Source organism: Pantoea wallisii (assembly GCF_002095485.1).
GTDB classification, from domain to species: Bacteria; Pseudomonadota; Gammaproteobacteria; order Enterobacterales; family Enterobacteriaceae; genus Pantoea; species Pantoea wallisii.
Genome location: NZ_MLFS01000025.1, coordinates 1 through 57,373, shown reverse-complemented (window position 1 = coordinate 57,373; position 57,373 = coordinate 1). Strand labels below are relative to the sequence as shown.

Sequence of the window (57,373 nt, the reverse complement as noted above, 5' to 3'; positions counted from 1 at the left end):
TTTGTTTGGTGGCTACGACGGGAATCGAACCTGTGACCCCATCATTATGAGTGATGTGCTCTAACCGACTGAGCTACGTAGCCAGATTGTACTGCTTTACTGCATCCGATGATGGCTGGGATACCTGGATTCGAACCAGGGAATGCCGGTATCAAAAACCGGTGCCTTACCGCTTGGCGATATCCCATCTTTCGACTCGTATCCACGAGAGCACATCGGATTGGCTGGGTACCTGGATTCGAACCAGGGAATGCCGGTATCAAAAACCGGTGCCTTACCGCTTGGCGATACCCCATCCGGCTGCCGAGACTGAAATGGTGCGGGAGGCGAGACTTGAACTCGCACACCTTGCGGCGCCAGAACCTAAATCTGGTGCGTCTACCAATTTCGCCACTCCCGCAAAAAGATGGTGGCTACGACGGGAATCGAACCTGTGACCCCATCATTATGAGTGATGTGCTCTAACCAACTGAGCTACGTAGCCATCTTTTTTCGCGTTACCTTCATCGGCGTTGCGGGGCGCATTATGCGTATTGAGCTTTGTAGCGTCAACAAATTTTTTGCCGTTTTTTGCCTTCACGCGCCTGTTTGTCTGGCTTATAACCAGGCTGATGATTTATTCGGCAATTTCCGGGCATCTTCGCGACAATCAGCCCCAAAAGGGGCCGGTTATGGCCCCTTATAACAACAGTGAAACGGCTTATTTGTAGGCGGACTGATGCACGCCAACCGCACGGCCAGAAGGATCATCCATGGATTTGAACGCTTCGTCCCACTCGATCGCTTTTGCTGAAGAGCAGGCGACTGAAGGGCCACCCGGCACGCACTCGGCAGCGCTTGGCAGCGGGAACAGCTCTTCAAAAATCTCACGGTACAGATACGCCTCTTTCGAGCCCGGCGTGTTGTGCGGGAAGCGGAAGTGGGCGGTCGCCAGCTGCTGATCGCTGATCTGCTTCGCCGCGACCTCTTTCAGCGTGTCGATCCAGCTATAGCCCACGCCATCAGAGAACTGTTCTTTCTGCCGCCATGCCACGCTCTCCGGCAGGTAAGAGGAGAAGCACTCACGCAGAATGTGTTTCTCCATTTTACCGTTGCTGCCACACATTTTATCTTCCGGGTTAATGCGCATCGCAACATCCAGGAATTTCTTATCCAGGAACGGCACGCGCGCCTCCACGCCCCAGGCTGACATCGCCTTGTTTGCACGCGCACAGTCAAACATATGCAGCGCCAGCAGCTTGCGCACGTTCTCTTCGTGGAACTCCTGAGCGTTCGGCGCTTTGTGGAAGTAAAGATATCCGCCAAACACTTCGTCTGCGCCCTCGCCAGACAGCACCATCTTGATACCCATCGCCTTGATCTTACGCGACATCAGGTACATGGGCGTTGAGGCACGAATCGTGGTCACATCATAGGTTTCGATGTGGTAAATCACATCACGGATCGCATCCAGACCTTCCTGCACGGTGAAGTGGATCTCGTGATGCACGGTACCGAGATGCTCAGCAACCGACTTCGCGGCTTTGAGATCCGGTGAGCCCTCTAATCCCACGGCGAAAGAGTGCAGCTGCGGCCACCAGGCATCGCTCTTGTCAGCGTCTTCCACACGTTTTGCGGCAAAACGCTTGGTGACGGCTGAGATGATCGAAGAGTCAAGACCGCCAGACAGCAGCACGCCATACGGCACATCAGACATCAGATGGCTCTTCACAGACTCTTCCAGCGCATGCTTCAGGCCAGCGGCATCGGTGCTGTTCTGCGCCACGGCGGCAAAGTCCATCCAGTCACGCTGCCAGTAGCGGCGGATTTCACCGTCGGTGCTGGAGAGGAAGCTCCCCGGCGGGAACTCTTTAATGGTGCGGCATACCGGCACCAGCGCTTTCATCTCAGATGCCACAAACAGGTTGCCGTGCTCATCGTTACCCATGTACAGCGGGATAATCCCGATATGGTCACGGCCAATCAGATACTGCTGCTTCACGCTGTCCCATAGGATGAAAGCGAACATGCCTTGCAGATCGTCAAGGAAATCCACGCCTTTTTCCTGATACAGCGCCAGAATGACTTCGCAGTCAGAACCGGTCTGAAACGCATAGCGATCGCTCAGTTCAGCACGCAGGGCCTGATAGTTATAGATTTCACCGTTTACTGCCAGTACGTGAGTGTGATCTGCGTTGTACAGCGGCTGTGCGCCGTTGTTTACGTCAACGATAGAGAGGCGCTCATGAACCAGAATGGCATTGTCATCTGCATACACACCGGACCAATCCGGGCCACGGTGACGCATCAGACGGGAACACTCCAGCGCTTTTTTGCGCAACTCAACAGGATCGGCTTTCAGATCCAGCACACCAAAAATCGAACACATAACTGACTCCTGATCTCACCCTGCGGCGATAATATTTATTCGTTTGTCCGGCAGCCTGCGCTGCGTGATGTATAAGAAAATGCGCTAATTGATGGTGGTAGCGCAAGTAAAATCATCAAAAGCTGATAAAAAGAGTGTTGCAGGTGCAGTTATATTGAATTTTATATAATTAAATAGTGGTTAAATTAGATGGCATCTAATTTAAGGGCGGTTTTAGTGATGACATGCGTAATTATCAGGCAGGTTAAACAACAGTAAGGGCAGAAAAAAATGGCCCCGCTAACGTATGAAGTCTGCGGAGCCATAAGTGAGGCAGATGAAGCGGTTCAGAACAGGTCGATATCGGCAACCGAAGGGTAGATCCAGTCCGGACGGAACGGCATCGCATCGATGTCGCTCAGCGTAGAGACACCGGAGAGCACCAGAATCGTCTCCAGGCCGGCCTGGAAGCCCGCCAGGATATCGGTACGCAGGTTGTCGCCAACAATGACGGTCTCTTCCGAGTGCGCATGCATCTTATTGAGTGCCGCACGCATGATATAGGGACTGGGTTTGCCCACGTAAAACGGCTTGCGGCCGGAAATGGTCTCAATACCGGCACACAGCGCGCCGCAGGCGGGCACAAAGCCGCGAGCATGCGTATCAGGGTTTGTGGCGATAAACCGGGCACCGTTGGCCACAAAGAACGCCGCTTTGTGCATCATCTCCCAGTTAAATGAGCGGGTCTCACCCACGATAACGAAATCCGGATTGACGTCGGTGATGGTAAAACCAGCTTTGTACAGTTCATGGATCAGCGCGCCTTCGCCAATCACATAGGCCTTTTTCCCCTCCTGGCGACGCAGGAAATCCGCCGTGGCCATGGCTGAAGTATAAAACACCGAGTCCGGCACCTCGACGCCAGCATTGGCGAAGCGGTTTGCCAGGTCCTGCGCGGTTTGGGAAGGGTAGTTGGTCAGCACCACCAGCGGCATCTCTTTCTCAAGAATACGCTGCAGGAACTCATTGGCGCCTTTTACCGCGGTATTGTCGTGCATCAACACGCCGTCGATGTCACAGATTACGCTTTTGATGGTCATAGAGAGTTTCCAGTCGCGCCTGTCAGACGACAGGCTTGCAATTATTCTTCCAGTAAATGCTGCAGCAGAATGCCATTGAGCATGGCGCGTTTTGCCAGGGCAAAAGCCCCAATCGCCGAGCGATGATCCAGTTCAGAGCGCACCACCGGCAGATTTTTACGAAAAGCATTCAGCGCTTGCGTGTTGATACAGCCCTCAATCGCCGGGAACAACACTTTTTCGGCTTCGGTGATCTCACCGGCCAGTACCACTTTTTGCGGGTTAAACAGGTTAATCGCAATCGCAATCGCTTTACCTAAATAGCGGCCGACATACTCGATCACTTCGCAGGCCAGCGCGTCACCCTGATTGGCCGCGCGGCAGATCTGCGGCATCAGGCAGTCGTCCAGCGTCAGCGTGCTGGGATAACCCTGATTCAGCAGGTGCCGCACGCGATTTTCAATCGCGCCGTTGGCGGCGATGGTTTCAAGGCAGCCGAAGTTACCGCAGTGGCAGCGCTCGCCCAGGGGATCCACCTGGATATGACCAATCTCACCTACGTTGCCATTGCTGCCAAGGAAGATGTGTCCGTTAGCGATGATGCCGGCGCCGGTACCGCGGTGTAACCGCACCAGAATGGAGTCTGCGCAGTCGCGGCTTGCACCAAAATAGTGCTCAGCCAGCGCCAGACTGCGAATATCGTGGCCGACAAAACTGGTCACGTTGAAGCGCTTTTTCAGGCTGGAGACCAGCGGCCAGTGGCTGACGGAAATATGCGGCATGTAGCGAATGATGCCGTTAACCGGATCGACCAGGCCGGGCAGAATCACGGCAATGGCGATCAGTTCATGGATTTTACGCTGATGCGCTGCCATGAAGGTGTGGATGGCATTAAATAGCGCATTCTCCAGCGTCTCCTGCGTACGCTCCGGCAGCGGATAATCCTCCTGCGCCAGGGATTTTCCACTGAGATCAAACAGCGTCAGCGTAGCGTCATTACGCCCGAGGCGGATGCCGATAGTATGAAAATGCCGGGATTCGGTGATGATAGAGATGGCGCGGCGCCCACCGGTGGAGGCCTGTTGCTCCACCTCTTTGATGAGGCCGCGCTCAATAAGCTGGCGGGTAATTTTCGTAACACTGGCGGGCGCAAGCTGGCTGAGTTCCGCAATCTGTATGCGCGAAATCGGCCCCTGTTGATCAATCAGCCGATAGACGGCTGCACTGTTAAGTTGTTTGACAAGATCGACATTTCCTATTTGAGTCTGGCCGCCAGTGGTCATTCAGTACTTACTCGCTGAGGACGTTGTCTCCGTTGACGAACGTCTTAGTGATTTGATAATCGCGGGTAAACACAGTGAGGTTGGCGACTTTTCCTGCTTCCACCGTACCAAACTGCTTCTCCACGCCCATTGCCCGGGCCGGATAGAGCGTTGCCATACGCAGTGCTTCATCCAGCGCGATACCGCAGTGCTCCACGCTATTCTGTACCGCTTCAATCATGGTCAGCGCAGAGCCGCTCAGGGTACCGTTTTCATCCACGCACAGGCCGTCGCGATAGTATATTGTTTTGCCTGCAAAAATGAATTTATCGATTGAGGCACCTGCCGGCGCGGTGGCATCGGTCACCAGCACCAGTTTGTCCCCTTTGATACGTTTTGCATTACGCACATTAGCGTAATTGACATGTAAACCATCTGCAATAATGCCGCAGTATACATCAGGCGAATCAAACAGCGCACCGATCACACCAGGCTCGCGTCCGGTAAAGGCTGACATGGCGTTGTAGAGGTGGGTCGCAAACGTAATCCCTGCGCTGATGCCGGCTTTGGCTTGTGCGTAGGTAGCATTAGAGTGACCGGCGGAGACGATAATGCCGGCATCGCGCAGCTGCCTGATCACGTCGCTGCCGGCATTTTCCGGCGCCAGGGTAACTTTGGTGATCACATCCGCGTTCGCACACAGGAAATCCACCAGCGCTGCATCAGGCAGACGGATCAGATCCGGATTGTGCGTGCCTTTCTTCTCTTTGCTCAGCCATGGACCTTCCAGGTGCAGACCAAGCGCCTGATTTGGGTGCTTCGCCAGATAGGCGCGCATGGTTTCAATGGCGCGCTTCATCAGCGCATCCGTGCTGGTGATCAGCGTAGGCAGATAACTGGTACAGCCCGATTTTTCATTGGCGCGCTGCATAATCTCCAGCGTCTCAATGCTCAGGGCGTTGATGTCATCATTAAACTGCACGCCGCCACAGCCGTTCAGCTGTAAGTCGATAAAACCGGGAGCGATGAACGCACCAGCCACGTCTTGCTGTGGGATCGCGGTGTCCAGGGCATCACGCGGGCAAACACGCTCAATCAGCCCGTCAGCGATGACCACGGCATGATTATCCAGAACTTCATGACCGGTAAAAATCCGGCCGTTTACTAATGCGTACATCGTTTCTCTCTCCCGGCTGAGCCTGCTGCCAGCGGGCAGCAGGTTTTCTACAACGTGTTGTTACACACCCTTCATATTTTCCGCTTCCATTTCGCGGAAATATTTCACGGTTTTGACCTTCAGTTCCATCGTGGCAGGTTCATCACACACCACCACGGCTTTTGGATGCAGCTGCAGGCAGCTGATGGTCCACATGTGGTTAACATTGCCTTCAACCGCCGCCTGCAGCGCCTGCGCTTTGACATGACCGGTAACCAGAATCATCACCTCTTCGGCATCCAGCAGCGTACCCACGCCTACGGTCAGAGCATATTTTGGCACCTGATCCACATCACCGTTAAAGAAGCGTGAGTTCGCTACGCGGGTGTCATGCGTCAGGGTTTTAATACGGGTACGGGATGACAGCGAGGAGGCTGGCTCGTTAAAGGCAATGTGGCCGTCGTTGCCTACGCCGCCCATAAACAGGTGAATTTTACCCAGTGCACGAATCTTCTCTTCGTATTGGCGACATTCTGCGTCAATATCTTCGGCATTGCCATTCAGAAGATTGATGTTTTCCGGTTGAATATCAACGTGATCAAAAAAGTTACGGTACATGAAGCTGTGGTAGCTTTCCGGATGCTCTTTTGGCAACCCGACATATTCATCCATATTGAAGGTGATAACGTGTTTGAAACTAACCTGGCCCGCTTTGTGCATCTCAATCAGGTGTTTGTACGCTTCCAGCGGCGTGCCGCCGGTAGGCAGACCCAGCACGAAGGGACGGTCCGGGCCAGGATTAAACGCGTTGATGCGGTTGACAATGTGGCGTGCAGCCATTTACCCACCTGGGTCGGTGTGGCCAAAGGGATCAGTCTCATGTTTTCACCTCAGTTAAGATTGAAAAAGTAAGGGCGCCGTTTCTGGCTCAGATAGCTGCTGTAAAGGGTAACCCGTTTACGCGCAGCTGAGCGGGAAAAGTGCGACCTGATATTTTTCATCATAAAATAAGTTTGTGGTGGTGGCTAGCATTTCGCAGGATAAAACGTCCATTTTGGTGATTGGAATCACAGTTGGCGTGGTTTTAATTTGCGAGGCGAATTAATTTATCTTTACACTGCGCCTCGTGGTGAAGAGTGTCATCAAACTACCGGATGCCGGGATAATAAAATCAACCCGCATCACGGCACAACGCCAGTCTCATAGGGGGAGAATAAGGTGAGTATATTAGGTTATCTGCAAAAGGTCGGCCGTGCGCTTATGGTGCCGGTAGCGACCCTGCCGGCAGCGGCAATCCTGATGGGGGTAGGTTACTGGATCGATCCGGATAGCTGGGGCGCAGGCAATGCGCTGGCGGCACTGCTGATCAAATCCGGTTCCGCTATCATCGATCATATGTCCGTGCTGTTTGCCATTGGTGTGGCTTACGGTATGTCAAAAGATAAAGACGGTGCGGCTGCGCTGACCGGCTTTGTCGGTTTCCTGGTCGTGACAACGCTCTGCTCTCCGGCTGCGGTCGCCATGATTCAAAAAATGCCGATCGAGCAAGTCCCGGCGGCTTTCGGTAAAATTGAGAACCAGTTTGTTGGCATCATGGTCGGTATTCTCTCTGCGGAGATGTACAACCGTTTCAGCCACGTAGAGCTGCCGAAAGCGCTGTCATTCTTCAGCGGCCGTCGTCTGGTGCCGATTCTTGTCTCCTTCCTGATGATTCTGGTTGCTTTCATTCTGATGTACGTCTGGCCGATCATTTTCGGCGGTCTGGTCAGCTTTGGTGAGCACATTCAGAAACTGGGTTCAGTCGGTGCGGGCGTCTATGCGTTCTTCAACCGTCTGCTGATTCCGGTTGGCCTGCACCATGCGCTGAACTCCGTATTCTGGTTCGACGTGGCGGGCATCAACGATATTCCGAAATTCCTCGGCGGTGCGCAGTCCATCGCGAACGGTACCGGTATTCCGGGCATCACCGGTCGTTACCAGGCGGGCTTCTTCCCGATTATGATGTTTGGTCTGCCAGGGGCTGCGCTGGCCATCTACCAGTGCGCGCGTCCGGAAAACCGCGCGAAAGTGGGCGGGATCATGCTGGCGGCCGCGTTTGCTGCCTTCTTCACCGGCATCACCGAGCCGCTGGAGTTCTCCTTCATGTTCGTGGCACCGGTACTGTATGTGATTCATGCTGTGCTGACCGGTATCTCCGTGTTCATCGCCGCCAACATGCAGTGGATTGCCGGCTTTGGCTTCAGTGCCGGCCTGGTGGATATGGTGCTGTCGTCACGTAACCCGCTGGCCGTACACTGGTGGATGCTGATCCCACAGGGCCTGGTCTTCTTTGTTATCTACTACGTGGTGTTCCGTTTCACGATTCAGAAATTCAATCTGCTGACGCCGGGCCGTGAACTCTCTGCAGGCGATGAGACGGACGGCTATGACGTTAACGTTGATCACAGCGGTAACGGTGAAAGCCAGACAGAATCCCTGGCGCGTCGTTATGTCGGTGCGGTAGGCGGGTCTGACAACCTGACCGGAATTGATGCCTGTATCACCCGCCTGCGCCTGAACGTGAAGGATTCCGCTCAGGTTAATGAGAGCGTGGCGAAACGCCTTGGAGCCTCTGGCGTTATCCGTCTGAATAAGCAGAGCGTGCAGATTATCGTTGGTACGCAGGCCGAGAGCATCGCCACGGCCATGAAAACCGTACTGGCAAAAGGGCCGGTTGCAGCGGCGGCAGCGCCTGCAGCAGCACCCGCTGCGGCGAGCGTAGTCCAGCCACAGGCTGTCATGAATAGCGAGAAAAAAGTTATCGCGACGCTGCTGGCGCCGGTCACGGGTGAGATTGTGGCGCTGGAGCAGGTCCCGGATGAAGCGTTTGCCAGCAAAGCGGTAGGTGATGGTCTGGCGATCAAGCCCACCGACAAAACTGTTGTGGCGCCGATTGCAGGCACGGTAGTGAAGATCTTCAATACCAATCACGCGTTCTGCCTCGAAGCTGAAAACGGTGTCGAGATCGTGGTGCACATGGGTCTGGATACGGTCGCGCTGGAGGGTAAAGGCTTTACTCGTCTGGTAGAAGAGGGCGCAACGGTCACCGCAGGTCAGCCGATTCTGGAGATGGATCTGGCGTTCCTGAATACCCACGCGCGCTCAATGATCAGCCCGGTGGTGGTTAGCAACAGCGATGACTTCGCAGGCCTCAATTTGCTGGCGAAAGGTAACGTAGTGGCAGGTGTTACGCCGCTGTATGAAGTGAAAAACTAACCTATTGTCATTGAGTCACAAGGCAGGAAGCGATTCCTGCCTTTTTTGTTTTAAACGACCAACAAACGGTTGTTTCCCTCCGGCGCTTTGTGGATCATACTCCGTTACTTCGTGGTACAAATCACCCGCTATTGTTTTGAGGATTTTGAGATGAGTGAGGCTGAAGCCCGCCCAACGAACTTTATTCGTCAGATCATTGACGAAGATTTGGCGAGCGGTAAGCACAGTAGTGTGCATACCCGTTTCCCGCCTGAGCCCAATGGTTATCTGCATATTGGCCATGCGAAATCGATCTGCCTGAACTTTGGTATCGCGCAAGATTATCAAGGTCAGTGCAACCTGCGCTTCGATGACACCAATCCGGTTAAAGAGGATATGGAGTTCGTTGAATCGATCAAAAATGATGTGCAATGGCTGGGCTTTGAGTGGAGCGGCAACATTCGTTACTCCTCAGACTATTTTGACCAATTATTTAACTACGCCATTGAGCTGATCAATAAAGGCCTGGCGTACGTTGATGAGCTGTCACCGGATCAGATTCGCGAATACCGCGGTACGCTGACGGCACCGGGCAAAAACAGCCCGTACCGTGACCGCAGTGTGGAAGAGAACCTGGCGCTGTTCCAGAAAATGCGTGATGGCGGCTTCGAAGAGGGTAAAGCCTGCCTGCGCGCTAAAATCGACATGGCATCGAACTTCATGGTGATGCGTGATCCGGTGCTGTATCGCATTAAGTTTGCCGATCACCACCAGACAGGCAGCAAGTGGTGCATCTATCCGATGTATGACTTTACACACTGCATCTCTGATGCGATCGAAGGCATTACCCATTCGCTCTGTACGCTGGAGTTCCAGGACAACCGTCGTCTGTACGACTGGGTGCTGGATAACATCTCTATTCCGGTGCATCCGCGTCAGTACGAATTCTCACGCCTGAATCTGGAATACGCGGTGATGTCGAAGCGCAAGCTGACGCAGCTGGTGAGCGAGAAGCTGGTAGAGGGCTGGGATGACCCGCGTATGCTGACCGTTTCTGGTCTGCGTCGTCGTGGTTACAGCGCCGCATCAATTCGTGAGTTCTGCCGCCGTATTGGCGTCACCAAGCAGGACAACATCGTCGAGATGGCGTCACTTGAGTCATGCATCCGTGACGATCTCAACGAAAACGCGCCGCGCGCCATGGCCGTGCTCGATCCGCTGAAAGTGGTGATCGAAAACCTGCCAGCCGGTCACGAAGAGATCATCACGATGCCAAATCATCCGAACAAGCCGGAGATGGGCACGCGTGAGGTGCCCTTCAGCCGTGAGGTGTGGATTGATCGTGCGGACTTCCGTGAAGAGGCCAACAAGCAGTACAAGCGCCTGGTGCTGGGCAAAGAGGTTCGCCTGCGCAACGCTTATGTGATCCGCGCTGAGCGCGTCGCAAAAGATGAAGCGGGCAACATCACCTGTATCTATGCGACCTGTGACGTGGATACGCTGAGCAAAGATCCGGCCGATGGCCGTAAAGTAAAGGGTGTGATTCACTGGGTATCGGCGATTCACGCGCTGCCTGCCGAGATCCGTCTGTATGATCGCTTGTTCAGCGTGCCGAATCCGGGTGCGGCTGAGGACTTCCTCACCACCATCAATCCGAACTCGCTGGAGATCCGGCAGGGCTTCGTTGAGCCAGGCCTGCGTGATGCGGCGGCCACGGCGCCTTACCAGTTCGAACGCGAAGGTTATTTCTGCGCTGACAGTGTTTACTCACAGCCTTCGAAGCTGGTATTCAACCGCACTGTTGGTTTGCGTGATACCTGGGCAAAAGCGGGCGAATAATATCATGGCCGTTTGATGCCATATGATCCGGAAAGGGCGAGCAATCGCCCTTTTTTATTGCCCATAATTCGCAACCGGCAAACGTTTATGCTGCGTTACAACAAACGGAGTAAAATCCGCAGGTTACGACTAATCTGACTTTAATAAATTTAATCCATTTGACCGTGTGTAAAACTTTTTTTCAGGTAGGCTATGCGCTCTCCAACGACGCTCCGCGGGTAATCAAAGGGAAAAAAATGACAAGTCTCGCTCTGGAAGCTAAACACAGCGTGGTGGTTTTACATCAGCTCATTGAACGTATTTTCAATCAGGCGCAGGGCAGTGATGATAGCCTTGAACTGCTGCTGTCGCATTTTCACCCTGAGTTCAGAATGGTGACGCCGCAGGGTAAGCAGCTGGATTTAAATGACACCGAAATACTGTTTCGCACACTGCACGGGCAGCGCGAAGGCATGCGTATCGCGACCAGCGAGCACGCGATCATTTCCCAGCAGCAGCAGGAAGTGACTATTCAGTATCGCGAATTACAGATGATGAACGGCGACAATCAGAGCCGCATCTCACTGGCGGTGCTGGATTGCAGCACGGTGATTCCACGCTGGCGCTATCTGCAGGAGACGCTGGTGGCCTGAGCGCAGACATAAAAACGGTGATGGTCACCGATTTTTATATTGCATAGCACACTCGATTACTGATCGTGGAGCGTATCGTCTTCGCGGCAGTCTCCCAAAGCACAGTGACCATACAGGTACAGACTGTGGTTGCTGAGTTTAATGCCGTGGCGGGTCGCAATCTCACGCTGACGCGTCTCAATTGATTCATCGCTGAATTCGATCACTTTGCCGCAATCCAGGCAGATCAGGTGATCGTGGTGATGCTGCTGCGTCAGTTCGAATACGGATTTACCGCCTTCGAAGTTATGACGGGTTACGATGCCCGCGTCGTCAAACTGGTTAAGAACGCGATATACCGTTGCCAGACCAATCTCTTCGCCCATGTCGATCAGGCGCTTGTACAAATCTTCCGCACTGACATGATGGGACTCGGGTCCTGGTCCCTGAAGCACTTCCAGAATTTTCAGTCTGGGGAGCGTGACTTTCAGGCCAGCCTTCTTCAATGCGGAGTTGTTGTCAGTCATGCGGATAGTGTCCTGTTACTTTGCTGGTTACTTACGGCGCAAAGGCCTTGAATGTTTGATCAACGCACATTCTCATTTGCGTCTCATTATAGGACTCAGGCAGGGAAATGAAAACCGACGAAGGCCGACAATTCCCTGAATGCTGTAAGGGGAAGTGTCGCTGACGTCAACAGGATCGTTAAGATCGGGGTTCCATTTCACTCAGCCTTAATCTGATGACGGAAGAATAAGCGGGTGACCGTTGCGGGTATTCTACAGAATTGCGGGAAAAAGTTAAAAAACCGTAGCTATTATTTTTATAGGAAATTCCGTCACCCTGATGTGAGCCAGTGCCCACATCAGTGAAGTACGGATAAATCAGGCTTCGATGATCTCTTTCAGCTGCAGCTCGTCGAAAATCTGTTTAACCCATTTCTCAACACGGTCATTGGTCAGCTCAGGCTGACGATCTTCGTCGATCGCCAGACCCAGGAAGTGTTTATCATCGGCCAGGCCTTTAGAGGCTTCGAAGTGGTAACCTTCGGTTGGCCAGTGACCCACAATGACTGCGCCGTTTGGCTCAATGATGTCACGGATGGTGCCCATCGCATCGCAGAAGTACTCTGCGTAATCTTCCTGATCGCCGCAGCCGAACAGGGCAACCAGCTTACCGTTGAAGTCAATCTCTTCCAGGGTCGGGAAGAAATCGTCCCAGTCACACTGCGCTTCGCCATAGTACCAGGTCGGGATGCCAAGCAGCAGAATGTCGAACGCTGCAAGATCTTCTTTGGTGCTTTTAGCAATGTCATGCACTTCGGCGACATCTTTACCCAGTTGTTTCTGGATCATTTTTGCAATGTTTTCAGTGTTGCCGGTATCGCTGCCGAAGAAAATGCCTACGATTGCCATGGGTTAAGTAACCTCTTAAATCCTGATTGTGAAAGTAAGTCAGTTGACTACACAGTTATGCGAATGATAGCAGACCGGTGAAAAGGGCGGAACGTGCAAAGCGCTGACTTTGTGTTCCTGCGTGCGGTCTGCGCGCGTTACGACAGTTTGAGCTGCGCCAGCAGCATTTGTTCAATCAATTCACTACGGCTGATGTTCTGCTGCTCGGCCAGCGTGTTCAGCGCATCTACCGCTTCGCCGGACATTTTCAGCTCGACGCGACGCAGCCCGCGCACCTTATCGCGTTTCAGCTGGTTGCGCTTATTAATGCGCAACTGTTCGTCACGCGTGAGCGGACTGGTTTTGGGGCGACCGGGACGCCGCTCATCTGCGAAAAGATCGAGCGTAGTACGGTCTGTCTGTTCTTTTGCCATGGTTTGTGAAACTGAGTGGGCGCGAACGGCGGAAAGGCGCTGCGCGATTTATACATTATCGGCCCCGCCACGGCGAAAAAATCATCCGCGGCAAATTTTTAGCGCGACATCATACTCCAGCGCCCTGCGCGACGCCAACCCTAAACCGCTCGCAGCAAGCTTTTGCTTTTACAGATCAAAAAAGCGGCGAACAGCGCGCAGAACGGCATCGGGTTTTTCCGCATGCACCCAGTGCCCGGCACCGCTGATGACATGCGCGTGCGCCTGCGGGAACTGGCGCAGCAGCGCCTCACGGTGCTGATTGTCCAGATAAGGGGAGTCACCGCCGCGAATAAACAGGGCCGGGTGGGGCCATGGCGGCACCGCTTCCCAGCCGGAGATCGTCGTGTAGTTATCCCAGAGCACCGGCACGTTAAACCGCCATTCGCCCTCGGCGAACGACTTCAGGATAAACTGAATGACCCCTTCCTCCGCCACGTGTGCGCGCATCACAGTGGCGGCTTCACTGCGGCGCGTCACGCCAGCTGCCGTCACTGCACGGATGCCCGCAAAGATCTCATCGTGCCGCCGGGTTTGATAATCCACCGGCGCGATATCAATCAGCACCATTTTCTCAATACGTTCTGGCGCAATAGCGCTCAGCGCCATGGCGATTTTACCGCCCATCGAGTGGCCAATTACCCCCGCACGGGCAATATCATGCGCATCAAGCGTATCAATAATATCCTGCGCCATAGCGTGATAGTTCATCACCTCGCTGCGCCCGGACAGGCCGTGGTTACGCACATCCACCTGCAGGGTAGAGCGCGCATCACGCACGCCGCGCGCCAGTACGCCCAGGTTGTCCAGGCTACCAAACAGCCCGTGGATCAATAAAATCGGGGTCGCGTCAGGAAGAGATTGTTCAGTTTGCAGACGAGCGTTCAAAATCATGGCTAAAGTTCTTACGTTTGAGACCTGGGCTTAGGGTATCATGGATTTACCTGTCCAGGCGCCAGCCGGCCAGGCATTAGGGCATATTCCGACTTTTGCCCGGAAACGATGCCAGCGCTATCGGCTGCCGCGGATTTAACTTTATAATCCTTATGTTAGAGCCAGCTCACATTTTGCATAACCGCGTCTTGCCTGAGCCGTTACACAAATGTGTGGTTCTGCCATTTGCCAGAATTGTACGGAATAAGATGAAAACGATTGAAGTTGACGAAGAACTCTACCGTTATATTGCCAGCCACACGCAGCACATCGGTGAAAGCGCATCAGATATTTTGCGCCGCATGCTGAAGTTCACTGCCGGCCAGAGCCCATTAGCTGCGCCTGCTGCCAGTGCGTCCGTTAAAGATGTGCCATCGGCCCGCAGCGAAGCGCGTCCTCAGGATCGCGTGCGCGCCGTGCGTGAGCTGCTGCTTTCCGACGAGTATGCAGAGCAGAAGAAAGCGGTTAACCGCTTTATGCTGGTGCTGTCAACGCTCTACCGTCTTGATCCGGCTGCGTTTGCTGAAGCCACGGCTTCGCTGCAGGGCCGCACCCGCGTCTATTTCGCGGGCGACGAGCACACGCTGCTGCAAAATGGCACCCATACGAAGCCGAAGCACGTGCCCGGCACCCCGTACTGGGTGATCACCAACACCAATACCGGCCGTAAATGCAGCATGGTGGAGCACATCATGTTAGCCATGCAGTTCCCGCAGGAACTGACAGAGAAAGTTTGCGGCACCATTTAAACTGAAGCGTCAGGGAGAAGCGCCAATGGCCAATCACACCCGTGCCGGGCAGCCTGCCCAGCAGAGCGATTTGATTAACGTTGCACAATTAACTTCGCAGTACTATGTCCTGAAGCCGGATGCGGCAAACCCGGACCATGCGGTGAAATTTGGCACCTCTGGCCATCGCGGTAGCGCGGGACGTCACAGCTTCAACGAAGTGCACATTCTGGCAATCGCTCAGGCGATTGCTGAAGAGCGCAAGAAAAATGGCATTACCGGTCCGTGCTATGTCGGTAAAGATACCCATGCGCTGTCTGAGCCGGCTATCCTGTCGGTACTGGAAGTGCTGGCTGCCAATGGCGTGGACGTCATCGTCCAGCAGGATAATGGCTATACGCCAACGCCTGCCATCTCCAACGCAATCCTTGAGCACAACAAACGTGGCGGCGCGCAGGCCGATGGCATTGTCATTACGCCATCGCACAATCCGCCGGAAGATGGCGGTATCAAATATAACCCGCCTAACGGTGGACCGGCTGATACCAACGTCACCAAAGTGGTTGAAGATCGCGCTAACCAGTTGATCAAAGGCGAGCTGAAGGACGTTAAACGTCTGCCGCTGGATCAGGCGTGGCAGAGCGGCCATATCGTTGAGCAGGATCTGATTCAGCCTTACGTAGAGGGGCTGGCGCAGGTTATCGATTTCCCGGCGATTCAGAAAGCGGGCCTGAAAATCGGTGTCGATCCGCTCGGCGGCTCCGGCATCGCTTACTGGCAGCGCATTGCTGAGCACTACCAGCTGGATCTGACCATTGTTAACGATGCCGTGGATCAGACTTTCCGCTTTATGCACCTGGATAAAGATGGCGTGGTGCGCATGGACTGCTCGTCTGAGTGCGCCATGGCTGGTCTGCTGGCCTATAAAGATAAGTTCGATCTGGCGTTTGGTAACGACCCGGATTACGACCGCCACGGTATCGTCACGCCAGCGGGCCTGATGAATCCGAACCACTATCTGGCGGTAGCGATTAACTATCTGTTCCAGCACCGTCCGCAGTGGGGCAAAGAGGTTGCCGTCGGCAAAACGCTGGTCTCAAGTGCGATGATCGACCGTGTCGTCAACGATATTGGCCGTAAGCTGGTGGAAGTGCCGGTAGGCTTTAAGTGGTTTGTTGATGGACTGTTTGACGGCAGCTTCGGCTTTGGCGGTGAAGAGAGCGCGGGTGCCTCCTTCCTGCGTTTCGATGGCTCTGCGTGGTCTACTGACAAAGACGGTATCATCCTGTGCCTGCTGGCCGCAGAAATTACAGCGGTTACCGGTAAGAACCCGCAGCAGCATTATGATGAACTGGCCGCGCGCTTTGGTGCGCCAAGCTATAACCGTCTGCAGGCACCGGCCACCTCTGCACAGAAAGCCGCGCTGTCGAAGCTGTCGCCAGAGATGGTGAGCGCGGATACGCTGGCAGGCGATCCGATCACTGCGCGTCTGACTGCAGCGCCAGGCAACGGTGCATCAATTGGCGGACTCAAGGTGATGACCGAAAACGGTTGGTTTGCCGCGCGTCCATCCGGCACTGAAGATGCCTACAAAATTTACTGCGAAAGTTTCCTCGGCGCTGAGCATCGCCAGCAGATCGAGAAAGAAGCAGTGGAAATTGTCAGCGAAGTACTGAAAAACGCCTGATTAGGCGCACGCTAAATAAGGCCGCTGATGCGGCCTTTTTTTATGGCATAAAGCGGTAGCCGATGCCGGTTTCCGTCAGCAAATGGCTCGGCTGGGTAGGATTTTTCTCCAGCTTCTGGCGTAAATGCCCCATATAGATACGCAGATAGTGACTGTGCTCTACCGCATTCGGGCCCCACACTTGATTCAGCAGCTGGCGCTGGGTCAGCACTTTTCCGGCATTGTTCAGCAGCAGACTCAACAGGCGAAACTCCGTCGGCGTTAAATGCACCTCCTCGCCATTACGCACTACGCGCCGCGCCGCGAGATCAACGCTTACCGCGCCAAACTGCACCAGCGGCTCCGGCTGGCTGCGCTGATGTCGGCGCAGCGCTACGCGCACGCGTGCCAGTAGCTCACCGATGCCAAATGGCTTGGTAAGGTAGTCGTCTGCGCCCGCATCCAGCGCGTCGATTTTGTCCTGCTCATCGCTGCGCGCCGACAGCACAATCACGGGCATTGTGCTCCACTGGCGAACTTCACGAATAAAATCGTTGCCGTCGCCGTCGGGCAGACCCAGATCGAGAATCACCAGATCGGGTTTACGCGTAGCCGCTTCGATCAGGCCACGCTGCAGCTGTTCCGCTTCTACTATCTTCAGGCCTTCGCTCTCCAGCGCCAGGCGCACGAAACGGCGAATCTCCTTTTCATCTTCCACGATCAAGATGGTCGTCACGCTGACTCCTGCGGCAAAAAAGATTAACGCGCTACTTTAGCAATAAAGCGTATCGGCGTCCGTTATGTAATTGGCAACCCGGAACAAGCGTATTATTCACAACCCTGTAACTTAATTTCAACGCCGACGCAATGCGGTGGAAAAAAGCACAAAATAGTGGTCGGATGAGTAGTAAAATTACACAATCGGGCGTAATATCTGCTGTAGATCACATTTCAAAAGCAAATTTACCACGAGGAGGCAATGATGTATCAGGCATATCCACGCTACAAAGTCGTGCTGCGTCGTGTACTGGTGGTATTCATCGGTTTACTGGCGTTGCCGGTAATGCTGTTCCGCCAGGATCGCGCGCGTTTTTACAGTTATCTGCACCGTATGTGGTGTAAAACCAGCGACAAGCCAGTATGGCTGGCGCAGTCAGAAGCGGCTGGCGGCCTCTACTGGTAAACAGCAGACTCGCACTTGAAACCCGGCGACTTCCCGTGAAGCGCCGGTTTTTTTTGTCTAAAATTATGGCTGACACCCCTCTGAAACGCTGTTATCCCGCTGCATTTCAGCTACACTTAAACCTCTACAAAATTTTGGAGGTTGTACAAGTATGAGCGAGAAGATTCCTGTAGGTATCAGTGCTTGCCTGCTCGGGGATAGCGTCCGATTCGATGGCGGCCATAAGCGTTTTGCCTTTGCAACTGACGAACTCGCGCCATTTGTGCGCTTTGAACCTGTCTGTCCGGAGATGGCGATTGGCCTGCCCACGCCGCGTCCGGCGCTGCGTCTGGTGAAGCAGGGCGATGAGCAGATCCACCTCTGCTTCAGTAAAGACGGCGGCGAAGAGCTGACGGATGAGATGACGCGCTGGTCTGCTGAACGCGTGAAATCGCTGCATCATCTCTGCGGTTACCTGCTGTGTGCCAAATCACCCAGCTGTGGGCTGGAGCGCGTGCGCGTCTACGAGCCAGATACCAATAACAACCGCAAAGCGGGTACCGGCATCTTTACCGCTTTCCTGCAAAAGGAGATGCCCTGGCTGCCGCTGGAGGAGGATGGACGTCTGCACGATCACGCCATCCGCGAGAACTTCATGGCGCGCGTCTACGCGCTGCACGAGTTCAACGAGATGTGGCGCAGTGGTCTGACGCGTCACAAACTGATTGAATTCCACAGCCGCTACAAGCTGCTACTGCTATCCCATGCGCAGGATGAATACCGCGAACTGGGCCGTTTTGTGGCGGCAATGCCACAGTGGGATTCGCTGGACGATTACGCATTTGAGTACCGTAATCGTCTGATGCACCTGATGTCACACAAGGCGTCACGCCGCAATCACACCAATGTTTTGATGCATGTGCAGGGATACTTCCGCCCGCAGCTTAGCTCACCGCAGCGTCAGGAGCTGGCGCAACTGATTGATCGCTACCGCTGCGGTCTGCAACCTCTGCTGGCACCGATTACGATGCTCAAGCACTACATGGCAGAGTATCCGCATCCGTGGCTGGCCCAGCAGCGCTACTTTGATCCCTATCCGGAAGCGCTGCGACTGCGCTACGGCCAATAACTGCGGAATCTTATGACCACCCATTTAGTCTGGCTGCGCAACGACCTGCGTATCAACGACAATAGCGCTCTGGCCGCAGCCTGCCGCGACAATAACGCTGAGGTGCTGGCACTCTTCATCGCCACGCCCGGCCAGTGGCAGCAGCATGATATGGCGGCCAAACAGGCCGCCTTCCTCCATCAGAATCTCTGTTTACTGCAGGCATCGCTGGCAGATCGCGGCATCAAGCTGCACTACCATCAGTGTGATGACTTTGCCGCTTCGGTCGATTATCTCGAGACATTCTGTCAGCAGCACAATATTGATGCGCTGTATTACAATTATCAGTACGAGATCAATGAACGCGAACGTGACGCGGCGGCAGAGAAGCGACTTGATGCCCGCGGTGTGATTTGCCAGGGCTTCGATGACAGCCTGCTGTTGCCGCCCGGCAGCGTTCAGACCGGCAGCAACAGTATGTTCAAAGTGTTCACGCCGTTCAGTAAAGCCTTTGTCCGACGCCTGCACCAGGGCTTACCGGAGTGCCATCATGCGCCAAAAGCGCGCGAGGGTGCGCCCTTCAGCATCAGGGAAAAAATTCCTGCTTTTGACTATCCGCTGGAAGAGTTTGATACATCGCTGTTCCCGCCCGGTGAAGAGGCAGCACTTACGCAATTGCGTCACTTTGCGCGCCAGCACGTCGCGCACTACCCCGAGCGACGCGATATGCCGGCAATGGATGGTACCAGCCGGTTATCGCCCTATCTGGCAATCGGTGTGCTATCGCCGCGCCAGTGCCTGCACCGTATTCTGAAAGAGCATCCGGAGGCGCTCAACGGTGGCAGCGCTTTTCAGTGGCTCAACGAGCTGATCTGGCGGGAGTTCTACCGTCATCTGCTGGTGGCCTTTCCGGCGCTGTGTAAACACCAGCCCTTTATTGCGTGGACGCACAAGGTGCCATGGCAAAAGAATGAGGCCCACTTTAAAGCCTGGCAGCAGGGGCAAACCGGCTACCCGATTGTTGATGCCGCCATGCGCCAGATGAATACGCTGGGCTGGATGCATAATCGCCTGCGCATGATTACCGCCAGTTTCCTGGTGAAAGATCTGCTGATTGACTGGCACGACGGCGAGCGCTACTTCATGCAGAAACTGCTGGACGGCGACCTGGCTGCAAACAATGGCGGCTGGCAGTGGGCGGCATCCACCGGTACTGACGCCGCGCCTTACTTCCGCATTTTCAATCCCACGACGCAGGGCGAGCGCTTTGATAAAGACGGAACATTTATTCGTCAGTGGCTGCCTGAACTTAAAGAGGTGCCGGATAGCGATATCCATCAGCCGCATCTCTGGGCGCAAAAAAATAACAGGAAACTCGATTATCCGGCGCCAATCGTGGAACATAAGGCAGCACGTAAAAAGACATTAGAGGCCTTCGAGCGCGCACGCAGCGCGGCCTGAGGCGCTCAGGGAGCAGTGATGAATAATTTCGAGTTAGAACAGATTGTCAATCAGCAGTTAAATAGCGGCGCGTTTAGCGATTACGCGCCGAACGGTTTACAGGTGGAAGGACGGTCAGAGGTGAAAACCGTGATCACCGGCGTGACGGCCTGCCAGGCGCTGCTGGACGAAGCGGTAAAGCGGAAGGCAGATGCTGTGCTGGTGCACCACGGCTACTTCTGGAAAAGTGAAGCTCCGGTTATTAAGGGCATGAAGCGCCAGCGTCTGCGCACTCTGCTGGCGAACGATATTAACCTGTACGGCTGGCATCTGCCGCTTGATGCCCATCCGCAGCTGGGCAATAACGCGCAGCTGGCGCAGCTGTTTGATATCGATGTGAAAGGGGAGGTTCAGCGCTGGTGCCGTGGGGCGAGCTGGCAGAACCGTTGAGCGGACCGGCTCTGGCAGAAAAAATAGCCCATCGTCTGGGCCGTCAGCCTTTGCACTGCGGGGATAACGCGCCCTCTCTGATCAAGCGCGTGGCCTGGTGCAGCGGCGGCGGTCAGGGCTTTATTGATAGCGCGGCGGCCTTTGGCGTTGATGCGTTTATTACCGGTGAAGTCTCTGAGCAGACCATTCACAGCGCGCGTGAGCAGGGGCTGCACTTCTTTGCGGCCGGCCACCATGCTACGGAACGCGGCGGTATCAAAGCGCTGGGTGAGTGGCTGGCGCAGCACTACGCCCTCGATGTTACCTTTATTGATATTGCTAATCCTGCCTGATTTTTCCTCACTGGCGTCCTGAGTGCACACCCGGGACGCAAATCGGTTGACACATCTCCGCCACTTTCGCATAACTTATTGCCCTTTCGTGTCGCAAAAATTTGTAACGACATGACTGTTTGATAACCAGGAGGTGGGTTTTGCAACGAGCACGTTGTTATCTGCTCGGTGAGCGAGCGGTAGTTCTCGAGCTGGAGCCGCCGGTTTCGCTCGCCAGTCAGCAGCGTATCTGGGGATTGTGTCAGCGATTACAACAAAACGAGCAGGTACAGGAAGCGATTCCTGGCATGAACAATCTGACGCTGCTGCTGCGCGATCCGCAGCTGAAGGCGCTGGACGCCATTGAACGTCTGCAGCGCTGGTGGGAAGAGAGCGAGGCGCAGATACCGCCATCGCGGCTGGTCGAAATTCCCGTGGTATATGGCGGTGAGGCCGGGCCCGATCTGGCGGAGGTTGCCGAACGCGCCGGCATGACGCCAAAGCAGGTGGTTGAACTGCACAGTGCCACTGATTACGTGGTCTATTTCATCGGCTTTCAGCCGGGCTTCCCTTATCTTGGCGGTCTTGACGAGCGTCTGCACACGCCGCGCCGGGCGGAACCACGCGTGGTAGTACCGGCTGGCTCTGTGGGCATCGGCGGCAGCCAGACTGGTATTTACCCTTTGGCCGCACCGGGCGGCTGGCAGTTGATCGGACATACGCCGCTCAGCCTGTTTGATCCGGACGCGCAGCCGCCAACGCTTTTACGGCCTGGCGATAGCGTGCGCTTCGTACCGCAAAAGGAGGGCATATGTTAAAAATTTTGCGTGCCGGATTGATGACATCCGTGCAGGATCGCGGCCGTCACGGCTGGCGGCAGTATGGCATCAGTCTGAGCGGGGCGCTTGATGAGCCCTCCATGCGTACCGCGAATATGCTGGTGGGCAATGCCGAAAACAGTGCGGTGCTGGAGATTGTGCTTGGCCAGTTTAAAGCTGAATTCCGCCGTGACGGCTGGTTTGCGTTAACCGGTGCCGGCTGTAATGCCGAACTGGATGGCAAACCGGTGTGGACCGGCTGGCGTCTGCCGGTGAAAAAAGGGCAGGTGCTGAGTTTATCCATGCCGGTCAGCGGCATGCGCAGTTATCTGGCAGTGAATGGCGGCTTCGCCATTGAGGAGAGGCTGGGCTCACACAGCACCGATCTGAAAGCGGGCTTTGGCGGCTGGCAGGGCCGGAAACTGCAGGATGGCGATACGCTGCCGCTCGGCAAGCCGACGCGTAGCTTTACGCAGAAAGCGGGTGTGCGTCAGTTGCTGTGGGGCAACCGCATCCGTGCGTTAGCCGGCCCCGAGTACAGTGAGTTCACCCGCGAAGCGCAGGAGGGGTTCTGGCGCATCCCCTGGAAGCTGAGCCCGCAGAGTAACCGCATGGGCTACCGGTTACAGGGGCGCAACTTGCAGCGTACCGCAACGCGCGATTTACTGTCGCACGGCTTAGTGCCTGGCGTGGTGCAGGTGCCGCCGAACGGTCAGCCGATTGTGCTGATGGCCGATGCACAGACCACCGGCGGCTATCCGCGTATCGCCTGCATCATTGAAGCCGATCTCTACCAGCTGGCGCAGATTCGCCTGGGTGAGCCCATTCACTTTATTCACTGCACGCTGGAAGAGGCGCTGCTGGCTAAACAGCAGCAGCAGCGTTCGTTAGAGCAGATTGCCTGGGGGCTGAGCCATGAAAATTGATCTTAATGCCGATCTCGGTGAGGGCAGCGGCAGCGATCGTGAGCTGCTGTCACTGGTCAGTTCCGCCAATATCGCCTGTGGTTTTCATGCCGGCGATGCCGAAACCATGCTGCAATCGGTACGCTGGGCCAAAGCCTGCGGCGTAGCGATTGGTGCACATCCGGCCTTTCCCGATCGCGAAAACTTTGGTCGCACCGCTATGCAGCTGCCGCCAGAGACAGTTTATGCGCAGATGATCTACCAGATCGGCGCGCTGAAGAGCATCGCGGAGAGCGAAGGTGAGAAGCTGGTGCACGTTAAACCGCATGGCATGCTGTATAACCAGGCGGCGGGCGATGCGCAGCTGGCGGACGCTATTGCCCGGGCGGTAAAGGCGGTCGATCCGGGGCTGATTCTGGTTGGACTGGCGGGCAGCGCCTCTATTGCGGCGGCAGCGCACCATGGCCTGCGCACGCGTGAAGAGGTGTTTGCCGATCGCGGCTATCTGGCAAACGGTGCGCTGGTACCGCGCAGCCAGCCGGGGGCGATGATAGAAGAGGCTGACCAGGCGCTGGCGCAGACGCTGACCATGGTGCAGCAGCGCCAGGTGCAGAGTATCAGTGGCGAATGGGTCAAGGTGAATGCCGAAACCGTGTGTCTGCACGGCGATGGCGCGCACGCACTGCAGTTTGCCCGCACGCTGCGTGCCGCTTTTGAGACCCATCAGATTGCGGTGACCAGCACATAATAATTGACTGATTGCCCGGCACCGTGCCGGGCTTTTTATTTTCTCACGAGGGGAAAAATTATGGATAACGTGGTCAATCTCTGGCCGTTGCTCGGTATCGCCGCGATTGTTATCGGCTTTGTGCTGCGCTTTAACCCGGTGCTGGTGGTGATCGTAGCCGGGTTTGTTACCGGTCTGGCGGCGCACATGCCGCTTGCTGACATTCTGGAAAAACTGGGCTCAGGCTTTCTGAATACCCGTAACCTGCCGCTGATTCTGCTGCTGCCGCTGGCGGTTATCGGTCTGCTGGAGCGTCACGGACTGAAAGAGCGGGCGCAGACGTGGATCGCGCAGATCAAAACCGCCACGGCGGGCCGTCTGCTGATCGTCTATCTGTTCGTGCGTGAAATCACGGCCGCGCTGGGCCTGACCAGCCTCGGTGGTCATCCGCAAATGGTGCGCCCGCTGCTGGCGCCTATGGCCGAGGGTGCGACGGAGAACCGTTACGGAGAAGTGCCGCCGGCGGTGCGCCATCGCCTGCGCGCTATGTCTGCCGCGACCGATAACGTCGGTCTGTTTTTTGGCGAAGATATCTTTGTCGCCTTTGGTGCCATCATCTTTATGCACAACTTTATGCAGGAGTCGGCGGGTATCACGACGGAGCCGTTGCATATTGCACTGTGGGGAATTCCGACCGCGCTGTGCGCATTTCTGATCCATTCGGCGCGCCTCGTGCGTCTTGATCGTCAGCTGTCGCGTGAACTGGGCGCACTGAATCAGCAGGCACTGCACGCCAAAGGAGAGAAATAATGTTCCAGCAACAGTATCTGATGTGGCTGGCAGGCGCGATCCTGCTGATCGTCGCTGTGCTCTCCTGGCGTGATAGCGCCAACCCGCGCCGTTTTACAACCGGCCTGTTCTGGGCGCTGTATGGGGTGATTTTCCTGATTGGTGATGGCGCTTATCAACTGATGGCTCAGTGGGCTGGCGATGCGGAAGTGGGTCGCCGCGCACTGCATATTGCGGTCGGCGTTGCGGTAGTGCTGATGGCGCTGATTGCCGGCTGCGGCGGCGTGCGCCTTGGTCGCTATCATCAGCGCAGCGATGAGCAGAAGCAGGAGAGCGCCAAACGTCTCGGCAATAAGCTGTTTCTGCCGGCGCTGGCCATTCCGGTGGTGACGGTGATTGGCGTGCTGGCCTTTAACCATATTCCCGGTTTGCAGGACAGCGTGTTTGGCCCGGGCAATCATGCGACGCTGGTGACGCTGTTCTCGATGATGGTGGGATGTATTCTGGGCTGGCTGATTGCGCTGAAGATTACCCATGAGAAGCCGGTGCAATCGATGCAGGAGACGCGCCGTCTGCTGGATGCCGTCGGCTGGGCTTTTATTCTGCCGCAGATTCTCGCCACCTTAGGGCTGCTGTTTACCACTGCCGGCGTGGGCACGGCCATCTCTCATCTTACGGAGCAGTATCTGGCGGTGGATAACCGGCTGATCGCCGTAGCCGTGTATGCGATTGGCATGGCCTTGCTGACCATGGTGATGGGCAATGCGTTTGCCGCCTTCCCGATTGTGACTGCCGGTATCGGCATTCCGATCCTGGTACTGCAACACGGCGGTAACCCGGCGGTGATGGCGGCTATCGGCATGTTCTCAGGCTATTGCGGCACGCTGATGACGCCAATGGCGGCCAACTTTAACATTGTGCCGGCGCGTCTGCTGGAGCTGCCGGACCGTAACGCGGTGATCAAGGCTCAGGTGCCAACCGGTGTGCTACTGTTGTTGGTAAATATTTTCCTGCTCTACTTCCTGATGTTCCTGTGAGGTTGCAATGAAAACGGTATTGATGACGGCGTTCGAGCCGTTTGGTGGTGAGAGCATCAATCCTTCATGGGAGGCGGTGCGCAGTTTTGACGGTAAAGAGATCGGCGGCGCACGCATTGTGGTGCGTCAGCTGCCGGTTGTGTTTGCCCGCTGCGGTGAAGTGCTGATCCAGGCGCTGGAGGAGATCCGGCCGGATCGCGTGTTATGCGTGGGCCAGGCAGGAGGGCGCAGCGATATTACCGTGGAGCGCGTGGCGATCAACGTTAACGATGCGCGTATCCCGGATAACGATCGGCAGCAGCCGATCGATGAGCCGATTGTCGCAGAGGGCCCGGCAGCCTATTTCTCAACGTTGCCGATCAAAGCGATGGTGGCGGCCCTGCGCGAAGTGGGCGTTCCGGCTTCGGTGTCACAAACCGCCGGCACTTTTACCTGTAATAACGTGATGTATCAGCTGCTGCACTGGCTGCAGCGTTCCGGCAGTGCCGCGCGCGGTGGCTTTGTGCATATCCCTTATATGCCGGAGCAGGCGGCACATCATCCGGGCGTGCCGAGCATGTCGACGGCCAGTGTGATTCAGGCGCTGGAGACGTCGCTGCAGGTGATACTGAGCACTGAGAACGATATCCGCGTAGCAGGTGGTGCCACGCACTAAACAGGAGAGTTTATGCCAGAGGGACCGGAGATCCGCCGTGCGGCGGATCAGCTGGCGGCGGCAATGGTGGGCAAACCGCTGACTGATGTGTGGTTTGCTTTTCCACAGTTAAAGACATATGAGCCGTCGCTGCTGGGTGAAACCATTGAGGCGTTTGAAACGCGCGGTAAAGCGCTGCTGACGCACTTTTCCAATGGTCTGACGCTGTACAGCCATAATCAGCTGTACGGGGTCTGGCGCGTAGTGCCGAGCGGCACTGAGCCGAATACGACGCGGCAACTGCGGGTGCGACTGGCGAACGCGAATAAAGCCATTTTGCTGTATAGCGCCTCGGATATTGAGCTACTGAATGCCGATACGCTGGGCGCGCATCCGTTTCTGCAGCGTGTCGGGCCGGACGTGCTTGATGCCACCCTGACCGTTGAGGATGTGCGCGAACGGCTGTTGTCGCCACGTTTCCGCCGCCGTCAGTTTAGCGGTTTACTGCTCGATCAGGCGTTTCTTGCCGGGTTGGGTAACTATCTGCGCGTAGAGATTTTATGGCATGCGGGCTTACTGGCGCAGCACCGCGCGCAGGATCTCAGTGACGCGCAGCTGGATACGCTGAGTAAAGCGATGCTGGCAGTGCCGCGCCTGTCCTACAAAATGCGTGGCAGCATGAAGAAGTACCACGAAGAGGCTGCATTTCGCTTTGAGGCGTTTCACCGGCAGGGCAAAAAGTGCCGCCGCTGCGGTACGATCATTGAGAAGGGCGTGCTCTCTTCACGACCGTTTTACTGGTGTCCGGGGTGTCAGTTTTAAGCGCTAAACGTAATGTGCGGATAGCGGGTGCGCGGCCTGTGACATTAGCTGCTGCCGGGCAGTCCTCGCGCCGCTGCGCGGTGCCTTCGGCGTTCACGGCACGCCTGTCGGACCGGCCGGTATCGGTCATCCTGACCGGCCCGGCCTGATTCCCGCGTCCTGCGGGAATCTCCTGGCGTACCGTAAAAGCCTCAGCGCTGCGGATAGCCCGCTGCATCAGCCAATGCCACAGGCCTTTCAATATGATCACGGTTTTCGGCAAACCATGTATTAGTTAACGCACTGGCTGGCTCGGGGCAGGAGAAGGCAATCCGCAGCGCTGAACAGCATGAGGAAGTCAGGATGAGTCCGCAGGGATGCGGGCGAAAGCCGGAGCCGGGACAGGATGTCCCGTCTCCGGTGGTCCGCCCGACTGACGAAGGGTGTGAAGGTACCGCTTTAGCGGCGCGAGGACCGCCGGAGCCTGCACCGTGCCTGCCAGTGCACGCACAGTGACGCTGTCCTTTCAATTTTCACCGGGATGATTCGTCAGAGAGAGCAGAAAAGAGAAGGGCGGGATAACCCGCCCTGATACTTACTTGTTGAGTGCGGAGTTGAACTCGCGCTCGGTGTAACCGGTATAGAGCTGACGCGGACGCGCAATCTTCATGCCCTCGTCGTGCATCTCTTTCCAGTGTGCAATCCAGCCCACGGTACGCGCCATCGCAAAGATCACGGTAAACATGGATGACGGGATGCCCATCGCTTTCAGAATAATGCCAGAGTAGAAATCGACGTTTGGATAGAGTTTGCGCTCAATGAAGTACGGATCGTTCAGCGCAATGTGCTCCAGCTCCATGGCGACTTCCAGCAGATCATCCTTCATGCCCAGTTCGTTCAGCACTTCGTGGCAGGTTTCACGCATCACGGTGGCACGCGGGTCATAGTTCTTATACACGCGGTGACCGAAGCCCATCAGACGGAACGAATCGTTCTTATCTTTGGCGCGACGCACGAACTCAGGGATGTGCTCAACAGTGCTGATCTCTTCCAGCATGCGCAGCGTGGCTTCGTTAGCACCACCGTGCGCAGGTCCCCACAGTGAGGCGATACCGGCAGCGATACAGGCGAACGGGTTAGCACCCGAAGAACCGGCAGTACGCACGGTAGAGGTTGATGCGTTCTGCTCGTGATCGGCATGCAGGATCAAAATACGGTCCATGGCGCGTTCAAGCACCGGATTCACTTTGTACTCTTCGCACGGCGTAGCGAACATCATGTGCAGGAAGTTACCGGCATAAGAGAGGTCGTTACGTGGATACACGAACGGCTGGCCGATCGAATACTTGTAGCACATCGCTGCCATGGTCGGCATTTTGGAGAGCAGACGGAACGCCGCGATCTCACGGTGACGCTCAATATTCACGTCCAGAGAGTCATGGTAGAACGCCGCCAGCGCGCCGGTCACACCGCACATGACCGCCATCGGATGCGAATCGCGACGGAAACCGTGGAACAGGCGGGTGATTTGCTCGTGGATCATGGTGTGGCGGGTAACGGTGGTACAGAATTCGTCGAACTGCGCCTGGGTCGGTGCTTCGCCATTCAGCAGGATATAACACACTTCAAGATAGTTAGAGTGGGTGGCCAGCTGATCAATCGGGAAACCGCGGTGTAACAAAATCCCTTCGTCACCATCTATAAAGGTGATTTTGGATTCGCAGGACGCCGTAGAGGTAAAACCGGGATCGAAGGTGAACAGGCCTTTTGAGCCAAGGGCGCGGACATCAACAACATCCTGTCCCAGCGTGCCTTGCATCACATCCAGTTCAATAGAGTTGTCATCCTGTAGGGTTAGCGTCACTTTTTTATCTGTCATTTTTCGTCTCCATAGCGCCTTAGTAGGTAAGGATCTTAGACACCAGAATAGCCTTCATGTTGCGTAAAACCACAATCTTCACCGTATCACTCTGCGGTAACGTTTGTCGTGCAAGGTTACGGAGCGAACGGTGGGTTGGGGCCAGTGGTGTCCGGGCATGACATGCTGAAAATCGCGGATGTTAAAGATCCTGTCACGACATAACTTCTTGGTAACCAATAACCTGACGGTTTGTGTTGCCTGTAATGGCAATGTTACATAACTTGAGCTTAGGGGAAAGTGTATCCCCATAACTTTTATGCATCATAGGGCTTTAGTGCGATTGTTTGTAACTGAAATGTTGATCTATTGTCAAATCAGATAATTAAAAATGTATGAATTGTGAAATTCGTGAGGCGGATCACTGTTCAGCTTAAATGTGACCAAAGAGATTGTAGGGGAATTGTAATCAGAATGTGATCCTCCTATACTGCCGCCAGGTCTCCGGAATACCCTGACACCAGGAGCCACCCAGCGTTTTCCCCGCTTCATTTAACACTGGATGTTGCTATTTTGGTGGCGGTTGTAGTCTGAACACGCTCTGTGCTCTTCTGCAACTCAGGACCGGAGGAAGCAAAATAAAAAAGAGCTGTGTGGGCAAAACCGTGAAAAAACAAAGACCTGTTAACTTGGATCTCTCGACGATCCGGTTTCCCGTTACTGCAATATCGTCCATTCTCCACCGCGTCTCCGGCGTGATCACTTTTGTCGCTCTCGGAATTCTGCTCTGGTTATTGGGTCTCTCTCTCTCCTCTCCGGAAGGTTTCCAGCAAGCGGCATCCATTATGGATAGCTTCTTCGCCAAATTTATCATGTGGGGCATTCTGACCGCGCTGGCGTACCACGCCGCGAGCGGTATTCGTCATATGCTGGCTGATTTTGGCTTTACGGCGGAAACTCTGCAGGTGGGAACCCGTACCGCACAAGCGGTTTTTGTTATCACTGTCGTGCTCTCAATTTTGGCTGGAGTCCTCGTATGGTAAGCAATGCTTCTGCATTAGGACGTAACGGTATTCATGACTGGCTGTTACTGCGTGCTTCTGCGATCTTAATTACGCTCTACATTCTCTACATCATCGGTTTCGTGGTGATGACCGGCACGCTGACCTACGATGCGTGGCACGGTTTCTTCGCCTCCTCCTTTACGAAAGTGTTCACCTTGCTAACGCTGTTTTCGATTCTGATTCATGGCTGGATCGGCATGTGGCAGGTGCTCACTGACTACGTAAAATCGCTGGTCACCCGTCTGGTGCTGCAGTTTGCGATTGTGGTCGCGCTGTTGTCGTATGCGATTTATGGAACCGTTGTAGTGTGGGGTGTGTAAATGAGTTTGCCAGTCAGAGAATTTGATGCCGTGGTGATCGGCGCGGGTGGCGCAGGAATGCGTGCCGCTCTGCAAATCTCCCAATCGGGCCAGACCTGTGCCCTGTTATCTAAAGTCTTCCCAACCCGTTCCCACACCGTATCGGCGCAGGGCGGTATCACCGTCGCGCTGGGTAACACCCATGACGATAACTGGGAATGGCATATGTACGATACCGTCAAAGGCTCCGACTATATCGGTGACCAGGACGCGATCGAATATATGTGTAAGACCGGCCCGGAAGCGATTCTGGAGCTGGAGCATATGGGCTTGCCTTTCTCCCGTCTTGATGATGGCCGCGTGTATCAGCGTCCGTTTGGTGGCCAGTCGAAAAACTTCGGCGGTGAGCAGGCAGCGCGTACCGCTGCGGCAGCCGACCGTACCGGCCACGCACTGCTGCATACGCTGTATCAGCAGAATCTGAAGAACAAAACCACCATCTTCTCCGAGTGGTATGCGCTGGATCTGGTGAAAAATGCTGACGGCGCGATTGTCGGTTGCACCGCCATCTGCATCGAAACCGGTGAAACCGTCTACTTCAAAGCCAAAGCGACAATTCTGGCGACCGGCGGTGCAGGCCGTATCTATCAGTCCACGACCAATGCGCACATCAACACCGGTGACGGCGTAGGCATGGCAATTCGTGCCGGCGTACCGATGCAGGACATGGAGATGTGGCAGTTCCACCCAACCGGTATTGCCGGCGCGGGCGTGCTGGTAACGGAAGGCTGCCGTGGTGAAGGCGGTTACCTGCTGAATAAACACGGTGAACGCTTCATGGAGCGCTATGCACCAAACGCCAAAGACCTTGCCGGTCGTGACGTGGTTGCGCGCTCAATGATGGTGGAGATCCGTGAAGGTCGCGGCTGCGATGGCCCATGGGGTCCGCACATCAAACTGAAACTGGATCACCTGGGTGCGGAAGTGCTGGAGTCCCGTCTGCCGGGTATCCTTGAGCTGTCACGTACCTTTGCGCACGTTGATCCTATCAAAGAGCCGATCCCGGTTATCCCGACCTGCCACTACATGATGGGCGGCGTGCCGACCAAAGTAACCGGCCAGGCGCTGCGCGTTAATGAGCAGGGCGAAGACGAAGTGATCCCGGGTCTGTTTGCCGTTGGTGAGATCGCCTGCGTATCTGTACACGGTGCTAACCGTCTTGGCGGCAACTCACTGCTCGACCTGGTGGTATTTGGCCGTGCGGCGGGTGTGCACCTGATGGAGTGCATCGCTGAGCAGGGCGACCTGCGCGACGCCAGCGAAGAGGAGATCGACGCGGCGATGGCGCGCTTCAACCGCTGGGAAAGCAACACCACCGGCGAAGATCCGGTTGAAATCCGTAAAGCGCTGCAGCGCTGTATGCAGAACAACTTCTCGGTATTCCGTGAAGGCGATGCGATGCGTGAAGGTCTGGCAGAGCTGAAAGTGATTCGTGAGCGCCTGAAAAACGCGCGTCTCGATGACCGCTCTCCGGATTTCAACACTCAGCGTATTGAGTGCCTGGAGCTGGATAACCTGATGGAAACCGCTTATGCAACAGCGGTAGCGGCCAACTTCCGTACCGAAAGCCGTGGCGCGCACAGCCGCTTCGATTATCCGGAGCGTGATGATGCCAACTGGCTGTGTCACAGCCTCTATGTTCCGCAAACGGAAAGCATGACGCGCCGTGAGGTGAACATGCAGCCGAAACTGCGCGCGGCCTTCCCGCCGAAAGCGCGTACCTATTAATTGCGGAGATCATCATGAGACTCGAATTTTCAATCTATCGTTATAACCCGGAAGTCGATGACAAGCCGCGTATGCAGGATTACACCCTCGAATCTGAGGATGGTCGCGACATGATGCTGCTGGATGCGCTGATTCGTCTGAAAGAGAAGGACCCGACGCTGGCCTTCCGTCGTTCGTGCCGTGAAGGCGTGTGCGGTTCAGACGGTCTGAACATGAACGGCAAAAATGGCCTGGCGTGCATTACGCCGGTGTCGGCGCTGGGTAACGGCAGCAAGAAGATTGTTATCCGTCCGCTGCCTGGTCTGCCGGTTGTGCGTGACCTCGTGGTTGATATGGGGCAATTCTATGCGCAGTATGAGAAGATTAAGCCTTTCCTGTTGAATAATGGGGAAAATCCACCGGCGCGCGAGCATCTGCAGAGCCCGGCGCAGCGTGAGCATCTGGATGGTCTGTATGAGTGCATTCTGTGCGCCTGCTGCTCCACCTCCTGCCCATCGTTCTGGTGGAATCCGGACAAGTTCATCGGTCCGGCGGGCTTGCTGGCCGCTTACCGCTTCCTGATTGACAGCCGCGACACCGAAACCGATGCGCGCCTCGACAATCTGGATGATGCTTTCAGTGTATTCCGCTGTCACAGCATCATGAACTGTGTGAGCGTGTGCCCGAAAGGCTTAAACCCGACGCGCGCTATCGGCCATATTAAGTCGATGCTGCTGCAGCGCGGGGCGTAACAAACGGATGTCACGGTCGGGAACTGCGGTTCCCGGCCTTTTACGGAAGCCTCTATAAGCGCGGTGATGACCACGCTTATAAAGGTTCCCTTACGGGCCAGGCGTTGGTAGCGCACAGGTTCGTATCGCTGAACTCACTACGGCAAGCCGCGAAAGCGGCAACAAATGAAACCTCATAAAAAGCAGATTAATGCTTAAGGGATCACAATGCAGAACAGCGCGATGAAACCCTGGCTGGACTCCTCCTGGCTGGCCGGCGCGAACCAATCCTACATAGAGCAGCTCTATGAGGATTTCCTGACCGATCCTGACTCCGTTGATGAAGTGTGGCGCACGATGTTCCAGCAGCTGCCCGGCACCGGCGTGAAACCTGAACAGTTCCACTCCACCACGCGTGAATATTTCCGCCGCCTGGCTAAAGATGCGACCCGCTACACCTCCACAGTCACCGATCCGGCCACCAATTCCAAACAGGTTAAAGTGCTGCAGCTGATCAATGCGTTCCGCTTCCGCGGCCATCAGCACGCTAACCTTGATCCGCTCGGCCTGTGGAAGCAGGAGACCGTGACGGATCTTGATCCGGCCTTCCACGATCTGACCGATGCCGATTTTCAGGAAAGCTTTAACGTAGGCTCGTTTGCCAGCGGCAAAGAGACCATGAAGCTGGCTGATCTCTACGCCGCACTGCAGCAGACCTACTGTGGCTCAATTGGTGCAGAGTACATGCACATCAATAACACCGAAGAGAAGCGCTGGATTCAGCAGCGTCTTGAATCGGTAGTGGGCCAGGGCGTGTTCAGTGCCGAAGAGAAAAAAGGTTTCCTGAAAGAGCTGACCGCGGCAGAAGGGCTGGAGAAGTACCTCGGCGCTAAATTCCCGGGTGCAAAACGCTTCTCCCTTGAAGGCGGCGATGCGCTGGTGCCGATGCTGCGTGAGATGATTCGTCACGCCGGCAAAAGCGGCACGCGCGAAGTGGTGCTGGGTATGGCGCACCGCGGCCGTCTCAACGTTCTGATCAACGTGCTGGGTAAAAAGCCGCAGGATCTGTTCGATGAGTTCTCCGGCAAGCACAAAGAGCACCTGGCACCGGCGATGTGAAGTACCACATGGGCTTCTCCTCAGACGTGGAAACCGAAGGCGGCCTGGTGCACCTGGCGCTGGCGTTTAACCCGTCGCACCTGGAGATCGTGAGCCCGGTAGTTATGGGTTCCGTGCGCGCACGTCTGGATCGCCTGGCAGAGCCGAGCAGCAACAAAGTATTGCCTATCACGATTCATGGCGATGCCGCGGTGATTGGACAGGGCGTGGTGCAGGAAACCCTGAACATGTCGCAGGCGCGTGGTTACGAAGTGGGCGGTACCGTTCGCATCGTGATCAACAACCAGGTGGGCTTCACTACCTCAAACCCGAAAGACGCGCGTTCCACACCATACTGCACCGACATCGGCAAGATGGTGCTGGCGCCAATCTTCCACGTCAACGCTGACGACCCGGAAGCGGTAGCCTTTGTTACCCGTCTGGCGCTGGATTATCGCAATACCTTCAAGCGCGATGTGTTCATCGATCTGGTGTGCTACCGCCGTCACGGCCACAACGAAGCCGACGAGCCAAGCGCAACCCAGCCATTGATGTACCAGAAAATCAAAAAGCATCCGACTCCGCGTAAAATCTATGCCGATCAGCTGGAGAGCCAGGGTGTGGCAACGCAGGAAGATGCCACCGAGCTGGTGAACCTGTACCGCGATGCGCTGGATGAGGGCGAGTGCGTGGTGCCAGAGTGGCGTCCTATGAGCCTGCACTCGTTCACCTGGTCACCGTACCTGAACCACGAGTGGGACGAAGGCTATCCGGAAACCGTAGACATGAAACGTCTGCAGGAGCTGGCGCGTCGCATCAGCAGCATTCCGGAAGCGGTTGAAGTGCAGTCACGCGTAGCCAAAATCTACAATGACCGCAAAGAGATGGCGGAAGGCAACAAGCTGTTTGACTGGGGCGGCGCAGAGAACCTTGCGTACGCCACGCTGGTTGATGAAGGCATCCCGGTGCGTCTCTCCGGTGAAGACTCCGGTCGCGGCACCTTCTTCCACCGTCACGCGGTGATTCACAACCAGCAGAATGGTTCGACCTACACCCCGCTGCACCATATCCATAATGGTCAGGGTCAGTTCAAAGTGTGGGACTCCGTACTGTCTGAAGAGGCGGTACTGGCATTCGAATACGGTTACGCCACGGCTGAGCCGCGCGTGCTGACAATCTGGGAAGCGCAGTTCGGCGACTTCGCCAACGGCGCACAGGTTGTTATCGATCAGTTCATCAGCTCCGGCGAGCAGAAATGGGGCCGCATGTGTGGTCTAGTTATGCTGCTGCCGCACGGCTACGAAGGCCAGGGCCCTGAACACTCCTCAGCGCGTCTGGAGCGTTATCTGCAACTGTGCGCAGAGCAGAACATGCAGGTGTGCGTGCCGTCAACGCCGGCACAGGTCTACCACATGCTGCGTCGTCAGGCGCTGCGCGGTATGCGCCGTCCGCTGATCGTTATGTCACCTAAATCGCTGCTGCGTCACCCGCTGGCGGTCTCCAGCCTGGATGAACTGGCCAACGGCAGCTTCCAGCCGGCGATTGGCGAAATCGACGCGCTTGATGCGAAGCAGGTTAAACGTGTCGTCCTCTGTTCGGGCAAGGTCTACTACGATCTGCTGGAACAGCGTCGTAAGAATGAGCAGACCGATGTCGCTATCGTGCGTATCGAACAGCTCTATCCGTTCCCGCACAAAGCGGTGCAGGAAGCGTTAAAAGATTACTCCCATGTCCAGGATTTCGTCTGGTGTCAGGAAGAGCCACTGAATCAGGGCGCATGGTATTGCAGTCAGCATCATTTCCGCGAAGTGGTTCCATTTGGTGCGTCACTGCGTTACGCAGGCCGTCCGGCTTCTGCTTCACCGGCCGTGGGCTACATGTCCGTACATCAACAACAGCAGCAAGACCTGGTTAACGACGCGCTGAACCTTGGTTAATTAAAAGGAAAGAAAATGAGTAGCGTAGAAATTCTCGTTCCCGATTTGCCTGAATCCGTAGCGGATGCAACGGTTGCAACCTGGCACAAAAAACCTGGCGACTCTGTGAGCCGCGATGAAGTGCTGGTCGAGATCGAAACTGACAAAGTGGTGCTGGAAGTACCGGCCTCTGCTGACGGTATCCTCGAAGCGATCCTGGAAGACGAGGGCGCCACTGTGACGTCACGTCAGATCCTGGGCCGCCTCAAAGAGGGGAACAGCGGCGGAAAAGAGACCACCGCGAAAGTAGAAAGCAAAGAGTCTACGCCAGCCCAGCGTCAGACTGCCTCTCTGGAAGAGGAGAGCAACGATGCACTCAGCCCGGCCGTGCGCCGCCTGATTGCAGAAAACAACCTCGATGCCAGCCAGATTAAAGGCACCGGTGTGGGTGGTCGTCTGACGCGTGAAGATGTGGAAAAACATCTGACGCAGAAAACCCAAAGTACAAAAGCTGCGCCGGCTGCTGAATCTGCGCCACAGGCTGCCGTGTCTAACCGCAGTGAAAAACGCGTGCCGATGACCCGCCTGCGTAAGCGCGTGGCTGAGCGTCTGCTGGAAGCCAAGAACAGCACCGCCATGCTGACCACCTTCAACGAAGTGAACATGAAGCCGATTATGGATCTGCGTAAGCAGTACGGCGATGCCTTCGAGAAGCGTCACGGCGTGCGTCTGGGCTTCATGTCCTTCTACATCAAAGCCGTGGTTGAAGCGCTGAAACGCTTCCCGGAAGTTAACGCCTCAATCGATGGCGAAGATGTGGTTTACCACAACTACTTTGATGTCAGCATTGCCGTATCCACGCCGCGCGGTCTGGTGACCCCGGTGCTGAAAGATGTGGATGCGCTGAGCATGGCCGACATCGAGAAGAAAATTAAAGAGCTGGCAGTGAAAGGCCGTGACGGCAAACTGACCGTAGATGAGCTGACTGGCGGTAACTTCACCATCACCAACGGTGGTGTGTTTGGTTCGCTGATGTCAACGCCAATCATCAACCCACCGCAGAGTGCCATCCTTGGCATGCACGCGATCAAAGATCGTCCTATGGCGGTAAATGGTCAGGTGGTAGTGCTGCCAATGATGTATCTGGCGCTCTCTTACGATCACCGTCTGATTGACGGCCGTGAATCCGTTGGCTATCTGGTCGCGGTGAAAGAGATGCTGGAAGATCCGGCTCGTCTGCTGCTGGATGTCTGATTTTCGCCGGGCGCGCACACTGATGCGCGCCCACATTTAAATGTTTCAGATCTGAATGGATAGAACATCATGAACTTACACGAATACCAGGCGAAGCAGCTGTTTGCACGGTATGGCATGCCGGCTCCGACTGGCTACGCCTGCACCACGCCACGTGAAGCCGAAGAAGCCGCCTCAAAAATTGGCGCAGGCCCGTGGGTTGTGAAATGTCAGGTTCATGCCGGTGGCCGTGGTAAAGCGGGCGGCGTGAAAGTAGTGAACAGCAAAGAAGACATCCGTGCCTTTGCTGAGCACTGGCTGGGCAAGCGCCTGGTTACCTATCAAACAGATGCGCTGGGCCAGCCGGTTAACCAGATTCTGGTTGAAGCGGCGACCGATATCGATCAGGAGCTGTATCTGGGTGCGGTTGTTGACCGTGCAACGCGCCGCGTGATCTTCATGGCATCAACCGAAGGCGGTGTGGAAATTGAAAAAGTGGCGGAAGAGACGCCGCACCTGATCCACAAAATGGCCCTCGATCCGCTGGCCGGTCCTCAGCCTTATCAGGGCCGCGAGCTGGCGTTCAAACTGGGTCTGAGCGGCAAGCAGGTCAGCCAGTTCACTAAGATCTTCATGGGCCTGGCGACCATGTTCCTGGAGCGCGACCTGGCGATGGTTGAGATCAACCCGCTGGTGATCACCAAACAGGGCGACCTGATCTGCCTCGATGGCAAGCTGGGCGCAGACGGTAACGCACTGTTCCGCCAGCCTGAGCTGCGTGAAATGCGTGACCCGAGCCAGGAAGATCCACGTGAAGCGCACGCAACACAGTGGGAACTGAACTACGTTGCGCTGGAAGGCAATATTGGCTGTATGGTCAATGGTGCGGGTCTGGCGATGGGCACCATGGACATCGTGAAACACCACGGTGGCCAGCCTGCAAACTTCCTTGATGTTGGCGGCGGCGCAACCAAAGAGCGCGTCACTGAAGCCTTCAAAATCATCCTGTCTGACGATGCAGTGAAAGCTGTATTCGTTAACATCTTCGGCGGCATCGTGCGTTGCGACCTGATCGCAGACGGCATCATCGGTGCAGTGGCAGAAGTGGGTGTCAACGTGCCGGTTGTAGTACGTCTGGAAGGTAACAACGCCGAGCTGGGCGCTAAAAAACTGGCGGACAGCGGTCTGAACATCATTGCAGCAACCAGCCTGACAGACGCGGCACAGCGTGTTGTTGCTGCTGCGGAGGGTAAATAATGTCCATTTTGATCGACAAAAACACCAAAGTCATTTGCCAGGGTTTCACCGGCGGCCAGGGGACTTTCCACTCTGAACAGGCGCTGGCGTATGGCACGCAGCTGGTTGGCGGCGTTACGCCGGGCAAAGGCGGTACTACCCATCTTGGCCTGCCTGTGTTCAACACCGTACGTGAAGCCGTGGAAGCCACGGGCGCAACCGCAACCGTGATCTACGTACCGGCGCCGTTCTGCAAAGACGGTATCCTGGAAGCGATCGATGCGGGCATCAAACTGATCATCACCATCACCGAAGGTATTCCAACGCTGGATATGCTGACCGTGAAAGTGAAGCTGGATGAAGCGGGCGTGCGTATGATCGGCCCGAACTGCCCGGGCGTCATCACCCCAGGCGAATGTAAAATCGGTATCATGCCGGGCCACATTCACCAGCCGGGCCGCGTAGGCATCGTGTCACGTTCTGGCACCCTGACCTATGAAGCGGTTAAGCAGACCACGGACATCGGCTACGGCCAGTCGACCTGCGTCGGTATCGGCGGTGACCCAATCCCGGGCTCTAACTTCATCGATATCCTGAAGATGTTCCAGGACGATCCGCAGACTGAAGCGATCGTGATGATCGGTGAGATCGGCGGCAGCGCGGAAGAAGAAGCGGCTGCGTTCATCAAAGAGCACGTGACCAAGCCGGTTGTCGGCTATATCGCAGGCGTGACGGCGCCAAAAGGCAAGCGTATGGGCCACGCAGGCGCCATCATTGCCGGTGGTAAAGGCACTGCAGACGAGAAATTTGCTGCACTGGAAGCTGCGGGTGTGAAAACCGTGCGCAGCCTGGCGGACATCGGCGATGCCGTGAAAGCCGTACTGCCAGCAAAATAAGTCATCACTCTGTGATGGTAAGGGCCACCTTCGGGTGGCTTTTTTTATGCCTGAAAGCGGGTAAGCAGGACGGCAGATAACGGCACGTTATGGCAAGGTCATCAGTAAAGAAGAGAAAAAGAGATCGCTTTTTGGCGCGTTATAAATCTGCCACTGACAATAATAACGTTAAAAAATGACGAAAAAGGTAATTGTTTTCTTAATTACGCCACGCCTTTATGACAACTAATTAACAACAGGTCTGAGACTACATATCTGGAAATTTATTGTCTTAATCCAGATCAATAAACCGCGAGTTATAGCTAACTTTACTGCTGGCTAAGCACAACCCAAACGGTATAAATTGCGCTGCATCAATTCGGTCTTTTCACCCGTTATTCAGGAGTTTGTGGCAGGCGTTGTTATATCAATTCTGTCGCCTCCTCACGCCACTCCTGCGCAAAATTGACTGATGCGATCGGTTTTTCGGGGAATTTTCATCACTGTTACTCGCGCCCTCGGGGCAGCAAATTTCTCTGTTCTGTCGTTAACCAAACTGGAATTAATAATCAGTCGTTCCTGAATCTTACTCTGCATTAATTGCGCTTACTGGCGCGGTTATTCGCCGGATAGATTCATGCGTGGAGCAAGGAGTCATCATGTTAGATATTGTCGAGCTGTCGCGTTTACAGTTTGCCCTGACGGCGATGTACCACTTCCTGTTCGTACCATTAACGCTGGGTATGGCGTTTTTGCTGGCGATCATGGAGACCGTCTACGTTCTGTCGGGCAAACAGATTTATAAAGATATGACGAAGTTCTGGGGCAAGTTATTTGGTATTAACTTTGCGCTGGGTGTGGCCACCGGCCTGACCATGGAGTTTCAGTTCGGTACCAACTGGTCCTACTACTCACACTACGTCGGCGATATCTTCGGTGCGCCGCTCGCCATTGAAGGCCTGATGGCGTTCTTCCTGGAATCCACCTTCGTCGGCCTGTTCTTCTTTGGCTGGGATCGCTCGGTAAAGTGCAGCACCTGGCAGTGACCTGGCTGGTGGCGCTGGGCTCGAATATGTCGGCGCTGTGGATTCTGGTCGCCAACGGCTGGATGCAGAACCCGATCGCCTCCGAGTTTAATTTCGAAACCATGCGCATGGAGATGGTGAGCTTCTCCGAACTGGTACTGAACCCGGTTGCGCAGGTGAAGTTTGTGCATACCGTGGCAGCGGGTTACACCACGGGCGCAATGTTTATCCTGGGAATCAGCGCCTGGTATCTGCTGAAAGGGCGTGATACGGCTTTCGCAAAACGTTCGTTCGCCATCGCCGCCAGCTTTGGTATGGCGGCGGTGCTGTCGGTAATTGTACTGGGTGACGAATCCGGTTACGAAATGGGTGACGTGCAAAAAACCAAGCTGGCCGCGATTGAAGCCGAGTGGGAAACCCAACCGGCGCCGGCGGCCTTTACCCTGTTTGGTGTGCCGGATCAGACAACGCAGGAGAACAAATATGCGATTCAGATTCCGTATCTGCTCGGCCTGATCGCCACCCGCTCAGTGGATACGCCGGTAACCGGCCTGAAGGATCTGCTGGCGCAGCATGAGGTTCGCATCCGTAACGGCATGAAAGCCTATGCGCTGCTCAATGCGCTGCGTGCCGGCAGCAAAGATCCTGCCGTGCGCAGTGAATTCGAAGCACACAAACAGGATCTGGGTTACGGCCTGCTGCTGAAACGCTATACCGCTGACGTGGCGAATGCCAGTGAAGCCCAGATACAGAAAGCCACGCAGGATTCGATTCCACGCGTTGCGCCACTCTACTTCGCCTTCCGCATCATGGTGCTGTGTGGCGTGCTGCTGCTGGGCATTATCGCGCTGTCGTTCTGGAGCGTGATCCGCAACCGCATCGGCAAAAACCGCTGGCTGCTGAAAGCGGCACTGTACGGCATTCCGCTGCCGTGGATTGCCATCGAGTCCGGCTGGTTTGTCGCAGAGTACGGTCGTCAGCCGTGGGCTATTGGCGAAGTGTTGCCGACCGCCGTGGCGAACTCCTCATTGACCGTGGGTGACCTGCTGTTCTCCATGATTCTGATTTGCGGCCTCTATACGCTGTTCCTGGTGGCGGAGATGTACCTGATGTTCAAATTTGCCCGCCTTGGCCCCAGCAGCCTGAAAACCGGCCGTTATCACCATGAGCAGCTGACACCGGCCTCACAACCGGCACGTGGATAAGGAGAGCAACCATGTTTGACTATGAAGTATTGCGCTTTGTCTGGTGGCTACTGATTGGCGTGCTGCTGATTGGCTTTGCGGTCACGGATGGCTTTGATATGGGCGTCGGCATGCTGACCCGAATTCTCGGGCGTAACGATACCGAACGCCGCATCATGATCAACACCATTGCACCGCACTGGGACGGTAACCAGGTGTGGCTGATCACTGCCGGTGGTGCGCTGTTTGCAGCCTGGCCGATGGTCTACGCGGCCGCATTTTCAGGCTTCTATGTGGCTATGATTCTGGTGCTGGCCTCGCTGTTCTTCCGTCCGGTCGGTTTCGATTACCGCTCGAAGATTGAAGATATGCGCTGGCGCCACACCTGGGACTGGGGCATTTTTATCGGCAGCTTTGTACCGCCATTAGTGATTGGCGTGGCATTCGGCAACCTGCTGCAGGGTGTGCCATTCCATGCGGATGAGTATCTGCGCCTGTTCTACACCGGTAACTTCTTCCAGCTGCTGAATCCGTTTGGTCTGCTGGCAGGGGTGATCAGCGTGTCAATGATCCTCACCCAGGGGGCGACTTATCTGCAGATGCGTACCAACGGGGAGCTGTACCTGCGCGCACGCGGCGCGGCACAGATTAGTGCGCTGGTAATGCTGGTGTGCTTCGTGCTGGCGGGCGTATGGGTGAAGTACGGCATCGACGGCTACGTGGTGAAAAGCGTAATCGATCACCACGCCGCATCCAATCCGCTGGGCAAAGAGGTGGTGCGTGAAGCGGGCGCATGGCTGGTTAACTTTGAGCATACTCCCGTGCTGTGGCTGTTCCCGCTGCTCGGTGTGGTCTTGCCGCTGCTGACCATTCTCTGCTCGCGCAGCGAGAAGGGCGCCTGGGCCTTCATCTTCTCCTCCCTGACGCTGGCCTGTGTGATCATGACGGCAGGCATTGCCATGTTCCCGTTCATCATGCCATCCAGCACCGTGCCGGGCACCAGCCTGACGTTGTGGGATGCCACATCAAGCCTGCTGACGCTGAAAGTCATGACCTTTGCCGCCATCATCTTTGTGCCCCTTATCCTGGCTTACACCAGCTGGTGCTATTACAAGATGTTTGGTCGCATCACCAAAGAACACATTGAGAGCAATACGCACTCCCTGTACTGATTAAGGAGATTGAGCATGTGGTATTTTGCCTGGATTCTTGGCACCCTGCTGGCCTGTGCGTTTGGGGTGATCACGGCGCTGGCGCTGGAGCATATCGAAGAGGGTCATGCGCAGGATAAAACATCCTGATGCGTAACCTGATTCAGATGCAGTATCGTCTGATGGACAAGGGCCCATTACGGGCCCTTTCGCTGATAATGGCGCTGTGGCTGGCGGGCTGTGTGATCTGGCAACCGGCCCGTTTTGCTGCCCGCACCAGTGATTTAGCCCTGTGGCACGGATTATTGATAATTTGGGCGGTGTGCGCTGGCGTGGTGTACGGCAGTGGCCTGCGCCTGCAGCGCGCCCGCTGGCAACTGCTGCTGGCACCTTTACCTGCTCTCATCGTCCTGATTATCGGCATTTTCTGGTTTTACCATTAAGTCCCGTTACGGGACTTACCTGTACGATAAAACCGGGTTAAATCAGGCCGCTGACGTGAGTTTTTGTCAGTGTCTGGTCAAGAAATCTCCCAAATATCCTTCCAGTTGTTAACGTCTGATAATTATTTTCTCCTGGCTCTGGCGGACCATTCCCAAGCGGATCTCACTTGCGTATAGTAGCAACGTTTAAAATGAGACCGGGATGTAGAGTGAGTACAACGCTGTTTCGCTGGCCGGTTCGGGTCTATTACGAAGACACTGACGCCGGTGGTGTGGTTTATCACGCCAGCTATCTTGCTTTTTATGAACGAGCACGTACCGAGATGTTGCGCCAGCACCATTTCAATCAACAGGCCCTGCTGGAAGAGCGGGTGGCTTTTGTGGTACGGCGTATGACGGTGGACTTTATTGCCGCGGCCCGTCTCGACGACCTTCTGGAGATCCAGAGCGACGTGACGTCAATGACCCGCGCGACCATGACGTTCTCGCAGCGTATCGTTAATGCAGAAGGCAAGGTGCTCAATGAGGCGGATGTCCTGATTGCCTGCATCAACCCACATCTAATGAAGCCGATTGCGCTTCCCAAGTCTATTGTCGCGGAGTTCAAGCAGTGACTGACATGAATGTTCTTGATTTGTTCCTGAAGGCGAGCCTTCTGGTCAAACTTATCATGTTGATTTTGATCGGCTTTTCCATTGCCTCCTGGGCAATCATCATTCAGCGCACGCGTATTCTTAATGCTGCGGGCCGTGAAGCCGAGGCGTTTGAGGACAAATTCTGGTCCGGCGTTGAGCTGTCACGCCTGTATCAGGAGAGCCAGGCGCGCCGTGATGAACTGAGCGGATCGGAACAAATTTTCTACTCGGGCTTTAAAGAGTTCGCCCGTCTGCATCGCGCCAACAGCCACGCGCCAGAAGCGGTGGTTGAGGGCGCCGGTCGTGCCATGCGTATCTCCATGAACCGTGAACTGGAAGCGCTGGAAAACCACATCCCGTTCCTTGGCACCGTGGGTTCTATCAGCCCGTATATCGGCCTGTTCGGCACGGTGTGGGGGATTATGCACGCCTTTATCGCCCTCGGCGCGGTAAAGCAGGCCACGCTGCAGATGGTGGCACCGGGTATTGCGGAAGCGCTGATCGCCACCGCTATCGGTCTGTTCGCGGCGATTCCTGCGGTTATGGCGTATAACCGTCTGAACCAGCGCGTCAACAAGCTGGAGCAGGGTTACGACAACTTTATGGAAGAGTTCACGGCTATCCTGCATCGTCAGGCTTTCTCCACCGACAACAGCAAGTAAGTCGAGGTTTACGATGGCCAGAACCCGTGGTCGCGGGCGCCGCGACCTGAAGTCTGAAATTAACATCGTTCCGCTGCTGGACGTGCTGCTGGTGCTGCTGCTGATCTTTATGGCGACTGCGCCCATCATCACCCAGAGCGTGGAAGTGGATTTGCCCGATGCAACCGACTCAAAAACCGTTTCCAGTGATGACAATCCACCGGTGATCGTTGAAGTCGCCGGGGTAGGGCAGTATAGCCTGGTGGTGGATCACGATCGTATGACGCAGTTGCCCCCTGAGCAGGTGGTAAGTGAAGCTCAGCGCCGCATCGAAGCCAACCCGAAGACGGTGTTTCTGATCGGCGGGGCGAAGGATGTGCCTTACGATGAGATCATCAAGGCGCTGAACCTGTTGCATCAGGCTGGCGTGAAATCAGTCGGTTTGATGACGCAGCCGATTTAAAGCGAACCGTTTTTGGGAACCGAGAGTGTCGAAGGCAACCGAGCAGAACGAGAAGTTAAAGCGCGCGATAATCATTTCGGTGATTCTGCACATCGTGCTCATCGCCCTGCTGATTTGGAGCTCGTTTAACGAACATATCGAATCCAGTGGTGGCGGCGGCGGCAGTGATATTGATGCAGTAATGGTCGATCCCGGTGCCGTGGTTGAGCAGTATAACCGCCAGCAGAATCAGCAGAGTGATAGTCAGCGCGCCGAGCAGCAGCGTCAGAAACAGGCGCAGCAGCAGGCCGAAGAGTTACAGCAGAAGCAAGCCGCAGAACAGCAGCGTCTGAAACAGCTGGAAAAAGAGCGTTTACAGGCGCAGCAGGAAGCGAAAGAGCAGGCAAAACAGCAGGCTGAGCAGCAGAAAGCGGCGGAAACCGCAGCGAAGCAGGCGCAGGAGCAGCAGAAAGCGGCAGAGGCGGCGGCAGCAAAAGCCAAAGCGGATGCGAAAGCGCAGGCTGATGCGCAGGCGAAAGCGGCGGCGGATGCGAAGGCCAAAGCGGAAGAGCAGGCGAAACAGGCAGCGGCTGACGCCAGGAAGAAAGCCGAAGAGCAGGCCAAAGCCGCAGCGGCGGAAGCAGCGAAAGAGAAAGCGGTAGAGCAGGCGAAAGCCAAAGCGGAAGCCAAAGCGAAGGCCGATGCGGAAGCGAAAGCTCAGGCGGCGGCGGATGCGAAGGCCAAGGCCGCTCAGGAAGCAAAAGAGAAAGCAGCTGAGGCAGCAAAAGCGAAAGCCGCCGCAGAGGCGAAAGCCAAAGCGGATGCCGCCGCCAAAGCGAAGGCAGCAGCGGATGCGAAGAAGAAAGCGGCCGCTGAAGCGTCGAAAAATGAGAGCGACGTTGACGATCTGTTAGGCGGTCTCTCTTCCGGTAAGAATGCTCCGAAGAGTGGGGCGGCATCGGGTGGTGGCGCGGCAGCAGGGCAGGGTAATCAGAAGAAAGCGGGCGCCTCAGGGGCAGCGATCGAAAGTTATCTGGGCCAGGTGCAGGCAGCGATTGAACAGAAATTCCAGGATCCCGATCTCTACAAGGGCCGGAAATGTGAAGTTAAAATCAGGCTGGCTGAAGATGGATTCCTGAAGAGTGCAACCTCTGCAGGGGGCGATCCGGCACTGTGCCAGGCCGCGTTAAATGCCGCCAACCTTGCGCGTATTCCTAAGCCACCAAGTGCAGCGGTTTGGGATGCAGTAAAAGATGCGACACTGGAATTCAAGCCTTAATAAATGCAGTAACCTACGGCAGGTTGAACTAAGGTTAGCTTGCCGTATTTTATGAATACTCGTGTTTTTCAGGAACTGTGCGAATTATCGTGAACTCAGGTTCAGGTAAGGGAGAAAAGATGAAGCAGGCACTTCGTGTAACCTTAGGTTTTTTTGTACTGCTGTGGGCAGCCATGCTGCATGCAGAAGTACGCATTGAAATTACGCAGGGCGTAAACAGCGCTCGTCCTATTGGTGTGGTTCCGTTCCAGTGGGCGGGCCCGGGCGCAGCCCCGGAAGATATCGGTGGTATCGTCGCGGCTGACCTGCGCAACAGTGGGAAATTCAACCCGCTGGATCGTTCACGTCTGCCACAGCAGCCTGCCAGCGCGCAGGAAGTGCAGCCGGCAGCGTGGAGCGCACTGGGCATTGATGCCGTGGTCGTAGGGCAGGTTACGCCGAACGCCGATGGCAGCTACCAGGTCGCCTATCAGCTGGTGGATACCGGTGGCGCGCCAGGCAGCGTGCTGGCTCAGAACTCCTTTAAGGTCACAAAGCAGTGGCTGCGCTATGCCGCTCACACGGCCAGCGACGAAGTGTTTGAGAAGCTGACCGGCATCAAAGGTGCCTTCCGCACGCGTATCGCTTACGTGGTCCAGACCAACGGCGGCCAGTTCCCGTATGAGCTGCGCGTTTCTGACTACGATGGCTATAACCAGTTTGTCGTGCACCGTTCACCGCAGCCGCTGATGTCACCAGCCTGGTCACCGGATGGCAGCAAAGTGGCCTACGTGACCTTTGAAAGCGGTAAGTCGGCGCTGGTGGTGCAGACCCTGTCAAACGGTGCGATTCGCCAGGTGGCCTCCTATCCGCGTCACAACGGTGCACCTGCCTTCTCACCGGACGGCTCTAAGCTGGCCTTTGCCCTGTCAAAAACCGGTAGCCTGAACCTCTACGTGATGGATCTGGCGTCCGGCCAGACGCGTCAGGTAACCGATGGTCGCTACAACAGTACTGAACCGACCTGGTTCCCGGATAGCCAGACGCTGGCTTACACCTCGGATCAGGCCGGTGCGCCACAGATTTATAAGGTTGGTGTTAACGGCGGTGCGCCACAACGTATTACCTGGGAAGGTGCGCAGAACCAGGATGCGGATGTGTCAGCCGACGGTAAAACAATGGTGATGATCAGCAGCGCCGGTGGCGCGCAGCACGTCGCCAAACAGGATCTGGTAACGGGAGCCGTTCAAACAATAACGGACACGTTCCTGGATGAGACGCCAAGTCTGGCTCCTAACGGCACGATGGTAATCTATAGCTCTACTCAGGGGATGGGTTCCGTGTTGCAGTTGGTTTCAACCGATGGGCGTTTCAAAGCGCGTCTTCCGGCAACTGATGGACAGGTCAAATTCCCTGCCTGGTCGCCGTATCTGTGATGCATCGCTCCTCCGCGCTGCGGGGGAGTAAAATGTATGGCAAACAAAATAATAGGATAAAGAAATGCAACTGAACAAAGTGCTGAAGGGTTTGATGCTGGCTCTGCCGGTTATCGCAGTGGCTGCATGTAGCTCTCACAAAAACAACAACAACGATCAGACCGGCATGGGCGGCGCTGATGGTGCTTACGGCGCAGGTGCTGGCCAGAACGGCAACATGTCTTCTGACGAGCAGGCGCGTCTGCAGATGCAACAGCTGCAGCAGAACAACATCGTTTACTTCGGTCTGGACAAGTATGACGTGCAGTCTGACTATGCTCAGATGCTGGATCAGCACGCGGCATTCCTGCGTGGCAACCCATCATACAAAGTGACCATCGAAGGTCACGCGGATGAGCGCGGTACCCCGGAATACAACATCGCCCTGGGCGAGCGTCGTGCTAACGCCGTTAAAATGTACCTGCAGGGTAAAGGCGTTTCTGCTGACCAGATGTCTATCGTATCTTACGGCAAAGAAAAACCAGCTGTACTGGGTCATGACGAAGCGGCTTACTCTAAAAACCGTCGTGCCGTACTGGTTTACTAAGAGAATCACATGATTAGTAACTTCAGACTTCATCTGTTGAGTCTGTCGTTACTGGTTGGCGTAGCGGCCCCCTGGGCCGCTAATGCCCAGGCGTCAATCAGTAGCGTTGGCTCAGGCTCGGTCGAAGACCGTGTCACCACTCTTGAACGTATCTCAAATGCCCAGGCTCAGCTTCTGCAGCAGTTGCAGCAGCAGATGAGCGATAACCAAAGCGATATCGATTCGCTGCGCGGGCAAATCCAGCAAAACAGTTATCAGCTGAATCAGGTTATTGAGCGCCAGAAGCAGATTTATCAGCAGATCGATAGCCTGAGCAGCGGCAGCAATGGCGCGCAGGCGAGCGGTGGGGCAGATGCTGCTGCAGGTGCCGCAGCGGGAAACGCTGATGCGGGTAGCGGTGCCAGTGCACCTGCTGCTGCACCCGCGCAAACCGGCGATGCCAATACTGATTACAATGCGGCTGTCGCACTGATTCTGGAGAAGAAGCAGTACGATCAGGCGATCACTGCGCTGCAGGCGTGGGTCAAAAAGTATCCTGACTCCACCTATCAGCCGAATGCTAATTACTGGCTGGGCCAGTTGCACTACAACAAGGGCAAAAAGGACGATGCTGCCTACTATTTTGCCACTGTAGTGAAAAACTACCCGAAATCGCCAAAGGCGTCTGAAGCGTTGTTTAAGGTTGGCGTGATCATGCAGGAGAAGAACGACACCGCGAAAGCGAAGGCGGTCTACCAGCAGGTGATCAAGCAGTTCCCCAACACTGAATCAGCGAAGCAGGCACAGAAGCGCCTTTCTGGTATGTAATTGATGCAGCAAAGACCGGATTTCGTGTGATTTCTGGTCTTGCCGCATGAAAGGTAAGCAGTTGACTGATTTAGTAGAAAATAAGGGTTGCGCCCTCCCGCTAAATCAGTAATATATGCCGCCGTTGCCGGGACATATCTTAACAAGTATCGGCAGCGCTGAAGATGGGTCGTTAGCTCAGTTGGTAGAGCAGTTGACTTTTAATCAATTGGTCGCAGGTTCGAATCCTGCACGACCCACCATCTTAAGATGTTCTCTTCAGTTTGCGTCACAACCTTGATGGGTCGTTAGCTCAGTTGGTAGAGCAGTTGACTTTTAATCAATTGGTCGCAGGTTCGAATCCTGCACGACCCACCATCAGGTTTAAGGTTGTAAGCAATATCGAGCGGGTCGTTAGCTCAGTTGGTAGAGCAGTTGACTTTTAATCAATTGGTCGCAGGTTCGAATCCTGCACGACCCACCACTTATGTAGAAAGGCGCCCTAAAGGCGCCTTTTTGCTTTTTTACGTAGTGGTATGTTGCTTTGAAATCGTACTCAGGCCAGATAAGGCGGGGCGGATTGCAAAGGAACCTCACATCCCTGTGGATCGGCCTCGCCATCCATGGCTCGGACGCTTCGCTCCTCCGCACCCACCTTTTCTGGCTGCCAGGCATTTCAGCTGCTGTAGTTTTGCAGCGCTTTTAGCAAGGTGCAGAGAGTTAACATGAAGCCGAAGGGTACGGGGCGGTGGAGTAAAGCTTCCGGCGCAGGGATGCGCCGGCAGAGCCTACAGGGATGTATTTACGGCGACTTTACGCAACCGCCCCGTACCCTTTGGCTGAAAGGCACTTTACAGTTATTCTGGCAACGACATCATGCCAAATCTCACTAACGCTTTTCCGGCGTCAGGCTCTTCCAGATATGTAGCACCGCATAGCTCCGCCACGGACGCCACACCTGTGACATCTGCTCCGCCACCTTAGCGCTCACGCCGCCAAGATTATTGCGTATCGCAATATCCTCTTTCGGGAACGCGTCAGGCCAGCGCAGGGCGCGCATAGCGATATAGCTGGCTGTCCACGGCCCAATCCCCTTTATCGCCAGCAACTGCTGCTGCACCACATCCGGATGGAGTGCGCCATTGAACCGCAGCGCGCCGGATGCACACGCCTGTGCCAGCGACTGAATCGCCCGGGCACGCGCGCTGACAATCCCCAGCCCGGCAATATCCTCCACGCTCGCGGCGGCCAGCGCTGCGGCATCAGGCGGCAGACGTGATAACGCCGGCCATGGCGTCTCCAGCGACTCGCTAAAGCGCGCTGCCACCCGGCTGCTGAGCGTAGTCGCGGCTTTCACCGTCACCTGCTGGCCCAGAATCGCGCGCAGGGCCAGCTCAAAGCCGTCAAATGCGCCAGGCACGCGCAATCCCGGATACTGCGCCAGACTCTCCGCCAGTAGCGGATCGCGGCTCAGCTGCTCGCTAATGCGCTGTGGCTGAGCATCCAGATCAAACAAATCACGCAGACGTCGCAGCAGGGCTGGCAGCACCGGCGTCAGCGTTGTCGAAAACTGTACCTTCAGGGCCTGCTTCTCAGGCAGATGACTCACGCGCACCCAGCCGCGGCAATCGCCCAGCCGCACGGTACGGTGATACGCATCATCATCCACCCACTCAACCTCCTTCATAACCCGCTGCTGCAGAAACGTCAGCATCGCCTGCCATGCATAAGGTGGACGATAACTCAGCCGTAGCTCGGCACTCTCCTGCACCGTTGCCATGGTTGTGGGTTGAATCGTTTTGCGCAGCCGGGACGGCGACATGCGATAGCGCGCCTGAAAAACATCGTTAAAACGCCGCAAACTGCGAAAACCACTGGCGTAGGCGATCTCCGTCACCGGCAGCGACGTCTCGGTCAGTAGCTGCTTAGCAAGGAGCATACGTCGGGTCTGACGTAACTCAAGCGGGGAGACGCCAAGCTCCTGCTGCACCACGCGCCGTAGCTGCCGCTCACTCAGGTTGAACTCGGTGGCTATATCAGCCAGCGTCTCCTGCTCTTCCAGCAGCCCCTCTTCGATACGGCGAATCAGCCGGTCAGCAATACGATGGTGGCTATCCACCGGCGCGAAGCCTGGCGCCAGCTCTGGCCGGCAGCGCATGCACGGACGAAAGTGCGCTTTCTCCGCCGCTTCGGCGCTGGTAAAAAACAGACAGTTCTTCTGCATGGGCGGTTTAACCGGACAGATAGGACGGCAGTAGATCCCGGTCGAAGTTACGCCGACATAAAACAGTCCGTCGAAACGGCTATCGCGCGAGGTAAGCGCCTGGTAAGCAATGTCAGGATCAAACATCATCATCTCCGGCAAATAAACGGCATGGTCGCGCAGGCTTAGAGAAAAAACTCGCTGCTTTCGGACAGCTAACCAGTTTATGCTCATGACCGAAAACAGCCAGTTTAGCCGGAAAAAAGTGCGATACTCGCTCACAGAGTCAACGCCGGAGGTGCACCATGTATCACGCCAAAATCATCGCAACCCCTGTGGGGGAACTCACTCTGATCGCCACCGATCGGGGCCTATCGGCCATCCTGTGGGAAAACGAAGGGGCGCAGCGCGTACCGCTTAAACCTGTCAGCCGCAACGATCACCATCCTGTACTGTGTGAAGCGGAGCGTCAGCTGCGTGAATACTTTGCCGGGGAGCGCCAGCAGTTCGATATGCCGTATGACACTGTCGGCACCGATTTTCAGAAAAAGGTCTGGCAGGCGCTGCTGACTATTCCGTTTGGCGAAACGCGTAGCTATCTGCAAATCGCTGAACAGATTGGCAACCCAAAAGCGGTGCGCGCTGTCGGGGCGGCGAACGGCAAAAATCCGCTCTCCATCATGGCGCCCTGTCATCGCGTCATTGGCAGTAACGGCAAACTGACCGGCTTCGCAGGGGGCCTGACGGTCAAAGCCTTCCTGCTGGCGCTGGAGAGTCCGCAAAAAGCGCAGGCAGGCACACAACTGCTGCTGCCCGAATAAAAAAGACGACACGCCCGGACATTTCCGCTATCGTGTTTAGCATATAAAACATGATGGCGGAATTAATCCCGCATCATCGCTTTAACAGATGATTTTGTTAAATAGATAAAACGAGAGCGGTGTCATGAGTGCGATGTTCGATCCAGAAAGCGCGATCTACCCCTTCCCGCCGAAACCGGCACGTCTCAGTCCGGATGAAAAATTCCACTACATCAGCGAAATTAAACGCTTATTAAAAGAGCGCGATGCCGTCATGGTTGCGCATTACTACACCGATCCGGAAATTCAGGCGCTGGCAGAAGAGACGGGCGGCTGCGTAGCGGATTCGCTGGAGATGGCGCGCTTCGGCAGTACGCATCCGGCGAAAACGCTGCTGGTGGCTGGCGTACGTTTTATGGGGGAAACAGCCAAAATACTCAGCCCGGAAAAAACCGTCTTAATGCCTACGCTCGATGCCGAGTGCTCGCTGGATCTTGGCTGTCCGATTGAGGAGTTTACCCGTTTCTGTGATGCGCACCCGGATCGCACCGTGGTGGTTTACGCCAACACTTCAGCGGCGGTAAAAGCGCGTGCCGATTGGGTGGTCACCTCCAGCATTGCGGTAGAGCTGATAGAGCATCTTGATAGCCGCGGCGAAAAGATCATCTGGCGCCGGATCGCCATCTGGGTCGCTACGTCACGCAGCAGACCGGCGCGGATGTACTGTGCTGGCAAGGGGCGTGCATCGTGCATGATGAATTCAAAACCCAGGCGTTACAGCGCATGAAGGCGCTGTATCCGCAGGCCGCGGTACTGGTGCATCCTGAATCCCCGCAGGCGATTGTTGCACTTGCCGATGCCGTCGGGTCCACCAGCCAGCTGATTCAGGCAGCCAGAGACCTGCCGCACCCGCAGATGATTGTCGCCACCGATCGCGGCATCTTCTACAAAATGCAGCAGGCGGTGCCGGATAAAGAGCTGCTGGAAGCGCCGACGGCGGGCGAGGGGGCAACTTGCCGTAGCTGTGCGCACTGCCCGTGGATGGCGATGAACGGCCTGCAGGCGATTGCACAGGGGCTGGCGCACGGCGGCAGCGCGCATGAAATTCATGTTGATGACGCACTGCGTGAAGCGGCACTGCTGCCGCTTAACCGCATGCTAGACTTTGCAGCACAACTCAAACTCAGGGTGAAAGGGAACGCTTAAAGCGGCTTTCATACAGGTGCAGACGATGGACTTTTTTAGCACGCAAAATATTCTGGTACATATTCCACTTGGCGTAGGGGGCTATGATCTCTCCTGGATCGAGGCGGTAGGAACAGTCGCCGGGCTGCTGTGTATCTGGCTCGCCAGCCAGGAAAAACTGATTAATTACCTGTTCGGCCTGATCAACGTCACGCTGTTCGCGGTGATCTTCTTCCAGATTCAGCTCTACGCCAGCCTGCTACTGCAGCTGTTCTTCTTTGTGGCCAATGTCTACGGCTGGTATGCATGGAGCCGGCAAACCAGCGACAACGAAGCCGCACTGAAAATCCGCTGGCTGCCGCTGCCCAAAGCGCTGGGCTGGGGCGTAGCCTGCGTGATTGCGATCGCCCTGATGACGCGATATATCGACCCGGTCTTCGGTTTCCTGACGCGTATTGCCGTTGACCTGATGCAGAGTGCCGGCCTGAACGTCACGATGCCGCAGCTGCAGCCGGATGCCTTCCCCTTCTGGGATTCCTGCATGATGGTGCTGTCGATTGTGGCGATGATTCTGATGACGCGTAAATACGTTGAAAACTGGCTGCTGTGGGTGGTGATCAACGTTATCAGCGTCATGATCTTTGCCCGTCAGGGGGTGTATGCCATGTCGCTGGAGTACGTCATCCTGACGCTGATCGCGCTGAACGGTTCGCGCCTGTGGATGCGCAGCGCACGTGAGCAGGGGTCACGTGCGCTGTCCCGTTAATGGTGAGAGTGAACGTGGCCATCCAGCGCCGCGTGCTCGTGATGGGCATGCGGTGCGCTGTCACTGTCGCGACACAGCTCGCACTCCGGGCCGCTGCACGGCTGATACTCCATCTGTACCGTTGCATGGGCAATCTGATAGTGCTCGTGCAGATAGTGATGAATGCGCCTGAGCAATCCATCGTGGTCGTAGGGCGGGATCACCTGTACATGCAGCGTCAGCACCGGCTTCTCACCCACCTGCCACACATGAATATGGTGAACGTTACGCACTTCGTCGATGTTGCGCGTCAGCTCACGCGCCAGTTTATCGACATGAATATGCGTTGGCGCGCCCTCCAGCAGCTCATGCAAACTCTCCCGCAGCAGAGCCCAGGCACTGCGCACCACCAGCAGTGAAACCAGCAGCGACAGAATGGGATCGATCGGCGTCCAGCCGGTCACCATAATAATCACCGCGGCGATAATGGCACCCACCGACCCGAGCAGATCGCCCAGCACATGCAGTGCCGCGGCGCGGACGTTGAGGTTCTTCTCTTCACTGCCGCGGTGCAGCAGCCAGAACGACAGCAGGTTCGCCAGCAAACCGGCAATGGCAATACCCAGCATCAGCCCGCCCGCTACCGGCTGCGGCTGGTAAAAACGGCGCAGCGCCTCCCAGACAATCAGCACGGTGATCACCAGCAGCGCAATAGCGTTCACAAATGCCGCCAGCGTAGTCAGGCGCAACAAACCGAACGTGTGTCGCGCATTGGGTTTGCGTTGGGCAAACTGCACAGCCAGCAGCGCCATCAGCAGCGCGGCGGCATCAGTCAGCATATGGCCGGCATCGGCCAGTAGCGCCAGCGAGCCGGAGACCAGTCCGCCGATCACTTCAGCGATCATAAACAGCGCGGTAACGCCAAACGCGGCGGCCAGGCGCGTGCGGTTGCCGTTATGCCCGCTGTGAGAGTGAGTGTGTGCCATAACTATCCAGTTGGTTAAGTAACCTGTTTGTTAATGATATCAGTAAATTGAGCGTCTCGTGGTCGGGCTGGTGCTGTTTTGTCTGATCGATCAGCTGCTGGCAGCGCGCGGCAACCGCATCCATGCCCAGCATCAGCCAGCTCCCTTTTAACCGGTGCGCAGCGCGCTCCAGCACGGCATCGTCGCCGCTATCACGGGCGAACAGCAGCGCATCGCGATCCTGCTGCAGCGTGCGCTGCAGCGTCTGACAGATGCGCGGGATAAACGCCGGATTATGTTGCGCCAGAATCATCAGACTCTGCGGGAGAACGGCCAGCGGATCCTGAACGGCGCGCGCCAGCAGCGGTGCGATATCACTCAGGGCGATGGGCTTGATCAGCTGCGCCTCATGCGCCTGCAGCGGCTGCTTCAGCAGCTGCACATCGGCGGAACACAGCACGCGCAGGGCAGGATGTCCCCGCTGGCGCTGGCGACGGCGCAAAATGCGCAGCAGCGTCAGCCCGTCCGGATGCGGCATCATCTGATCGATAAACAGCACGTCAAACGGCTGCTGTGCATCGGCACGCAGCAGGGCACGACCATCCTCAAATACCGCTGCCTCAACGCCAAAACTCGCCAGCTGCTGCTGCATCACCAGCAGATTAGTGGGGTGATCGTCCACCAGCGCGACGCGCAGTTGCGGATAGTGTGGCCAGTGTGCAGGGTTATCAGCGGGTGGAGCATCGCACAGCTCCAGCGGCAGCTGCAGCTGTACCGTTGTACCGCGCGCCGGCACCGACTCCAGCGTTAACGTTCCCCCCATACGCTGTACAATCTCCCGGCAGATAAACAGCCCCAGGCCGCTTCCCTGTACCGCATGGCTTTTGCCGGAAGGGGCCTGATACCACGGCTCAAACAGATGCGCCTGCTCATCAAGCGGAATGCCGCTGCCGCTGTCGCTCACCGTCAGCGTAATCACATCGCTAACCGCCAGCGTCAGGCTAATCTCCCCCTGGCGGGTAAACTTCAGCGCGTTAGCAATCAGATTATTCACGACCTGCTGTAAACGGTCGCTATCCAGCTGCACGCGCAGCGGCAGGGCGGTCAGTGCCTCCACCCGCAGCTGCGGTCCGGCATCACGCATAAGCGGATGATAGAACTGCTGCTGCTGCTGCAGCCAGTGCGCCAGGTCGAGCGGGCGCGGCGTCAGGCGAAAGCTGTGATTTTCGATGCGCGCGTGATCCTGCAGATCATTCAACAGGGTCATCAGCGAGCGCGCACTGCTGTGCATCAACGCCAGCCGGGGGCTGGGGTGCTGCTGCTGCTCCAGCTCAAGCAGCCCCAGAATGGCCTGCATAGGCGTGCGCAGCTCATGGCTGGCGGTGGCGAGAAACTGGCTTTTGGCGGCGTTGGCGCGTTCAGCCTGCTCGCGCTGCAGTCGCTCGCGGCGCTGCTGTAAATAGCGGCGCAGCAGCAAAATCAGCAGCACCAGAATAATCATGCCGGCAGCGATCAGGATCATCAGTGGCACGTTGCGCATTGCCATGGTGGTGCCGGGCTGCGGCGGCTGCGACCAGCTGACCCGCATCTGGTTAAGCGTATCAGGCGGGATCTGCTGCAGTGCGTGATCGAGCAGGGCGCGCAGCTGCGGCTGCTGCACGCTCACCTGCGGGGCCAGCGGCCAGGCGATGTCGCTGGCGGCAAACGCCAGATGCACACCGTGGCCATCGTGGCTCGCCATCCGCCAGCGGGCGGAGAGGACGTTATCCACCAGCGCATCAATCTGGCCGCTATTCAGCGCCTGCCACAGCTGCCCACGGTCATCGAACAGCTGCGGTGTTATGCCGGCTGGCAGCAGGCGCTGGGCCAGATCGCCACGCAGCACGCCAACGCGCTGGCCCCGGAGCGATGACCAGCTCATGGGCGGCTGGCCGGACAACGTATAGATGCCCCAGATCGCGCGCCATACCGGCAGCGTATTGCTGCCGGCATCGTCACCGTACAGCGGTTGCAGCAGGTTGAGCATCACCAGTTGCTGCTGCATTAGCGCCTCCGCCTGCTGCGGACTGCTCACCCAGCGCGGCGTAAAGCGCAGGCCGGTGCTCTGGCTCAGCGCATTCAGTAAATCAATGCCAAAGCCGCGCACGTTGCCGCTGCCATCGCGGTAGCTCCAGGGGGCGTTATCGGCTTCGGCGGCGTAAGGGATCTCATTGTGCTGCGCCAGCCAGGCTTTCTCGGCGGCGGAGAGCATCAGGGTTTGCGTATCCTGATAGCGCAGCAGCGGCGGGCTCCAGCGCTGCTGCACGCGGCTGCTGAACTCAGCCGGTAACAGACGCAGTTGATTGTTCAGCCAGTGAATCAGGGCCGGATTGCGCGCCAGGGCGCGCAGCGACAGCTCACCGGCGCCGGGATCGGCCGTGATCTGATAGATCTGCCCCTGCTGCAGCTGGCTGAGCAGGAAACCGGCGCTGGCCTCATCCGCCACCAGATAGTCGCTCTGCTGGTTAAGCAGCGCGTACAGCGCCTGTAAATCGCCGGGCAGCGGATGCCAGCGATGGCGCTGCACCAGCCCAGGCGGCAGCTGCGACAGCGTGCTCTCCGCTATCGTCAGCTGTGCGTTGTCGCTGTTAAACATCACCGCGCGCTGATTGTACCGGTTGCGATAGATGCGGATCGGGCTGGTGTACCAGCTGTCGCTGAGCAGCGTGCCGGCGGGCAGATCGGTGTGCTGATTGCTCAGCACCAGGTCAACATCGCCGCGCTGCAGCGCCGCCAGCTGTGCGTCGCGGTCAGCATAGCTCTGCAGGGTAAAGGGCGTGCCGCTCAGCTGGCTGAGTGCGCTGAGGTAATCGGCATCAATGCCCCAGATGCGATCGCCAATGCGCATCGCCCAGGGAGCGCTGTTCT

General features: G+C 56.2%; 47 protein-coding genes, 8 tRNA genes and 5 pseudogenes. 41 read left to right on the top strand and 19 right to left on the bottom strand.

The features are described from left to right. Nucleotides 1–6: 6 nt before the first annotated feature. The 10 genes and pseudogenes from HA48_RS10970 to nagB form a co-directional block, all read right to left on the bottom strand. Nucleotides 7–83: transfer RNA gene (locus HA48_RS10970), tRNA-Met, on the bottom strand. 29 nt (nt 84–112) lie between these two features. Then, nucleotides 113–187: transfer RNA gene (locus HA48_RS10965), tRNA-Gln, on the bottom strand. A gap of 34 nt (nt 188–221) precedes the next feature. Further along, a tRNA-Gln gene (locus tag HA48_RS10960) sits at nt 222–295 on the bottom strand. A gap of 20 nt (nt 296–315) precedes the next feature. Further along, nucleotides 316–400, bottom strand: a tRNA-Leu gene (locus tag HA48_RS10955). Between the two features lie 7 nt (nt 401–407). Continuing rightward, nucleotides 408–484: transfer RNA gene (locus HA48_RS10950), tRNA-Met, on the bottom strand. Nucleotides 485–700: 216 nt separating this feature from the next. Beyond that, nucleotides 701–2,368, bottom strand: a complete 1,668-nt coding sequence (gene asnB / locus HA48_RS10945) for an asparagine synthase B (RefSeq protein ID WP_128601342.1) — start codon at nt 2,366–2,368, stop codon at nt 701–703. A gap of 326 nt (nt 2,369–2,694) precedes the next feature. Then, the gene (locus tag HA48_RS10940; protein ID WP_034829095.1) at nt 2,695–3,447 is read right to left on the bottom strand and encodes an HAD-IIA family hydrolase; all 753 of its coding nucleotides are present in this window, start codon (nt 3,445–3,447) and stop codon (nt 2,695–2,697) included. A gap of 41 nt (nt 3,448–3,488) precedes the next feature. Further along, on the bottom strand, nt 3,489–4,709 hold the full coding sequence (nagC, locus tag HA48_RS10935; protein ID WP_128601341.1) for a DNA-binding transcriptional regulator NagC: 1,221 nt from the start codon (nt 4,707–4,709) through the stop codon (nt 3,489–3,491). 7 nt (nt 4,710–4,716) lie between these two features. Beyond that, a complete protein-coding gene (gene nagA / locus HA48_RS10930) occupies nt 4,717–5,865 on the bottom strand; it encodes an N-acetylglucosamine-6-phosphate deacetylase (RefSeq protein WP_128601340.1) in 1,149 nt (382 codons plus the stop codon). Nucleotides 5,866–5,925: 60 nt separating this feature from the next. After that, a pseudogene (gene nagB / locus HA48_RS10925) lies at nt 5,926–6,725 on the bottom strand (glucosamine-6-phosphate deaminase). A gap of 343 nt (nt 6,726–7,068) precedes the next feature. On the opposite strand from nagB, the gene nagE reads away from it, so the two are divergent. The 3 genes from nagE (at nt 7,069) to HA48_RS10910 (ending at nt 11,549) form a co-directional block, all read left to right on the top strand. After that, nucleotides 7,069–9,099 carry an N-acetylglucosamine-specific PTS transporter subunit IIBC gene (gene nagE, locus HA48_RS10920; protein WP_128601343.1) on the top strand — a complete coding sequence of 677 codons (2,031 nt, stop codon included), beginning with the start codon at nt 7,069–7,071 and terminating at the stop codon, nt 9,097–9,099. A gap of 150 nt (nt 9,100–9,249) precedes the next feature. After that, nucleotides 9,250–10,917, top strand: a complete 1,668-nt coding sequence (gene glnS / locus HA48_RS10915; RefSeq protein ID WP_128601339.1) for a glutamine--tRNA ligase — start codon at nt 9,250–9,252, stop codon at nt 10,915–10,917. 236 nt (nt 10,918–11,153) lie between these two features. Beyond that, nucleotides 11,154–11,549, top strand: a complete 396-nt coding sequence (locus tag HA48_RS10910; RefSeq protein WP_128601338.1) for a hypothetical protein — start codon at nt 11,154–11,156, stop codon at nt 11,547–11,549. A 56-nt stretch (nt 11,550–11,605) separates the two neighbouring features. Here the strand turns inward: HA48_RS10910 and fur are convergent, their stop codons facing one another. From fur to ybfF, 4 genes are all read right to left on the bottom strand, one after another. Further along, the gene (gene fur / locus HA48_RS10905; protein ID WP_128601337.1) at nt 11,606–12,055 is read right to left on the bottom strand and encodes a ferric iron uptake transcriptional regulator; all 450 of its coding nucleotides are present in this window, start codon (nt 12,053–12,055) and stop codon (nt 11,606–11,608) included. Nucleotides 12,056–12,412: 357 nt separating this feature from the next. Continuing rightward, complete coding sequence (gene fldA / locus HA48_RS10900; protein WP_128601336.1) at nt 12,413–12,943, bottom strand: flavodoxin FldA; 531 nt, start codon at nt 12,941–12,943, stop codon at nt 12,413–12,415. Between the two features lie 137 nt (nt 12,944–13,080). Then, the gene (gene ybfE / locus HA48_RS10895; protein WP_128601335.1) at nt 13,081–13,356 is read right to left on the bottom strand and encodes a LexA regulated protein; all 276 of its coding nucleotides are present in this window, start codon (nt 13,354–13,356) and stop codon (nt 13,081–13,083) included. A gap of 168 nt (nt 13,357–13,524) precedes the next feature. Continuing rightward, nucleotides 13,525–14,289 carry an esterase gene (gene ybfF, locus HA48_RS10890; protein WP_128601334.1) on the bottom strand — a complete coding sequence of 255 codons (765 nt, stop codon included), beginning with the start codon at nt 14,287–14,289 and terminating at the stop codon, nt 13,525–13,527. 248 nt (nt 14,290–14,537) lie between these two features. Here ybfF and seqA point away from each other — a divergent pair, with 248 nt between their 5' ends. Both seqA and pgm read left to right on the top strand, forming a co-directional pair. Further along, complete coding sequence (gene seqA / locus HA48_RS10885) at nt 14,538–15,077, top strand: replication initiation negative regulator SeqA (RefSeq protein ID WP_128601333.1); 540 nt, start codon at nt 14,538–14,540, stop codon at nt 15,075–15,077. 25 nt (nt 15,078–15,102) lie between these two features. Then, nucleotides 15,103–16,743, top strand: a complete 1,641-nt coding sequence (gene pgm / locus HA48_RS10880) for a phosphoglucomutase (alpha-D-glucose-1,6-bisphosphate-dependent) (RefSeq protein WP_128601332.1) — start codon at nt 15,103–15,105, stop codon at nt 16,741–16,743. A 40-nt stretch (nt 16,744–16,783) separates the two neighbouring features. On the opposite strand, the gene kdpE is transcribed toward pgm, so the two are convergent. Then, entirely contained in the window at nt 16,784–17,458 is a 675-nt protein-coding gene (gene kdpE, locus HA48_RS10875) for a two-component system response regulator KdpE (protein WP_128601331.1), read from the bottom strand. Nucleotides 17,459–17,704: 246 nt separating this feature from the next. Here kdpE and HA48_RS10870 point away from each other — a divergent pair, with 246 nt between their 5' ends. The 11 genes and pseudogenes from HA48_RS10870 to nei all read left to right on the top strand — a co-directional run bounded on the left by HA48_RS10870 (nt 17,705) and on the right by nei (nt 26,925). Further along, a complete protein-coding gene (locus HA48_RS10870) occupies nt 17,705–17,905 on the top strand; it encodes a DUF2517 family protein (RefSeq protein ID WP_128601330.1) in 201 nt (66 codons plus the stop codon). Between the two features lie 151 nt (nt 17,906–18,056). Then, nucleotides 18,057–19,013: a YbgA family protein gene (locus tag HA48_RS10865; protein ID WP_128601329.1), complete on the top strand. Its 957-nt coding sequence runs from the start codon at nt 18,057–18,059 to the stop codon at nt 19,011–19,013. A 12-nt stretch (nt 19,014–19,025) separates the two neighbouring features. Next, on the top strand, nt 19,026–20,453 hold the full coding sequence (gene phrB / locus HA48_RS10860) for a deoxyribodipyrimidine photo-lyase (protein WP_128601328.1): 1,428 nt from the start codon (nt 19,026–19,028) through the stop codon (nt 20,451–20,453). 18 nt (nt 20,454–20,471) lie between these two features. Next, nucleotides 20,472–21,214, top strand: a pseudogene (locus tag HA48_RS10855) (type 2 GTP cyclohydrolase I). Between the two features lie 140 nt (nt 21,215–21,354). Beyond that, nucleotides 21,355–22,011: a 5-oxoprolinase subunit PxpB gene (gene pxpB / locus HA48_RS10850; protein WP_128601327.1), complete on the top strand. Its 657-nt coding sequence runs from the start codon at nt 21,355–21,357 to the stop codon at nt 22,009–22,011. Further along, the gene (pxpC, locus tag HA48_RS10845; RefSeq protein ID WP_128601326.1) at nt 22,005–22,937 is read left to right on the top strand and encodes a 5-oxoprolinase subunit PxpC; all 933 of its coding nucleotides are present in this window, start codon (nt 22,005–22,007) and stop codon (nt 22,935–22,937) included. The genes pxpB and pxpC overlap by 7 nt, the downstream gene beginning before the upstream one ends. After that, complete coding sequence (pxpA, locus tag HA48_RS10840) at nt 22,927–23,664, top strand: 5-oxoprolinase subunit PxpA (protein ID WP_128601325.1); 738 nt, start codon at nt 22,927–22,929, stop codon at nt 23,662–23,664. Before pxpC ends, pxpA begins: the two co-directional genes overlap by 11 nt. 60 nt (nt 23,665–23,724) lie before the next feature. Beyond that, entirely contained in the window at nt 23,725–24,453 is a 729-nt protein-coding gene (locus HA48_RS10835) for a DUF969 domain-containing protein (RefSeq protein ID WP_128601324.1), read from the top strand. Continuing rightward, nucleotides 24,453–25,469: a DUF979 domain-containing protein gene (locus tag HA48_RS10830; protein ID WP_128601323.1), complete on the top strand. Its 1,017-nt coding sequence runs from the start codon at nt 24,453–24,455 to the stop codon at nt 25,467–25,469. Before HA48_RS10835 ends, HA48_RS10830 begins: the two co-directional genes overlap by 1 nt. 7 nt (nt 25,470–25,476) lie before the next feature. Then, nucleotides 25,477–26,124: a pyroglutamyl-peptidase I gene (pcp, locus tag HA48_RS10825; RefSeq protein ID WP_128601322.1), complete on the top strand. Its 648-nt coding sequence runs from the start codon at nt 25,477–25,479 to the stop codon at nt 26,122–26,124. Nucleotides 26,125–26,136: 12 nt separating this feature from the next. Further along, nucleotides 26,137–26,925 (top strand): endonuclease VIII, encoded by a 789-nt coding sequence (gene nei, locus HA48_RS10820; protein WP_128601321.1) that lies wholly within the window; start codon nt 26,137–26,139, stop codon nt 26,923–26,925. A gap of 574 nt (nt 26,926–27,499) precedes the next feature. Here nei and HA48_RS10815 read toward each other — a convergent pair. Then, complete coding sequence (locus HA48_RS10815; protein ID WP_128601320.1) at nt 27,500–28,783, bottom strand: citrate synthase; 1,284 nt, start codon at nt 28,781–28,783, stop codon at nt 27,500–27,502. Between the two features lie 632 nt (nt 28,784–29,415). Here HA48_RS10815 and sdhC point away from each other — a divergent pair. The 22 genes and pseudogenes from sdhC to HA48_RS10705 all read left to right on the top strand — a co-directional run bounded on the left by sdhC (nt 29,416) and on the right by HA48_RS10705 (nt 49,052). Next, nucleotides 29,416–29,805 carry a succinate dehydrogenase cytochrome b556 subunit gene (sdhC, locus tag HA48_RS10810; protein ID WP_021508541.1) on the top strand — a complete coding sequence of 130 codons (390 nt, stop codon included), beginning with the start codon at nt 29,416–29,418 and terminating at the stop codon, nt 29,803–29,805. Beyond that, nucleotides 29,799–30,146, top strand: a complete 348-nt coding sequence (gene sdhD / locus HA48_RS10805; protein WP_128601319.1) for a succinate dehydrogenase membrane anchor subunit — start codon at nt 29,799–29,801, stop codon at nt 30,144–30,146. Before sdhC ends, sdhD begins: the two co-directional genes overlap by 7 nt. Further along, the gene (sdhA, locus tag HA48_RS10800) at nt 30,147–31,913 is read left to right on the top strand and encodes a succinate dehydrogenase flavoprotein subunit (RefSeq protein ID WP_128601318.1); all 1,767 of its coding nucleotides are present in this window, start codon (nt 30,147–30,149) and stop codon (nt 31,911–31,913) included. 14 nt (nt 31,914–31,927) lie between these two features. Beyond that, nucleotides 31,928–32,644, top strand: a complete 717-nt coding sequence (locus HA48_RS10795) for a succinate dehydrogenase iron-sulfur subunit (protein WP_128601317.1) — start codon at nt 31,928–31,930, stop codon at nt 32,642–32,644. Between the two features lie 207 nt (nt 32,645–32,851). Further along, nucleotides 32,852–35,658 (top strand): annotated as a pseudogene (gene sucA / locus HA48_RS10790) (2-oxoglutarate dehydrogenase E1 component). 15 nt (nt 35,659–35,673) lie between these two features. Beyond that, complete coding sequence (gene odhB / locus HA48_RS10785; protein WP_128601316.1) at nt 35,674–36,891, top strand: 2-oxoglutarate dehydrogenase complex dihydrolipoyllysine-residue succinyltransferase; 1,218 nt, start codon at nt 35,674–35,676, stop codon at nt 36,889–36,891. A 69-nt stretch (nt 36,892–36,960) separates the two neighbouring features. Beyond that, nucleotides 36,961–38,127, top strand: a complete 1,167-nt coding sequence (gene sucC, locus HA48_RS10780; protein WP_128601315.1) for an ADP-forming succinate--CoA ligase subunit beta — start codon at nt 36,961–36,963, stop codon at nt 38,125–38,127. Continuing rightward, complete coding sequence (gene sucD, locus HA48_RS10775) at nt 38,127–39,002, top strand: succinate--CoA ligase subunit alpha (RefSeq protein WP_021508535.1); 876 nt, start codon at nt 38,127–38,129, stop codon at nt 39,000–39,002. The genes sucC and sucD overlap by 1 nt, the downstream gene beginning before the upstream one ends. A 638-nt stretch (nt 39,003–39,640) precedes the next feature. Then, nucleotides 39,641–41,211 (top strand): annotated as a pseudogene (gene cydA / locus HA48_RS10770) (cytochrome ubiquinol oxidase subunit I). Between the two features lie 11 nt (nt 41,212–41,222). After that, complete coding sequence (cydB, locus tag HA48_RS10765) at nt 41,223–42,362, top strand: cytochrome d ubiquinol oxidase subunit II (RefSeq protein WP_128601314.1); 1,140 nt, start codon at nt 41,223–41,225, stop codon at nt 42,360–42,362. Nucleotides 42,363–42,377: 15 nt separating this feature from the next. Continuing rightward, nucleotides 42,378–42,491: a cytochrome bd-I oxidase subunit CydX gene (cydX, locus tag HA48_RS10760; RefSeq protein ID WP_128601313.1), complete on the top strand. Its 114-nt coding sequence runs from the start codon at nt 42,378–42,380 to the stop codon at nt 42,489–42,491. After that, nucleotides 42,491–42,784 carry a cyd operon protein YbgE gene (gene ybgE, locus HA48_RS10755; RefSeq protein WP_128601312.1) on the top strand — a complete coding sequence of 98 codons (294 nt, stop codon included), beginning with the start codon at nt 42,491–42,493 and terminating at the stop codon, nt 42,782–42,784. The genes cydX and ybgE overlap by 1 nt, the downstream gene beginning before the upstream one ends. Nucleotides 42,785–42,993: 209 nt before the next feature. Further along, the gene (ybgC, locus tag HA48_RS10750; RefSeq protein ID WP_128601311.1) at nt 42,994–43,398 is read left to right on the top strand and encodes a tol-pal system-associated acyl-CoA thioesterase; all 405 of its coding nucleotides are present in this window, start codon (nt 42,994–42,996) and stop codon (nt 43,396–43,398) included. Next, complete coding sequence (gene tolQ, locus HA48_RS10745) at nt 43,395–44,081, top strand: Tol-Pal system protein TolQ (RefSeq protein ID WP_128601310.1); 687 nt, start codon at nt 43,395–43,397, stop codon at nt 44,079–44,081. Before ybgC ends, tolQ begins: the two co-directional genes overlap by 4 nt. 13 nt (nt 44,082–44,094) lie before the next feature. Further along, on the top strand, nt 44,095–44,523 hold the full coding sequence (gene tolR, locus HA48_RS10740) for a colicin uptake protein TolR (protein WP_021508530.1): 429 nt from the start codon (nt 44,095–44,097) through the stop codon (nt 44,521–44,523). 25 nt (nt 44,524–44,548) lie between these two features. Continuing rightward, entirely contained in the window at nt 44,549–45,781 is a 1,233-nt protein-coding gene (tolA, locus tag HA48_RS10735; protein WP_128601309.1) for a cell envelope integrity protein TolA, read from the top strand. A 119-nt stretch (nt 45,782–45,900) separates the two neighbouring features. Continuing rightward, complete coding sequence (gene tolB / locus HA48_RS10730) at nt 45,901–47,196, top strand: Tol-Pal system beta propeller repeat protein TolB (protein WP_128601308.1); 1,296 nt, start codon at nt 45,901–45,903, stop codon at nt 47,194–47,196. Between the two features lie 64 nt (nt 47,197–47,260). Beyond that, nucleotides 47,261–47,782, top strand: a complete 522-nt coding sequence (gene pal / locus HA48_RS10725) for a peptidoglycan-associated lipoprotein Pal (protein ID WP_128601307.1) — start codon at nt 47,261–47,263, stop codon at nt 47,780–47,782. Nucleotides 47,783–47,791: 9 nt separating this feature from the next. Then, entirely contained in the window at nt 47,792–48,589 is a 798-nt protein-coding gene (gene cpoB, locus HA48_RS10720) for a cell division protein CpoB (RefSeq protein ID WP_128601306.1), read from the top strand. Between the two features lie 166 nt (nt 48,590–48,755). Beyond that, a tRNA-Lys gene (locus HA48_RS10715) sits at nt 48,756–48,831 on the top strand. Between the two features lie 39 nt (nt 48,832–48,870). Next, a tRNA-Lys gene (locus HA48_RS10710) sits at nt 48,871–48,946 on the top strand. Between the two features lie 30 nt (nt 48,947–48,976). Beyond that, a tRNA-Lys gene (locus HA48_RS10705) sits at nt 48,977–49,052 on the top strand. Between the two features lie 405 nt (nt 49,053–49,457). On the opposite strand, the gene HA48_RS10700 is transcribed toward HA48_RS10705, so the two are convergent. Continuing rightward, nucleotides 49,458–50,918 carry an AlkA N-terminal domain-containing protein gene (locus HA48_RS10700; protein WP_128601305.1) on the bottom strand — a complete coding sequence of 487 codons (1,461 nt, stop codon included), beginning with the start codon at nt 50,916–50,918 and terminating at the stop codon, nt 49,458–49,460. Between the two features lie 158 nt (nt 50,919–51,076). Here HA48_RS10700 and HA48_RS10695 point away from each other — a divergent pair, with 158 nt between their 5' ends. From HA48_RS10695 to pnuC, 3 genes and pseudogenes are all read left to right on the top strand, one after another. Then, nucleotides 51,077–51,592, top strand: coding sequence for a methylated-DNA--[protein]-cysteine S-methyltransferase (locus HA48_RS10695; RefSeq protein WP_128601304.1), 516 nt, complete (start codon nt 51,077–51,079; stop codon nt 51,590–51,592). A 124-nt stretch (nt 51,593–51,716) separates the two neighbouring features. Next, a pseudogene (gene nadA, locus HA48_RS10690) lies at nt 51,717–52,777 on the top strand (quinolinate synthase NadA). A gap of 25 nt (nt 52,778–52,802) precedes the next feature. Further along, entirely contained in the window at nt 52,803–53,522 is a 720-nt protein-coding gene (pnuC, locus tag HA48_RS10685) for a nicotinamide riboside transporter PnuC (protein WP_128601303.1), read from the top strand. On the opposite strand, the gene zitB is transcribed toward pnuC, so the two are convergent. Together zitB and HA48_RS10675 are read right to left on the bottom strand one after the other, a co-directional pair. Beyond that, nucleotides 53,519–54,487: a CDF family zinc transporter ZitB gene (gene zitB / locus HA48_RS10680; protein WP_128601302.1), complete on the bottom strand. Its 969-nt coding sequence runs from the start codon at nt 54,485–54,487 to the stop codon at nt 53,519–53,521. The genes pnuC and zitB overlap by 4 nt on opposite strands. After that, on the bottom strand, nt 54,456–57,373 hold a 2,918-nt coding region (locus HA48_RS10675), incomplete at its 5' end, for an ATP-binding protein (protein ID WP_128601301.1). The genes HA48_RS10675 and zitB, both read right to left, overlap by 32 nt.

What these genes read in the sequence shown, in the direction of transcription:
- asnB (WP_128601342.1), bottom strand. Translation starts at nt 2,368, where the DNA reads ATGTGTTCGATTTTTGGTGTGCTGGATCTGAAAGCCGATCCTGTTGAG.
- HA48_RS10940 (WP_034829095.1), bottom strand. Translation starts at nt 3,447, where the DNA reads ATGACCATCAAAAGCGTAATCTGTGACATCGACGGCGTGTTGATGCAC.
- nagC (WP_128601341.1), bottom strand. Translation starts at nt 4,709, where the DNA reads ATGACCACTGGCGGCCAGACTCAAATAGGAAATGTCGATCTTGTCAAA.
- nagA (WP_128601340.1), bottom strand. Translation starts at nt 5,865, where the DNA reads ATGTACGCATTAGTAAACGGCCGGATTTTTACCGGTCATGAAGTTCTG.
- glnS (WP_128601339.1), top strand. Translation starts at nt 9,250, where the DNA reads ATGAGTGAGGCTGAAGCCCGCCCAACGAACTTTATTCGTCAGATCATT.
- HA48_RS10910 (WP_128601338.1), top strand. Translation starts at nt 11,154, where the DNA reads ATGACAAGTCTCGCTCTGGAAGCTAAACACAGCGTGGTGGTTTTACAT.
- fur (WP_128601337.1), bottom strand. Translation starts at nt 12,055, where the DNA reads ATGACTGACAACAACTCCGCATTGAAGAAGGCTGGCCTGAAAGTCACG.
- fldA (WP_128601336.1), bottom strand. Translation starts at nt 12,943, where the DNA reads ATGGCAATCGTAGGCATTTTCTTCGGCAGCGATACCGGCAACACTGAA.
- ybfE (WP_128601335.1), bottom strand. Translation starts at nt 13,356, where the DNA reads ATGGCAAAAGAACAGACAGACCGTACTACGCTCGATCTTTTCGCAGAT.
- ybfF (WP_128601334.1), bottom strand. Translation starts at nt 14,289, where the DNA reads ATGATTTTGAACGCTCGTCTGCAAACTGAACAATCTCTTCCTGACGCG.
- seqA (WP_128601333.1), top strand. Translation starts at nt 14,538, where the DNA reads ATGAAAACGATTGAAGTTGACGAAGAACTCTACCGTTATATTGCCAGC.
- pgm (WP_128601332.1), top strand. Translation starts at nt 15,103, where the DNA reads ATGGCCAATCACACCCGTGCCGGGCAGCCTGCCCAGCAGAGCGATTTG.
- HA48_RS10870 (WP_128601330.1), top strand. Translation starts at nt 17,705, where the DNA reads ATGTATCAGGCATATCCACGCTACAAAGTCGTGCTGCGTCGTGTACTG.
- HA48_RS10865 (WP_128601329.1), top strand. Translation starts at nt 18,057, where the DNA reads ATGAGCGAGAAGATTCCTGTAGGTATCAGTGCTTGCCTGCTCGGGGAT.
- phrB (WP_128601328.1), top strand. Translation starts at nt 19,026, where the DNA reads ATGACCACCCATTTAGTCTGGCTGCGCAACGACCTGCGTATCAACGAC.
- pxpC (WP_128601326.1), top strand. Translation starts at nt 22,005, where the DNA reads ATGTTAAAAATTTTGCGTGCCGGATTGATGACATCCGTGCAGGATCGC.
- pxpA (WP_128601325.1), top strand. Translation starts at nt 22,927, where the DNA reads ATGAAAATTGATCTTAATGCCGATCTCGGTGAGGGCAGCGGCAGCGAT.
- HA48_RS10835 (WP_128601324.1), top strand. Translation starts at nt 23,725, where the DNA reads ATGGATAACGTGGTCAATCTCTGGCCGTTGCTCGGTATCGCCGCGATT.
- HA48_RS10830 (WP_128601323.1), top strand. Translation starts at nt 24,453, where the DNA reads ATGTTCCAGCAACAGTATCTGATGTGGCTGGCAGGCGCGATCCTGCTG.
- pcp (WP_128601322.1), top strand. Translation starts at nt 25,477, where the DNA reads ATGAAAACGGTATTGATGACGGCGTTCGAGCCGTTTGGTGGTGAGAGC.
- nei (WP_128601321.1), top strand. Translation starts at nt 26,137, where the DNA reads ATGCCAGAGGGACCGGAGATCCGCCGTGCGGCGGATCAGCTGGCGGCG.
- HA48_RS10815 (WP_128601320.1), bottom strand. Translation starts at nt 28,783, where the DNA reads ATGACAGATAAAAAAGTGACGCTAACCCTACAGGATGACAACTCTATT.
- sdhD (WP_128601319.1), top strand. Translation starts at nt 29,799, where the DNA reads ATGGTAAGCAATGCTTCTGCATTAGGACGTAACGGTATTCATGACTGG.
- sdhA (WP_128601318.1), top strand. Translation starts at nt 30,147, where the DNA reads ATGAGTTTGCCAGTCAGAGAATTTGATGCCGTGGTGATCGGCGCGGGT.
- HA48_RS10795 (WP_128601317.1), top strand. Translation starts at nt 31,928, where the DNA reads ATGAGACTCGAATTTTCAATCTATCGTTATAACCCGGAAGTCGATGAC.
- odhB (WP_128601316.1), top strand. Translation starts at nt 35,674, where the DNA reads ATGAGTAGCGTAGAAATTCTCGTTCCCGATTTGCCTGAATCCGTAGCG.
- sucC (WP_128601315.1), top strand. Translation starts at nt 36,961, where the DNA reads ATGAACTTACACGAATACCAGGCGAAGCAGCTGTTTGCACGGTATGGC.
- sucD (WP_021508535.1), top strand. Translation starts at nt 38,127, where the DNA reads ATGTCCATTTTGATCGACAAAAACACCAAAGTCATTTGCCAGGGTTTC.
- cydB (WP_128601314.1), top strand. Translation starts at nt 41,223, where the DNA reads ATGTTTGACTATGAAGTATTGCGCTTTGTCTGGTGGCTACTGATTGGC.
- cydX (WP_128601313.1), top strand. Translation starts at nt 42,378, where the DNA reads ATGTGGTATTTTGCCTGGATTCTTGGCACCCTGCTGGCCTGTGCGTTT.
- ybgE (WP_128601312.1), top strand. Translation starts at nt 42,491, where the DNA reads ATGCGTAACCTGATTCAGATGCAGTATCGTCTGATGGACAAGGGCCCA.
- tolR (WP_021508530.1), top strand. Translation starts at nt 44,095, where the DNA reads ATGGCCAGAACCCGTGGTCGCGGGCGCCGCGACCTGAAGTCTGAAATT.
- tolB (WP_128601308.1), top strand. Translation starts at nt 45,901, where the DNA reads ATGAAGCAGGCACTTCGTGTAACCTTAGGTTTTTTTGTACTGCTGTGG.
- pal (WP_128601307.1), top strand. Translation starts at nt 47,261, where the DNA reads ATGCAACTGAACAAAGTGCTGAAGGGTTTGATGCTGGCTCTGCCGGTT.
- cpoB (WP_128601306.1), top strand. Translation starts at nt 47,792, where the DNA reads ATGATTAGTAACTTCAGACTTCATCTGTTGAGTCTGTCGTTACTGGTT.
- HA48_RS10700 (WP_128601305.1), bottom strand. Translation starts at nt 50,918, where the DNA reads ATGTTTGATCCTGACATTGCTTACCAGGCGCTTACCTCGCGCGATAGC.
- HA48_RS10695 (WP_128601304.1), top strand. Translation starts at nt 51,077, where the DNA reads ATGTATCACGCCAAAATCATCGCAACCCCTGTGGGGGAACTCACTCTG.
- pnuC (WP_128601303.1), top strand. Translation starts at nt 52,803, where the DNA reads ATGGACTTTTTTAGCACGCAAAATATTCTGGTACATATTCCACTTGGC.
- zitB (WP_128601302.1), bottom strand. Translation starts at nt 54,487, where the DNA reads ATGGCACACACTCACTCTCACAGCGGGCATAACGGCAACCGCACGCGC.